The sequence below is a fragment of the Microtetraspora malaysiensis genome (assembly GCF_001528665.1).
Taxonomy (GTDB): domain Bacteria; phylum Actinomycetota; class Actinomycetes; order Streptosporangiales; family Streptosporangiaceae; genus Microtetraspora_A; species Microtetraspora_A malaysiensis.
Map to the genome: position 1 here is coordinate 169,028 of NZ_BBYJ01000012.1, position 57,671 is coordinate 226,698.

Annotated in this window: 47 protein-coding genes, 4 tRNA genes and 1 riboswitch; of the genes, 21 read left to right on the plus strand and 30 right to left on the minus strand. The window is 72.2% G+C overall.

The genetic code is table 11. The annotated features are described in order from the left end of the window. Window positions 1-43: 43 nt before the first annotated feature. A complete protein-coding gene (glgA, locus tag AWQ71_RS17115) occupies window positions 44-1,231 on the minus strand; it encodes a glycogen synthase (RefSeq protein WP_067134261.1) in 1,188 nt (395 codons plus the stop codon). 73 nt (window positions 1,232-1,304) lie between these two features. Between glgA and glgC the strand changes: the two genes are divergently transcribed. After that, window positions 1,305-2,594: a glucose-1-phosphate adenylyltransferase gene (glgC, locus tag AWQ71_RS17120; RefSeq protein ID WP_281196197.1), complete on the plus strand. Its 1,290-nt coding sequence runs from the start codon at window positions 1,305-1,307 to the stop codon at window positions 2,592-2,594. Here the strand turns inward: glgC and AWQ71_RS17125 are convergent. Then, complete coding sequence (locus AWQ71_RS17125) at window positions 2,581-3,171, minus strand: Rv1733c family protein (protein WP_067134264.1); 591 nt, start codon at window positions 3,169-3,171, stop codon at window positions 2,581-2,583. The genes glgC and AWQ71_RS17125 overlap by 14 nt on opposite strands. A 445-nt stretch (window positions 3,172-3,616) precedes the next feature. Here AWQ71_RS17125 and AWQ71_RS17130 point away from each other — a divergent pair, with 445 nt between their 5' ends. Further along, window positions 3,617-5,182 (plus strand): hypothetical protein, encoded by a 1,566-nt coding sequence (locus AWQ71_RS17130; protein WP_067134267.1) that lies wholly within the window; start codon window positions 3,617-3,619, stop codon window positions 5,180-5,182. 28 nt (window positions 5,183-5,210) lie between these two features. Here the strand turns inward: AWQ71_RS17130 and AWQ71_RS17135 are convergent, their stop codons facing one another. The 3 genes from AWQ71_RS17135 to AWQ71_RS17145 all read right to left on the minus strand — a co-directional run bounded on the left by AWQ71_RS17135 (window position 5,211) and on the right by AWQ71_RS17145 (window position 9,942). Next, entirely contained in the window at window positions 5,211-6,206 is a 996-nt protein-coding gene (locus tag AWQ71_RS17135) for a ribonucleotide-diphosphate reductase subunit beta (protein WP_067134430.1), read from the minus strand. A gap of 29 nt (window positions 6,207-6,235) precedes the next feature. Beyond that, window positions 6,236-8,506 carry a ribonucleoside-diphosphate reductase subunit alpha gene (locus AWQ71_RS17140; protein WP_067134270.1) on the minus strand — a complete coding sequence of 757 codons (2,271 nt, stop codon included), beginning with the start codon at window positions 8,504-8,506 and terminating at the stop codon, window positions 6,236-6,238. Window positions 8,507-8,674: 168 nt separating this feature from the next. Then, window positions 8,675-8,910: riboswitch (cobalamin riboswitch) on the minus strand. Between the two features lie 102 nt (window positions 8,911-9,012). After that, window positions 9,013-9,942 carry a Bug family tripartite tricarboxylate transporter substrate binding protein gene (locus tag AWQ71_RS17145; protein ID WP_067134273.1) on the minus strand — a complete coding sequence of 310 codons (930 nt, stop codon included), beginning with the start codon at window positions 9,940-9,942 and terminating at the stop codon, window positions 9,013-9,015. A gap of 389 nt (window positions 9,943-10,331) precedes the next feature. On the opposite strand from AWQ71_RS17145, the gene AWQ71_RS17150 reads away from it, so the two are divergent. The 3 genes from AWQ71_RS17150 to fmdA all read left to right on the plus strand — a co-directional run bounded on the left by AWQ71_RS17150 (window position 10,332) and on the right by fmdA (window position 12,736). After that, on the plus strand, window positions 10,332-10,649 hold the full coding sequence (locus AWQ71_RS17150) for an FmdB family zinc ribbon protein (RefSeq protein ID WP_067134276.1): 318 nt from the start codon (window positions 10,332-10,334) through the stop codon (window positions 10,647-10,649). A 134-nt stretch (window positions 10,650-10,783) separates the two neighbouring features. Next, window positions 10,784-11,392 carry an AmiS/UreI family transporter gene (locus AWQ71_RS17155; RefSeq protein ID WP_067134279.1) on the plus strand — a complete coding sequence of 203 codons (609 nt, stop codon included), beginning with the start codon at window positions 10,784-10,786 and terminating at the stop codon, window positions 11,390-11,392. Window positions 11,393-11,482: 90 nt separating this feature from the next. After that, a complete protein-coding gene (gene fmdA / locus AWQ71_RS17160) occupies window positions 11,483-12,736 on the plus strand; it encodes a formamidase (RefSeq protein WP_067134282.1) in 1,254 nt (417 codons plus the stop codon). Window positions 12,737-12,814: 78 nt separating this feature from the next. On the opposite strand, the gene glmS is transcribed toward fmdA, so the two are convergent. Then, complete coding sequence (gene glmS / locus AWQ71_RS17165) at window positions 12,815-14,632, minus strand: glutamine--fructose-6-phosphate transaminase (isomerizing) (RefSeq protein WP_067134286.1); 1,818 nt, start codon at window positions 14,630-14,632, stop codon at window positions 12,815-12,817. Between the two features lie 8 nt (window positions 14,633-14,640). After that, window positions 14,641-14,916, minus strand: coding sequence for a hypothetical protein (locus tag AWQ71_RS17170; RefSeq protein WP_157570398.1), 276 nt, complete (start codon window positions 14,914-14,916; stop codon window positions 14,641-14,643). Between the two features lie 239 nt (window positions 14,917-15,155). On the opposite strand from AWQ71_RS17170, the gene AWQ71_RS17175 reads away from it, so the two are divergent. From AWQ71_RS17175 to AWQ71_RS17190, 4 genes are all read left to right on the plus strand, one after another. Then, window positions 15,156-15,227, plus strand: a tRNA-Gly gene (locus AWQ71_RS17175). Between the two features lie 38 nt (window positions 15,228-15,265). Continuing rightward, window positions 15,266-15,336: transfer RNA gene (locus AWQ71_RS17180), tRNA-Cys, on the plus strand. A 77-nt stretch (window positions 15,337-15,413) separates the two neighbouring features. Beyond that, window positions 15,414-15,485, plus strand: a tRNA-Gly gene (locus tag AWQ71_RS17185). 14 nt (window positions 15,486-15,499) lie between these two features. After that, a tRNA-Val gene (locus AWQ71_RS17190) sits at window positions 15,500-15,574 on the plus strand. Between the two features lie 125 nt (window positions 15,575-15,699). On the opposite strand, the gene AWQ71_RS17195 is transcribed toward AWQ71_RS17190, so the two are convergent. Further along, complete coding sequence (locus AWQ71_RS17195; protein WP_067134290.1) at window positions 15,700-16,104, minus strand: VOC family protein; 405 nt, start codon at window positions 16,102-16,104, stop codon at window positions 15,700-15,702. Between the two features lie 51 nt (window positions 16,105-16,155). On the opposite strand from AWQ71_RS17195, the gene AWQ71_RS17200 reads away from it, so the two are divergent. Together AWQ71_RS17200 and AWQ71_RS17205 are read left to right on the plus strand one after the other, a co-directional pair. Then, the gene (locus AWQ71_RS17200; protein WP_218001820.1) at window positions 16,156-16,617 is read left to right on the plus strand and encodes a MarR family winged helix-turn-helix transcriptional regulator; all 462 of its coding nucleotides are present in this window, start codon (window positions 16,156-16,158) and stop codon (window positions 16,615-16,617) included. Window positions 16,618-16,659: 42 nt separating this feature from the next. Further along, entirely contained in the window at window positions 16,660-17,178 is a 519-nt protein-coding gene (locus AWQ71_RS17205) for a signal peptidase II (protein WP_067134434.1), read from the plus strand. A gap of 44 nt (window positions 17,179-17,222) precedes the next feature. On the opposite strand, the gene AWQ71_RS17210 is transcribed toward AWQ71_RS17205, so the two are convergent. Continuing rightward, the gene (locus tag AWQ71_RS17210) at window positions 17,223-18,416 is read right to left on the minus strand and encodes an MFS transporter (RefSeq protein WP_245658334.1); all 1,194 of its coding nucleotides are present in this window, start codon (window positions 18,414-18,416) and stop codon (window positions 17,223-17,225) included. A 164-nt stretch (window positions 18,417-18,580) separates the two neighbouring features. Between AWQ71_RS17210 and AWQ71_RS17215 the strand changes: the two genes are divergently transcribed. From AWQ71_RS17215 to AWQ71_RS17245, 7 genes are all read left to right on the plus strand, one after another. After that, window positions 18,581-19,420 carry a phosphotransferase gene (locus AWQ71_RS17215; RefSeq protein WP_245658335.1) on the plus strand — a complete coding sequence of 280 codons (840 nt, stop codon included), beginning with the start codon at window positions 18,581-18,583 and terminating at the stop codon, window positions 19,418-19,420. A 172-nt stretch (window positions 19,421-19,592) separates the two neighbouring features. Continuing rightward, window positions 19,593-20,159, plus strand: coding sequence for an RBBP9/YdeN family alpha/beta hydrolase (locus AWQ71_RS17220; protein ID WP_067134295.1), 567 nt, complete (start codon window positions 19,593-19,595; stop codon window positions 20,157-20,159). Window positions 20,160-20,251: 92 nt separating this feature from the next. Further along, complete coding sequence (locus tag AWQ71_RS17225) at window positions 20,252-20,764, plus strand: isochorismatase family protein (RefSeq protein WP_067134438.1); 513 nt, start codon at window positions 20,252-20,254, stop codon at window positions 20,762-20,764. A gap of 510 nt (window positions 20,765-21,274) precedes the next feature. After that, window positions 21,275-22,099: an SAM-dependent methyltransferase gene (locus tag AWQ71_RS17230; protein WP_245658336.1), complete on the plus strand. Its 825-nt coding sequence runs from the start codon at window positions 21,275-21,277 to the stop codon at window positions 22,097-22,099. A gap of 139 nt (window positions 22,100-22,238) precedes the next feature. Further along, the gene (locus AWQ71_RS17235) at window positions 22,239-25,175 is read left to right on the plus strand and encodes a helix-turn-helix transcriptional regulator (protein WP_067134298.1); all 2,937 of its coding nucleotides are present in this window, start codon (window positions 22,239-22,241) and stop codon (window positions 25,173-25,175) included. 145 nt (window positions 25,176-25,320) lie between these two features. Beyond that, a complete protein-coding gene (locus tag AWQ71_RS17240; RefSeq protein ID WP_067134301.1) occupies window positions 25,321-26,454 on the plus strand; it encodes an alpha/beta hydrolase in 1,134 nt (377 codons plus the stop codon). A gap of 1 nt (window position 26,455) precedes the next feature. Beyond that, window positions 26,456-28,828 carry an FAD-dependent oxidoreductase gene (locus AWQ71_RS17245; RefSeq protein WP_067134304.1) on the plus strand — a complete coding sequence of 791 codons (2,373 nt, stop codon included), beginning with the start codon at window positions 26,456-26,458 and terminating at the stop codon, window positions 28,826-28,828. Here AWQ71_RS17245 and ligD read toward each other — a convergent pair. The 9 genes from ligD to AWQ71_RS17290 all read right to left on the minus strand — a co-directional run bounded on the left by ligD (window position 28,804) and on the right by AWQ71_RS17290 (window position 38,999). Further along, a complete protein-coding gene (gene ligD / locus AWQ71_RS17250; RefSeq protein ID WP_067134307.1) occupies window positions 28,804-30,027 on the minus strand; it encodes a non-homologous end-joining DNA ligase in 1,224 nt (407 codons plus the stop codon). The two genes, AWQ71_RS17245 and ligD, sit on opposite strands and share 25 nt — an antisense overlap. Before the next feature lie 41 nt (window positions 30,028-30,068). Continuing rightward, on the minus strand, window positions 30,069-31,103 hold the full coding sequence (locus AWQ71_RS17255) for a hypothetical protein (protein ID WP_157570399.1): 1,035 nt from the start codon (window positions 31,101-31,103) through the stop codon (window positions 30,069-30,071). A gap of 222 nt (window positions 31,104-31,325) precedes the next feature. Further along, window positions 31,326-32,084 (minus strand): SDR family oxidoreductase, encoded by a 759-nt coding sequence (locus AWQ71_RS17260; RefSeq protein ID WP_067134313.1) that lies wholly within the window; start codon window positions 32,082-32,084, stop codon window positions 31,326-31,328. A gap of 33 nt (window positions 32,085-32,117) precedes the next feature. Then, a complete protein-coding gene (locus AWQ71_RS17265) occupies window positions 32,118-32,636 on the minus strand; it encodes a ribose-5-phosphate isomerase (RefSeq protein WP_067134315.1) in 519 nt (172 codons plus the stop codon). 49 nt (window positions 32,637-32,685) lie between these two features. After that, the gene (locus AWQ71_RS17270; protein WP_067134318.1) at window positions 32,686-34,410 is read right to left on the minus strand and encodes a dihydroxyacetone kinase family protein; all 1,725 of its coding nucleotides are present in this window, start codon (window positions 34,408-34,410) and stop codon (window positions 32,686-32,688) included. Window positions 34,411-34,468: 58 nt separating this feature from the next. Next, window positions 34,469-35,287, minus strand: a complete 819-nt coding sequence (locus tag AWQ71_RS17275; protein ID WP_067134321.1) for a DeoR/GlpR family DNA-binding transcription regulator — start codon at window positions 35,285-35,287, stop codon at window positions 34,469-34,471. A gap of 94 nt (window positions 35,288-35,381) precedes the next feature. Beyond that, window positions 35,382-36,413, minus strand: coding sequence for a substrate-binding domain-containing protein (locus AWQ71_RS17280; protein ID WP_067134324.1), 1,032 nt, complete (start codon window positions 36,411-36,413; stop codon window positions 35,382-35,384). Window positions 36,414-36,508: 95 nt separating this feature from the next. Further along, window positions 36,509-37,537: an ABC transporter permease gene (locus tag AWQ71_RS17285; RefSeq protein WP_067134327.1), complete on the minus strand. Its 1,029-nt coding sequence runs from the start codon at window positions 37,535-37,537 to the stop codon at window positions 36,509-36,511. 25 nt (window positions 37,538-37,562) lie between these two features. Then, window positions 37,563-38,999, minus strand: coding sequence for a sugar ABC transporter ATP-binding protein (locus tag AWQ71_RS17290; RefSeq protein ID WP_218001821.1), 1,437 nt, complete (start codon window positions 38,997-38,999; stop codon window positions 37,563-37,565). A gap of 327 nt (window positions 39,000-39,326) precedes the next feature. Here AWQ71_RS17290 and AWQ71_RS17295 point away from each other — a divergent pair, with 327 nt between their 5' ends. From AWQ71_RS17295 to tpiA, 3 genes are read left to right on the plus strand one after another with little or no spacing between them, the layout of a single operon-like run. Continuing rightward, a complete protein-coding gene (locus AWQ71_RS17295; RefSeq protein ID WP_218001822.1) occupies window positions 39,327-41,084 on the plus strand; it encodes a glycerol-3-phosphate dehydrogenase/oxidase in 1,758 nt (585 codons plus the stop codon). 3 nt (window positions 41,085-41,087) lie between these two features. After that, window positions 41,088-42,593: an FGGY-family carbohydrate kinase gene (locus AWQ71_RS17300; protein ID WP_084258973.1), complete on the plus strand. Its 1,506-nt coding sequence runs from the start codon at window positions 41,088-41,090 to the stop codon at window positions 42,591-42,593. Window positions 42,594-42,607: 14 nt separating this feature from the next. Next, the gene (tpiA, locus tag AWQ71_RS17305; protein ID WP_067134330.1) at window positions 42,608-44,359 is read left to right on the plus strand and encodes a triose-phosphate isomerase; all 1,752 of its coding nucleotides are present in this window, start codon (window positions 42,608-42,610) and stop codon (window positions 44,357-44,359) included. Here the strand turns inward: tpiA and AWQ71_RS17310 are convergent. The 12 genes from AWQ71_RS17310 to AWQ71_RS17365 all read right to left on the minus strand — a co-directional run bounded on the left by AWQ71_RS17310 (window position 44,325) and on the right by AWQ71_RS17365 (window position 57,602). Then, window positions 44,325-45,362, minus strand: coding sequence for a sugar phosphate isomerase/epimerase family protein (locus AWQ71_RS17310; protein ID WP_245658337.1), 1,038 nt, complete (start codon window positions 45,360-45,362; stop codon window positions 44,325-44,327). The genes tpiA and AWQ71_RS17310 overlap by 35 nt on opposite strands. A 34-nt stretch (window positions 45,363-45,396) precedes the next feature. After that, window positions 45,397-46,353, minus strand: coding sequence for an HpcH/HpaI aldolase/citrate lyase family protein (locus AWQ71_RS17315; RefSeq protein ID WP_067134333.1), 957 nt, complete (start codon window positions 46,351-46,353; stop codon window positions 45,397-45,399). 80 nt (window positions 46,354-46,433) lie between these two features. Next, window positions 46,434-47,609, minus strand: a complete 1,176-nt coding sequence (locus tag AWQ71_RS17320; RefSeq protein WP_067134336.1) for a CaiB/BaiF CoA transferase family protein — start codon at window positions 47,607-47,609, stop codon at window positions 46,434-46,436. A 98-nt stretch (window positions 47,610-47,707) separates the two neighbouring features. Beyond that, a complete protein-coding gene (gene rbsK / locus AWQ71_RS17325; protein ID WP_084258974.1) occupies window positions 47,708-48,592 on the minus strand; it encodes a ribokinase in 885 nt (294 codons plus the stop codon). 34 nt (window positions 48,593-48,626) lie between these two features. Then, complete coding sequence (locus AWQ71_RS17330; protein ID WP_067134339.1) at window positions 48,627-50,057, minus strand: ADP-ribosylglycohydrolase family protein; 1,431 nt, start codon at window positions 50,055-50,057, stop codon at window positions 48,627-48,629. Further along, on the minus strand, window positions 50,054-51,202 hold the full coding sequence (locus AWQ71_RS17335) for an ADP-ribosylglycohydrolase family protein (protein WP_067134340.1): 1,149 nt from the start codon (window positions 51,200-51,202) through the stop codon (window positions 50,054-50,056). The genes AWQ71_RS17330 and AWQ71_RS17335 overlap by 4 nt, the downstream gene beginning before the upstream one ends. A gap of 59 nt (window positions 51,203-51,261) precedes the next feature. Further along, window positions 51,262-52,311, minus strand: a complete 1,050-nt coding sequence (locus AWQ71_RS17340; protein ID WP_245658338.1) for an ADP-ribosylglycohydrolase family protein — start codon at window positions 52,309-52,311, stop codon at window positions 51,262-51,264. An 11-nt stretch (window positions 52,312-52,322) separates the two neighbouring features. After that, window positions 52,323-53,375, minus strand: a complete 1,053-nt coding sequence (locus tag AWQ71_RS17345) for an ADP-ribosylglycohydrolase family protein (protein WP_067134342.1) — start codon at window positions 53,373-53,375, stop codon at window positions 52,323-52,325. Beyond that, window positions 53,372-54,676, minus strand: a complete 1,305-nt coding sequence (locus AWQ71_RS17350; RefSeq protein WP_067134344.1) for an ABC transporter substrate-binding protein — start codon at window positions 54,674-54,676, stop codon at window positions 53,372-53,374. The genes AWQ71_RS17345 and AWQ71_RS17350 overlap by 4 nt, the downstream gene beginning before the upstream one ends. A 79-nt stretch (window positions 54,677-54,755) precedes the next feature. Continuing rightward, entirely contained in the window at window positions 54,756-55,574 is an 819-nt protein-coding gene (locus AWQ71_RS17355) for a carbohydrate ABC transporter permease (protein WP_157570400.1), read from the minus strand. A 16-nt stretch (window positions 55,575-55,590) separates the two neighbouring features. Further along, window positions 55,591-56,496: a carbohydrate ABC transporter permease gene (locus AWQ71_RS17360; RefSeq protein ID WP_067134349.1), complete on the minus strand. Its 906-nt coding sequence runs from the start codon at window positions 56,494-56,496 to the stop codon at window positions 55,591-55,593. Continuing rightward, window positions 56,493-57,602 (minus strand): LacI family DNA-binding transcriptional regulator, encoded by a 1,110-nt coding sequence (locus tag AWQ71_RS17365; protein ID WP_084258976.1) that lies wholly within the window; start codon window positions 57,600-57,602, stop codon window positions 56,493-56,495. The genes AWQ71_RS17360 and AWQ71_RS17365 overlap by 4 nt, the downstream gene beginning before the upstream one ends. Window positions 57,603-57,671: the final 69 nt, after the last annotated feature.

Consider the following 57,671-nt stretch of genomic DNA (forward strand, 5'->3'; position numbering starts at 1 on the left):
GGGTGGGCGGGCGCGGGCCGCCCGGAGATGACGCGCCGGCCGTTCACGTGCCGGCTCGCGCGAGCGTCGTGTAGAGGCGGTGGGTCCGCTCGGCGATGCTGCGCCAGGAGAAGTGCTCCACCGCCCTGCTCCGGCCCGCCGCGCCCATGGCGGCGGCGCGGTCCGGGTCGGCGAGCAGGAGGCCGACCCGCTCGGCGATCGCGGCCGCGAACGCGCCGGGGTCGTACGGCTCGCCGTCCGGGCCCTGTTCGACGGGGACGAGCAGCCCGGTGACGCCGTCGGCCACGACCTCGGGGATCCCGCCGGTCGCGGTGGCGACGACGGCCGTCTCGCAGGCCATCGCCTCAAGATTGACGATGCCCATGGGCTCGTAGACCGAGGGGCAGACGAAGACGGCGGCGCGCGTGAGGATCTGGATCACCTCGGGGCGCGGCAGCATCTCGGAGATCCAGACGACGCCCTTCCTGGTCCTGCCCAGCTCGGCGACCAGGGACGCGACCTCCTCGGCGATCTCGGCGGTGTCCGGCGCCCCGGCGCAGAGCACGATCTGCGCGCCCGGGTCGAACGACCGGGCCGCGCGCAGGAGGTGGACCAGCCCCTTCTGGCGGGTGATCCGCCCGACGAAGACGACGTACGGCCGGGCGGGGTCGATGCCGTGCCGGGCCAGCGCCTCGGTGTTCCGCGAGGGCGCGTACTCGGCGGTGTCGATGCCGTTGTGGATGACCCGCACCCGGTCGGGCGATATTTCGGGATACGCGGTGAGCACGTCGCGGCGCATGCCCTCGGACACCGCGATGACGGCGTCGGCCGAGGCCAGGGCGCTCCGCTCGGCCCAGGACGACAGCGCGTACCCGCCGCCGAGCTGCTCGGCCTTCCACGGCCGGAGCGGCTCCAGGCTGTGCGTGGTCACGACGTGCGGCATGCCATAGAGCGTCTTGGCGACCTGCCCGGCAAAGTTGGCGTACCAGGTGTGGCTGTGCACCACATCCGCACCCGCGCACCCGGCGGCCATCTCCAGATCGACGCCGAGAACCTGGAGCGCCGGGTTGGCGGTCTCCAGCCCGCCCGGCACCCGGTACGCCGCCACGCCCGCCTCGTCGCGGGGGGCGCCGAAGCACCGGACCCGGACGTCGGCGAGCCGGCGCAGCTCGCGCGCCAGGTATTCGACGTGGACTCCCGCGCCGCCGTACACCTCGGGCGGGTACTCGCGGCTGAGCAGATCGACACGCATGGCAGGAGCTTACGGTCGCGCCCGCCACATCAAGCCCTGACGTACGGCCGAGTGCATCGGATTCTGCGGTGGTTTGAAGTTTCTCGTCGGGAATCGCGGTGTTTTATACGAGCCTTGGCGGGTTAGGGTCCTGGCTATGAAGGTCCTCGCGATCGTGCTCGCCGGCGGTGAGGGCAAGCGGCTGATGCCGCTGACGGCGGACCGCGCCAAGCCCGCTGTGCCGTTCGGGGGGATATACCGGCTGATCGACTTCGTCCTGTCGAACCTCGCCAATGCCCATTACCTGCAGATCGTGGTGCTGACGCAGTACAAGAACCACAGCCTCGACCGGCACATCTCGCGCACCTGGCGGCTGTCGGCGATGCTCGGCAACTACGTCACGCCCGTGCCGGCCCAGCAGCGGCTCGGGCCCCGCTGGTTCGCCGGCTCGGCCGACGCGCTGTTCCAGAACCTCAACCTGATCTACGACGAACTGCCGGACCACTGCATCGTCTTCGGCGCGGACCACATCTACCGGATGGACCCCCGGCAGATGGTGGAGCAGCACATCGACTCGGGAGCGGACGTGACGGTCGCCGCGATCCGCCAGCCGCTGGCGCTCGCCGACCAGTTCGGCGTCATCGAGACCGACCCGACGCGGCGGCGCATGACGGCCTTCCGCGAGAAGCCGAAGGACGCCGTGGGCCTGCCCGACGCGCCGGACCAGATCTACGCGTCCATGGGCAACTACGTGTTCAAGACGCAGGCGCTCATCGAGGCGCTGCGCGAGGACGCGCTCGACCCCGCCGGCCACCACGACCTGGGCGGCGACATCATCCCGATGTTCGTGAAGTCGGGCCGCGCGGAGGTCTACGACTTCGCCGACAACGTCGTCCCCGGCTCGACCCAGCGGGACCGGGGCTACTGGCGGGACGTGGGGACGCTGGACGCCTACTACGAGGCGCACATGGATCTCATCTCGGCGCACCCGGTGTTCAACCTGTACAACAGCCGATGGCCCATCTACACCGGGCACGACCCGCTGCCGCCCGCGAAGTTCGTGCACAACCAGGGCGACCGGGTCGGCCACGCCCTCGACTCGCTGGTGTCCCCCGGCGTCATCGTGTCCGGCGGCACGGCGGTCCGCTCGATCCTCTCCCCCGGCGTCGTGCTCCACTCGCACTCGCTGGTCGAGGACTCGGTGCTGATGGGCTCGGTCAAGATCGGCCGGGGCGCCGTCGTGCGACGGGCGATCATCGACAAGAACGTGGTCGTCCCGGACGGCGCCCGGATCGGCTTCGACCTCGACTACGACCGGCAGCGGTTCGCGGTGACCCGCGGCGGGATCGTGGTCATCGGCAAGAACGAGATCATCGACCGTTGATCCGCCACATCGGCTCGACGACGCTCCACTGCGCCTCCCAGGCGCGGGTGGCCCGCCGCTGGTTCAGCGTACGGGTGGCCAGGACGAGCAGGGTCAGCAGGGCGGCGGCGCCGGTGGGCAGGCCGAGCCCCACCGTCATGGCGGCGACCACGGTGGTCTCCCGGTCCTGGGGCCGCCGGGTGGGCATGCCGCCGCCATCGGTCCAGATCTGCACGATCTCGCCGGCGCGCCTGCCCGGCGGCGCCTCGACGACCCCCGTGCGGTGGGCGCCGTCCGCGACGGTCCATTCCGCCCGGGCGCGGCCGACCGCGACCCCGGAGGGAGACAGCCCGCGCGCCGGGACGTCCTGAAGCAGCGTCGCCCAGGTCAGGTGGCGCGACTGCGCCTGGGCGGCCTCGGTGCGCAGTCCGTCGCCGTACGCCCGGACGCCGAAGAGGACCCCGAGCACGACGGCGACCACCACGCCCATGACGGCGATCAGCCTCACGATCGCCTCGATCCGGTCACACCGGCGGCGCAGCGGATTCCGATCGAACCCCAGCCATCGAGCGAGCCGGGCGAATGGATTCTGCGACATCTCACACCTCACAGGGTCATTACCGCTGCGAGTCCCGTTTATGCCTATTTAACAAAACTCGATGCGACACGTGCAGGTCCAATTTTCCCATGTTGACCTGCTGTAATCCCGATCTGCCCGTATAGGGGACGGTCGGACATCGCTTCTTGGCGCTATTACCGGGTTTCCGAGACGACCACCGAAGGTCCCCGAAGATAGCCGCCACCGTCGACCAGCTCGGCCCGAACCACCCACGGCGCACACGCGCAAGCAGTAACAGCCGCCACCGTCGACCAGCCCGCCCCGAACCACCACGGCGCAAGGCGTAACAGCCGCCCCGACGGCGGCCGTCACCGCCCTACGGGAGGCGGCGGCCCCGCCCGCGTAGGTCGGCGTCTGGGGTGACCGCGGCATATCGGCCAGATCTCCGGGACGATCCGGGCCATCTAGTTATACAGTCCGACGAGTGGGAAGATCACGGCCTTTCTGGCGGCTCAATCCGGCAGAGCGGAAGCTGTGGGACGCCTATCCCTCGGGAGCCTGGGTCGACCTGCGCGAGGGCGACCGCGACGACCCCTCCGCCGGGGCGAGCTGGGGGCGTGAGCGCGCGGTGCGCGCCCAGGTGATCGCCGCGCTGCTGCTGGGGGCGCGCGAGGGCCGTCCGGGCGAGGTGCCCGGGGTCCGGCTCGCCGGAGCGCGGATCGTCGGTGACCTCAACCTGTCCGACGCCGTCTTCACCTCCAAGCTGCACCTGCTGAACTGCTACCTCCCCGGCGCGGTCTCGCTCAACGACGCGCGCACCGGCGGCGTCCGCTTCCGCGGCTGCGACATCCGCAGGTTCAAGGCCGGCCGGGCGGTGATCGACGGGCTGTTCGACCTGGACGGCTCCACCGTGCACGCCGGGGTGCGCCTGGACAACACCCACGTCACCGGCCAGTTCCGGCTGTCCCGGGCCACGATCGGCACCCCCGAGGACGTCGCGCGCGGCTCGGAGAGCCACCTCGAGGACACGCGGCTCCCGTACAGCCGGGAGGAGGTGGCGGCGCGCGGGCGGACGCGCGGCGACACGGCGCTGTGGGCGGGCGGCCTGGTCGTGGACGGCGGCGCCTTCCTGCGCGACGTCCGCAGCACGGGGACGCTGCGCCTGATCGGCGCCCGCTTCAACAGCGGGATCTACCTTCAGCGCTCCGTCGTCACCTCGGCCGGGTCGTACGCGGTGCACGCCGACCACCTGCAGGCGACGACGGCGGAGTTCAGCGACGGTTTCACCGCCGAGGGCACGGTGCGGCTGCGCGGGGCGCGGATCTCCGGGGTGCTGTCCTTCCACCGCTCCGTGCTCAGGGCCCCGGAGCGGGCGCTGCACGTGAGCCACATGCAGGTGGACGAGCTGATCCTCACCCCGGCCTCGATCGAGGGGGAGGTCAACCTCGGCTACTCGCGCATCGGCGTGCTGCTCGACCGGCCCGACTCCTATCCGGGGGCGGTCAGCCTCAACGAGGCGACGTACGAGTCGCTGCGCGGGCCCGCGCAGCTGTCGGACCGGTTGGCCTGGCTGCGGCAGGACCCCGACGGGTACCGGCCGCAGCCGTACGAGCAGCTCGCCGCGTACTTCCGGCGGATCGGGCACGAGTCGGACGCGCGCCGGGTGCTCCTGGCCAAGCAGCGCGGCCGGCGGCGGACGCTCCGGTTCCCCGGCGTCCTGTGGGGCTGGCTGCTCGACGTCATGGTGGGGTACGGCTACCGCCCGTGGCTGGCCGGGGTGTGGGTGGGCCTGCTGCTGGCGCTGGGCACGGCGGTGTTCTCGGCCCACCACCCCTCGCAGATCGGCCTGGACGAGCGGCGCAGCTTCAACCCCCTGCTCTACACGCTCGACCTGCTGGTGCCCGTCAGCCTGTTCGACCAGCGCGGCGCGTGGGAGCCGGTCGGCTGGACGCAGTGGCTGGCCGGCGGGCTCATCGCGGCGGGCTGGGTCCTCGCCACGGCGCTGATCGCCGGGGCCACGCGCGTGCTGCGGCCGTCCGGGCCGTCGTGAGACGACCCGGACGGGTCGGCGGGACGGCTCAGAACGCCTCGTCCAGGCTGACGTCGCCCTCGACCGCCACCTGGTAGGCCGAGACCCTCCGCTCGAAGAAGTTGGCCAGCTCCTGGACGTCCTGGAGCTCCATGAAGGCGAACGGGTTGGCGGTGCCGTACCGGAGGGGCAGGCCGAGCCGGGCGAGCCGCCGGTCGGCGACGTACTCCAGGTACTGGCGCATGCTGTCGGCGCTCATGCCGCGCAGGCCGTCTCCGCACAGGTCGCGGGCGAAGGCCAGCTCGGCGGCGACCGCCTCCTCCATCATCCGGGTGACCTGGACGCCGAGCTCGTCGTCGAACAGGTCGGGCTCCTCGTCCCGGACCGTGTCCACGACGCTGAAGGCGAACTCCATGTGCATGGACTCGTCGCGGAACACCCAGTTCGTCCCGGAAGCCAGGCCGCCGAGCAGGCCACGGGAGCGCAGCCAGTAGACGTACGCGAAGGCGCCGTAGAAGAACAGGCCCTCGATGCAGGCGGCGAAGCAGATCAGGTTCAGCAGGAAGCGGCGCCGGTCGTCCCGGGTCTCCAGGCGGGCCAGGTCGTTGACGGAGTCGATCCACCGGAAGCAGAACTCGGCCTTGTCGCGGATCGACGGGATGTGCTCGACCGCGGCGAACGCCTTGGCCCGCTCGTCCGGGTCGGGCAGGTAGGTGTCGAGCAGCGTCAGGTAGAACTGCACGTGCACGGCTTCCTCGAACAGCTGCCTGCTGAGGTAGAGCCGCGCCTCCGGCGCGTTGATGTGCTGGTAGAGGTTGAGCACCAGGTTGTTGGCCACGATCGAGTCGCCGGTCGCGAAGAACGCGACGAGCCGGTTGATCAGGTGCCGCTCCTGCGCGTCGAGCCGGGCCAGGTCGGCCAGGTCCGAGTGGAGGTCCACCTCCTCGACCGTCCACGTGTTCCTGATCGCCGCGCGGTACCGCTCGTAGAAGTCGGGGTACCGCATCGGCCGGAGGGTCAGGTCCATCCCGGGGTCGAGCAACATCGTCGTCACGCTTTCTTCGGTGGGGGCGGTCACTGGCAGGCTTCGCAGATCTCGGGGTTCTCCAGCGAGCACGCCACCGCCGCCTCGGCCGGGACGGTCTCGGCGTTCGCGAGCACCGCGGCGGACGCGGCGGGCACGGCCGCGGGCACGGTGGTCTGGCTGATCCGGGTCGCCGGGCGGGAGCGCAGGTAGTAGGTGGTCTTCAGCCCGGACCGCCAGGCGTAGGCGTACATCGACGAGAGCTTGCCGATGGTGGGCGTCGCCATGAAGAGGTTGAGCGACTGCGCCTGGTCGATGTACGGCTGGCGGGCCGCGGCGAGGTCGATGAGCGCCTTCTGCGGCAGCTCCCAGGCTGTCCGGTAGAGGACGCGCAGCTCGTCGGGGATGCCGGGGACGGCCTGGATGGACCCGTCGGCCTGCTTGATGGCGTCGCGCATCTCCCGGGTCCACAGCCCGAGCGCCTGGAGGTCGGCCACGAGGTAGCGGTTGACCTGGAGGAACTCCCCCGACAGGGTCTCCCGCTTGAACACGTTGGACACCTGGGGCTCGATGCACTCGTAGCACCCGGCGATCGACGCGATCGTGGCCGTCGGAGCGATGGCGATCATCAGCGAGTTGCGCAGCCCGGTTTCGGCGATCTTCGCGCGCAGGGCGGCCCACTCGGCGCCGTTCTCCGCGCGGGCCGCAGGGCGGTCCGGATAGTGGTCCGGGTGCAGCACGCCCCGGGCGGCGCGGGTCTCGTCGTAGGAGGGGTGCCGCCCGCGCTCCACCGCGAGGTCGGCGGACGTCCCGTACGCGGCGAGCGCGATCTCCTCGGCGATCCGGGCGGAGAGGGCGAGCGCCTCCGGCGAGTCGAACGGCAGCCGCAGCGCGAAGAACACGTCCGCGAGGCCCATCACGCCGAGCCCGACCGGCCGCCACCTGCGGTTGGCCGCCTCGGCCTCCGGCGTCGGGTAGAAGCCCAGGTCGATGGTCAGGTCCAGGAACCGTACGGCGGTGCGGACCGTGGCGCGCAGCCGGGGCCAGTCCACCGCGCGGGCGCCCGCCGGTCCGGTGGTGAGGTGCGCGGCGAGGTTGACCGACCCGAGGTTGCACACGGCGGTCTCGGCGTCGTTGGTCACCTCCAGGATCTCCGTGCAGAGGTTGGACAGGTGGATGACGTTGTGCGGCAGCGCCGTCTGGTTGGAGGTCCGGTTGGCCGCGTCCTTGAAGGTCATCCAGCCGTTGCCGGTCTGGGCGAGGGTGCGCATCATGCGGCCGTACAGCGTGCGCGCCGGGATCTGCCGGACATACCGCCCCGCGCTCTCGGCGGCCCGGTAGGCGGCGTCGAACTCCTCGCCCCACAGGTCGGTCAGCTCGGGGACCTCCTTGGGATCGAACAGCGACCACACGCCGTCCGCCTCGACCCGGCGCATGAACTCGTCCGGCACCCAGTTGGCCAGGTTGAGGTTGTGGGTGCGGCGGGCGTCCTCGCCGGTGTTGTCCCGCAGCTCCAGGAACTCCTCGATGTCGGCGTGCCAGGTCTCCAGGTAGACGCAGGCCGCGCCCTTGCGCCGCCCTCCCTGGTTGACCGCGGCCACGGAGGCGTCGAGCGTGCGCAGCCACGGCACGATGCCGTTGGAGTGTCCGTTGGTGCCCCTGATCAGCGAGCCTCGGGCCCGGATCCGGGTCCACGCGACGCCGATGCCGCCGGCGTACTTGGACAGCCGGGCCACCTGGCCGTACCGCTCGTAGATGCTCTCCAGCTCGTCGCGGGGCGAGTCGAGCAGGAAGCACGACGAGAGCTGCGGGCGGCGGGCGCCCGAGTTGAACAGCGTGGGCGAGCTGGGCAGGTAGGCCAGCGTTGACATCAGCCGGTACAGCTCGGCCGCCTCGGCCACGCCGGACCGGTAGGCCAGGCCGCAGGCGACGCGCAGGAGGAAGTGCTGCGGGCGCTCCAGGACCCGCCGGGTGACCGGGTGCCGCAACAGGTAGCGGTCGTACACGGTGCGCAGGCCGAAGTACTCGAACCGCTCGTCCGCCGCGTGGTCCACGAGCGCGTCCAGTTCCCCGGCGTGCCGGGCGACGAACGCGGCCAGCTCGTCGTGGACCAGGCCCGCCTCGTGGGTCGCGGCCACGGAGCGGGAGAAGCCGGAGTCGCCGGTCACGCCCTGTCCGGCCGCCTCGTCGGCGATCAGCGCCGCCAGCAGGCGGGCCGCGGCCTTCGAGTTCTCCGGGTCGGTGACGACGCGCGCCGCGGCCTCCTCGATGGCCGCCCATCGGTCCTCGATCCCCGCATCCGCGATCGTGGCCAGTGTCACGTGATCTCCCCTCCCGAGTCGGAACCCCGTCAGGGGCCTCGGCGGGCGGGCGTACGCGTCGGAGCGGGCGGGCTCGCGCCAGGGTCGCGCCGGACATGATCAGATCTGGCGCGTCGCTCGTCGGCGGGCCCTCCCTCGAGGCCCGGCACAACACGCGCGGACGTCGGATCCGCGCGCACGTCGCCGGCAGGTCTTCGGACTCGCGGGCGTGGCGCGGCCGGGCCGATGGGTACGGCTCTCGCGCGCCGGTTCTACTGGCCGTCGCTTCCCGGGCCGGCGGGCGGCCCAGTGCTCGTGTGACGGCGGTCGTTCCCGCTCACCGCTGCGGGGCAGTCCCGGACTCGCACCGGGTTCCCTCTTGCCTCACCCCAGGCACGGGGTGAACCAGCGACGTGGAGGATCCTACATCTAGTGCCGGTTCTCGCAACCACCACAAGAAATTGTGTCGATACGGGGGGCCGGCCCCGGATGGCTCGCGTTCCGCCCGATCGCGCGGGCCGCGACGATCAGAGGAACCCGAGCTCCCGGAGGACCGTCTTGGCGCGGCGCTGCTCGGTGCCCAACCACTGGCGGAAGTCGTCGCCGTCGAGGTACATCGGCGTCCAGCCGTTCGCGCGGCAGGCCTCCTCCCAGCCGGGCTGGTCGGCGACGGCGCGGCACAGGTCGAGCAGCCGCTCCCGCTCCCGCCCGGGGAGGCGACCGGCCCCGAGGAGCCCGCTCCAGTTGGCGTAGTGCGTCCGCACACCGGACTCCTTCAGGGTCGGCGCGTCCACGCCGTCCAGGCGTTCCATCGACGAGACGACGAGCGGCCGCACCTGCCCGGACCTGATGGGGGCGGCCAGCTCCGTGCGGCCGCCGACCCCGGCGACGACGCTGCCCTCGGCCACCGCGGCGAGCATGTGGGAGAGGTCCGGGAACGCCGCGTAGTTGAGCCTGCGGGCGTCGACGCCCAGCCCCTGGGCGGTCAGCCCGTAGAGCACGTGGTCGAGGCCGCCGGTGTCCCGGCCGGCCAGCCGCAGCCGCCCGGGGTCGCGGATCAGGGCCGCGGCCAGGTCGTCGAAGGTGCGGAAGCGGGAGTGCGGCGCGGTGACCAGCACCATCCACTCCCCGGCGAACCTGGCCAGCGGCGACGTCCGCTCGACCAGGGTGCCGGTCCCGTTCACCGCGGCGAAGTCGACGAGGGCGGAGCCGACGACCATGAGCTCGCCCGAGGCGGGCCTGGTCACGTATCCGGCCAGCGCCCGCGCCCCGGTCTCGCCGCTGCGGGTGCGGATCTCGATCGACCCGGCGAGCCGCTGCCGCTCGATGAGGCCCTTCAGCTCCCGGGCGAACGGTCCCCCCTGTGTCGCGACCTGGGCGGGGACGAACAACGAGATGGGGCCGCCGGTCCACGGCCGGCGGCTTCCGCAACCGGCGACCAGAGGGAGCAGACCCATCCCCAGAGCAAGAAACGCGCGGCGCCTCACGTCGGTACCCCTCCCCCGAGAGTCCCTGGCACGGCCAGCGTACGACCTGTCACGATTAGTAATGAAATGTCGGAATCCCCGGGAGGATCGACGCGGGAGGGCGGGGGCGGCCGGGGCCCGGAGAATCGCAACCAGGAAATTGGAAAAACCCGCACAGGAAACCCCGAGACACCGCAACACGCGACATTCTCCGAGCAATCAAAACTTCCGCGTAGTTCAACGATTATTGACCAAACCATCGGCGACCAGGCACCACTCTAGACGATCACGATATTTATCGTGACACATAACTTTTTATCTAGACTGTCGGGGTATGTATGGCCACACTGGGGGCCGTTCGTCCGGTTTAGAGGGTGCGCATGGCGATTTATGAATATCTCTGCCCGGAGTGCGGGCCGTTCGACGTGTCCCTGCCGATGGGGACCGCGCCGCAGGCCCGGAACTGCGCCACCTGCGGAGGAAAGGCCCGCCGCCGCTACTCGGGACCGAACCTGAGCCGGGTGCATCCGGCGCTGGCCGCCGGACTGGCCGTGGAGGAGCGCAGCAGGGAGGCGCCCGAGGTCGTCCGCCGACCGGACGCGAGGTCCGGCGGCGCGCGCGAGGGCGCTCCCCGCGCGGCCTCCAAGCGGCCGGCCCGGCCGCCGCACCCGGGGTTGTCCCGGCTGCCCCGGCCCTGACCGGCCGCGATCCCGTGCGGTTCCCCGGACGGCACGGCCGGCCCCGGGACCCGATCCCGCCCCGAGCGAGCCGAACGGAGGCGGCGCCCGCCGCGCCCTCGCCGTTCCTCACCGGCGCCAGGAGGTGCGTCCCGATGGGAGATGTCGGACTTCTCTACGTCGGCGCGGTGCTTTTCATGAACGGCCTGATGCTGCTGGGCCTGGCCGAGGCCCGGGCGGCCGCGATTTTCAACCTCTTCGTCGGAGGGCTCCAGGTGGTCACGCCCACCTACCTGATCATCGCCGCGGGCGGAGGGACGAAGGAGATTCTGTCCGCATCGGGACTGTACCTTTTCGCGTTTACCTATCTTTATGTGGGAATCGGGCTTCTCGGGGGATTCGACACCACCGGCGTCGGGTACTTCTCGCTTTTCGTGGCCATCATGGCGCTGGGCTATTCGTACGCGAACTTCCGGATCCTGGGCGACCCGCCGTTCGGCGTGATCTGGCTCTACTGGTCGTTCCTGTGGTTCCTCTTCTTCCTGCTGCTCGGCCTGAAACGCGACCACCTCACCAGGTATGTGGGCGGGGTGACGGCGATCGAGGGCTGGGTCACCGGCGCGGTCCCCGCCTATCTCACGCTCACCGGCTTCTGGAAGAGCTGGAACCAGGGCCTCGTCGCGATCGTCCTCGCCGTGTTCGGCGTGGTCGTGTTCGCCGCGTTGTGGCCGCTCACCCGGCGGCGCGCCGCACCGGCCCGGTGACGCGTGCCGCGCCGGCCTCCCCGGAGGCCGGCGCACACCCATCCGCGTGACCGGGACCGTCCCGGCGCGATCCACAGAAAGGACCCGGCAATGCCGAAAGTCGTGTTCAGCATCGACCAGTCGAAGCCCATGAGCGAGCAGGACGTGCCGGGGCACAACCGCTGGCACCCGGACGTCCCCCCGGTCGCCACGGTGCGCCCCGGGGACGAGTTCCGCGTCGAGTGCCGGGACTGGACCGACTGCCAGGTGGGCAACAACGACTCGGCCAACGACGTACGCGACATCGACCTGACCAAGGTCCACATGCTGAGCGGGCCCTTCGCGGTCGAGGGAGCCGAGCCCGGCGACCTCCTGATCGTCGACATCATGGACCTCGGCCCGATCCACTACCCGGAGCGGCTCGGCGCCGTCCCCGGCCAGGGCTGGGGATACACCGGCGTCTTCGCCCGGGCGAACGGCGGCGGCTTCCTGACCGACTACTTCCCCGACGCGTACAAGGCGATCTGGGACTTCCACGGCATCCACGCGACGTCCCGCCACATCCCCGGCGTACGGCACACCGGGATCACCCACCCCGGACTGTTCGCCACGGCGCCCTCCGCCGAGCTGCTCACGCGATGGAACCGCAGGGAGCAGGCGCTCATCGACACGGACCCCCGGCGGGTGCCGCCGCTGGCCAACCCCCCGGACCCGAGCAACGCCGTCACCGGCACCGCGACCGGCGAGGTCGCCGCGCGGATCGCCCGCGAGGGGGCCCGGACGGTCCCGCCGCGCGAACACGGGGGCAACCAGGACATCAAGAACCTCACCCGGGGATCGCGGATCTTCTTCCCCGTCTTCGTCAAGGGGGCCAACCTCTCCGTCGGCGACCTGCACTTCAGCCAGGGGGACGGCGAGATCACCTTCTGCGGCGCGATCGAGATGGGCGGCTTCATCGACCTCCACGTCGACCTGATCAAGGGCGGTATGGCCAAGTACGGGGTCACCACCAACCCGATCTTCATGCCCGGCAACGTCGAGCCGCGGTACTGCGAGTTCCTGACGTTCGTCGGCATCTCGGTGGACCACGACACCGACACGAACCACTACCTCGACGCGACGGTCGCCTACCGCAGGGCGTGCCTGAACGCGGTCGAGTACCTGAAGACATGGGGATACACCGGCGAGCAGGCGTACCTGCTGCTCGGGTCGGCCCCGATCGAGGGGCGGATCAGCGGGATCGTGGACATCCCCAACGCGTGCTGCACGCTCTACCTGCCGACCGAGATCTTCGACTTCGACCTGCGGCCGACCGCCGAGGGCCCGGTGAAGAAGGACCGCGGGCAGTGCGCCGTGACCTCCTGACCCCGCCCGGCCGCACCGTACGGCTCCCGCCCCGGGATCGGGGCGGGAGCCGTGTTCACGCGGGCGGCGCGGGGACGCCTACTCGACGGTGACGCTCTTGGCCAGGTTGCGCGGCCGGTCCACGTCGCGGCCGAGCGCCACGGCGGCGTGGTAGGCGAAGAGCTGGAGCGGGATCGTCAGCAGGATGGGGTCCAGCTCCGTCTCGTTCTTGGGCACCACGACGCAGTCGTCGGCCGCGTCCGCCGCCCGGTGGCCGATCATCAGGATGCGCCCGCTGCGCGCCCGGATCTCGCCCAGGGTGGTCAGGTTCTTGTCCAGCAGCTCGTCGTCGGGGACGATCGCCACGGTCGGCATGTCCGGGTTGATCAGCGCGAGCGGCCCGTGCTTCAGCTCGCTCGCCGGGTACGCCTCGGCGTGGACGTAGGAGATCTCCTTGAGCTTCTGCGCGCCCTCGCGGGCCACCGGGTATCCCCGGACCCGGCCGACGAACATCATGCTCGGCGACTGGGCGTACTTCTCGGCGAGGGTCTTGATCTGCTCGTCCAGCTTGAGGATCTGCTCGATCTGCTCGGGCAGGCGGCGCAGCCCCTCGCAGATCCGCCGGCCGTCCGCCGGGGACAGGTCGCGCACCCGCGCCAGGTGCAGCGCGAGCAGCGCGAACGACACCGCGGTCGAGGTGAACGCCTTCGTCGAGGCCACCGACACCTCGGGGCCCGCGTGCAGGTAGAGGCCGCCGTCGCACTCGCGGGCGATCGCGCTGCCGACCGTGTTGACGATGCCCAGCACCCGGCCGCCCTTGCGCTTGAGCTCCTGGACGGCGGCGAGCGTGTCGTACGTCTCCCCGGACTGGCTGATCGCGACGTAGAGCGTGTCCGGCTCGACAACCGGGTTCCGGTACCGGAACTCCGAGGCGGGCTCGGCGTCGGCGGGGATGCGGGCGAGCTCCTCGATCAGCTGCGCGCCGATCTGCCCCGAGTAGTACGCCGACCCGCAACCGATGATCTTCACCCGCCGGAACGACCGGGTCTCCCTGGCGTCCATGTTGAGCCCGCCCAGGTGGGCGATGTGGAAGCGGTCGTCGATCCGGCCGCGCAGCGTGCGGGCGACCGTGTCGGGCTGCTCGGAGATCTCCTTCAGGAGGTAGTGCTCGTAGCCGCCGTTGTCGTAGTGGCCGGTGTCCCAGTCGACGGTGAAGGGCTCCTTGGCGGTCTCCCTGGCGTCGCTGGTGAAGGTGTGGAAGCCGTCGGCCCGCAGCACGGCCAGCTCGCCGTCCTCCAGGTGGACGACCTGCCGGGTGTAGCGCACCAGCGCGGCGACGTCGGAGGCGGCGAACATCTCCTTCTCACCGATGCCGAGGACGATGGGGCTGCCGTTGCGGGCCACCACGATCTCGCCGGGCCGCTGCGCGTCGATCACGGCGATGCCGTACGTGCCGACGATGCTCTTCAGCGCGCGGCGGACGGCGTCGTCGAGGGAATCGGTCTCTTTGACGGCCCGCGCGATGAGGTGGCACAGGACCTCGGTGTCGGTCTCGCTCTCGAAGGTGGCGCCCTCGGCCTCGAGCCGCTGGCGGAGCGCGTCCGCGTTCTCGATGATGCCGTTGTGCACGACCGCGACGCGCTGCTCGGGGTCGAGGTGCGGGTGTGCGTTCACGTCGCTCGGCACGCCGTGCGTGGCCCACCGCGTGTGCCCGATGCCGCACGCGCCCTTGAACCGGGCCGGCACGGCCTCCGCCAGGTCGGACACTCGGCCCTTGACCTTGCGCATCTTCAACGACTTGCCGTTGACCACGGCGAGGCCCGCGGAGTCGTACCCGCGGTACTCCAGCCGCTGGAGACCTTCGAGCAGGATGGGGGCCGCGTCCTTCGGCCCTACATAAGCGACGATTCCGCACATATCCGCTCCTATCCGTAGACGATCCGGCGGAGCTGACGTAGAGACAGCTCCGGTGCCGCGACGCGCCTTCCCGAAAGCTCGGCCGAGATCCTCGGGAAGATCTTGTCGTTGGAGAACCCCTTCGACTGGAGCTCACCGTGGCGGCGTCGCACGTACTCGTCCACGGGCTCGCCGAAGTAGGTGAGCACGTCGGCCACGACTCGCGCCGCCTCCCCGGGACCGAGCGCCGTCGTCCGGGTCAGGTGAGCGATGAGGTCCTCATGGGGATGCCGCTGCGTCGACACAGAGCAGGACCTTACGGATGGGAGATGGACAACTCCAAGTTTCATGCCCGAAATCGGGCAGAAATCAGTATCTCAGAGCGCTCCGCGATCGCCATGGCCGGGTTCTCGCTCGGCTCTCCCTTTCTTCCCCGACACGCGGAGCCGTACCCGAACGGGCCCGGCCGTCCGCCGACCTTGCACGGGCAGTGGCCGGAAGGCGATAGAGTCTTCCGCGTGGCCGGGACTTCTCCCGGAAACACGCGGAAGTGGCTCAGTGGTAGAGCATCACCTTGCCAAGGTGAGGGTCGCGGGTTCGAATCCCGTCTTCCGCTCGGTTTATCGGCGGCACCTCGGTGCGGCCTGTGATCCTGGTGGAGTGGCCGAGAGGCGAGGCAGCGGCCTGCAAAGCCGCGTACACGGGTTCAAATCCCGTCTCCACCTCTAGCGGACGGCACGGGCACTCCGTCTGATCCGCTAAAGTAAAGAAGGCGTCGGCGAGGGAAACCTCAACCGATAGCGCGGAAGTGGCTCAGTGGTAGAGCATCACCTTGCCAAGGTGAGGGTCGCGGGTTCGAATCCCGTCTTCCGCTCGCAGTTCCTGCACGGACGATTAGCTCAGCGGGAGAGCGCTTCCCTGACACGGAAGAGGTCACTGGTTCAATCCCAGTATCGTCCACCATCGTCGAAGACCCCGTGCCGCTCAGCGGCACGGGGTCTTCGCGTTTCTCCCCCACTTCCGTCGTCCCGAACGGATGCGTCCCGGGCCGGAGCGCCAGACGGACGCCGAGGGCGGGGTGAGGCGGGTCAGTAGGACTGGAGCTCGACGAGGTTGCCGTCGGGGTCGCGCAGATGAGCGGTGCGGCAGCCGGGACCCCATTCGGGCCGGAAGGTCGGGGGCACGATCACGGTGCCGCCGTGCCGGACGGCGACCAGCGCCGCCATCTCGATGTCCTCGACGGTGAGGACCAGCGCCACCATGTCGGGACCCGCGGCGTCGACGGGAAGGCGCGGCGCGCCGGTCACGGCGTCCATGAGCGAGCGCTCGAACAACGACAGCAGGCCCTGGTCTCCGAGGTCCCAGTGGGCGTAGGGCCCGTCTGTCGTCCCCTTGGTCAGGTGCGCGCCGAGAACGCCGGTGAGCAGGCCGTCGTAGAAGCGGAGGCATTCGGCGAAACGGGTGACCAGCAGGCGGGGATAGAGAGCGTCCACGAGAATTCCTTGGTAAGAACCAATAATTTACAGTGCCCTATAGTTAGCCTTGTGAGCGACGTTCCGCAACTCCCCCCGTCCTTGCTGGACATCACCGTCTTCCTGCTGTCGAAGGTCGGCGTCGCGGGCCGCCGCCGCATGGGCGACGGGCTCAAGGCGTACGGCATCGGGCTGTGGGACCTGGCGGTGCTCGCCGCGCTGCGCGATTTCGGGCCCGCCTCGCAGGGCGATCTCGGGGTCCGGCTGGGGATCGACCCGAGCGACCTGGTGGCGGTGATGGACACGCTGGCTCCGCGCGGCCTGGTCGAGCGCACCCGCGACCCCAGGGACCGGCGGCGCTATTCGGTCACCATCACTTCTGCGGGTGTCGCCCTACTCGACGAGGCGCTGGTCGCGGCGGCCGGGGTGCGCGACGACGTGCTGGCGGCGCTGGACGAGCGGGAGCGGGCACTGCTGCACGACCTGCTCCGCAAGGCGTTCGCCGGCATCGAGCCACGCGCCCGCGCGACCTGACCAGGGCTATGATGCGCGAGATCGTTAATGGGAGGTGACCTGATGGCCGGACGCTCGCAGGCGAAGGGACAGCCGCGCCTGTACGTGTGGATGATCGTGCTGGCCGCCGTGGTTCTTGTCGCGGACCAGCTCTCGAAGATCTGGGCGGTTTCCGCCCTCTCCGGAGGAGAACGCGTCACGGTGCTCCCGCGACTGCTTGAGTTCCGCCTGCTGTACAACCCCGGCGCGGCGTTTTCCTTCGCGACGGAGGCGACGCCGGTGTTCGCCGTGGCCGCGGCCGTCGCGGTGGCCGGCATCCTGTACGCGGGGCGACGGCTGCGCTCGGCCGCCTGGACCTACGCGCTGGGCGGGATGCTGGGCGGTGCGACGTCCCATCTGCTCGATCGCCTCGCGCGCTCTCCCGGGTTCGGCCGAGGCCATGTCGTCGATTTCATCGACTATGGCGGCCTCTTCGTCGGCAATGTCGCCGACATCGCGCTCACAGTGAGCTGTGCTCTGCTCGCACTGCTCACTCTGCGTGGAATCCCCCTCGGGGCCGAACCCGTCAACCAGCGTCTCTGAGAGTTCCTAACAAAATTGTCTTGAGCACAACCTGTGGAAGTGGATCAGATCGAACGATCGTCCGCGCCCAGCGTGATCGCCGCGGCAATGGTGATGGCGGCTGAGGTGATCGCCGCTGTCGCAGGCCAGCCGAACCGCTCGACGGCCGTAGCGCCGAATGCCGTCCCGAGGCTTCCGCCGACAAAGTAGACGAGCATGTAGGCGCTGTTGAACCGCGCGGGTGCTGCGGGGTCGATCGCGAGGATGATGCTTTGATTCGCGACTTGTGCAGCGAACAGTCCTGCGTCGAATAGCGCCAGACAGGCAAAGGCCGCGGCAGCACTCGGGAGGGCGAACCCGACGATCGCCGCCGCGGCTCCGGCGATCACCAGACCTACGAGGATCACGCGGCGCGCGCCCACGCGATCGGTATACATGCCCGAAACCCGGGTGGCGAGAATGCCGAGGAGTCCAGCAAGCGCGTACATACCGATACGCTCTGCCGAGTACGAGTAAGGGGGCTCCGAGAGCGCTACCGCCAGCCCAGCCCACAGCGCACAGAACGCGAAGAACCACAGGGCGCCACGGGTAGCGGCCACCCGCAACGCCGTGTACCGGACGAACAGACCCGGAATCGACCTCAGCGTGGCGAGATAACCACGCTCGGCTCCTCCCCGGGTGCCCGGGACCAGCAGCAGCAAGCCCACCGCGACGGCCGCACAGGCCGCGGCGAACACCATGAGCATGCCACGCCAGCCGATCACCTCGGCAAGCCAGCCGCCGACGATCCGGCCGACGAGGATCCCCGCCGATATTCCGGCCGTCACGATCCCCAGCGTCGCCGCTCGCCGATGCGGGGACGCGAGCCGGCCGACCACCGAGCTGAGGCCCGCGCCAACTGCCGAGCAGGCCCCGATCACGCCGATCGCCGCCCCCAACGCCCATACGTTGCCGACGACAGCACTCAAGAGCAGGGCAGCCGCCAGGCCGCCGACCTGCGCCGACAGCACCCGCCCCGGAGGAAATCGGTCGACCAGAGGGACAAGCAGACCGAGTCCAACCATGTACCCCATCGGCCCGCACGCAAGCGCTACCCCGACCGCAGTGAGCGAGGCGTCCAACGAGTTCGCCACATCGGCGATCGCCGGCTGCAACGGGTAGATCGTCGCTGTCCCGAGCGCAGCCGCAAGCGACATGAACCAGACGACAGGATCGGGCAATTGGCGGTGCTGATCGACACCGGCGAAATCAGTTTTCACGCGCCAACCGTAGGAAGCATCGGTGCAACGATGCTGGCAGGAAACAGACGTTAATGTCGGCAAGGACCGTCCGCGCGCGGCCCTTCGCCGATCAAGGCCGCCCCGCCTTTGGGACGATACGAACAACGACTCTGTCTCTCTTCCGGCGAGGGAAAATGGACTCCTTGGCGTACGTCGAATCACCCGAGCCCCATCCCGAGATCCCGCTCGCCGGCGGGGACGTCACCGAAGGGGTCGTGCGCGTCGGCGACACGGTGCGCCGTCAGATCGGCCCCAATGCCCCGCTCGTCCACGCGTTGCTGCGCCACCTGGAGGAGGTCGGGTTCGCGGGCGCGCCGCGGCTCCTCGGCATCGACGCGGCCGGGCGTGAGGTGCTGACCTTCGTTCCCGGCGAGGTCGCCGGACGGCCGAGGCCGGCGTGGATCGCCGATGAGGAACGACTGGCCTCCGTGGGACGTCTCGTCCGCGACTACGACGACGCCGTCGCGGGTTTCGTCATGCCGGAAGGGGTTCGGCCCGGCTACGGGTTCTCGGAGCAGCCCGGCATGCCGCCCGCGCCGCCCTACCCGGCCGAGGTGGTGGGGCACATGGACTACACGCCGGACAACATCGTTTTCCGGGACGGCAGGGCGGCCGCGCTGATCGATTTCGACGTCGCCAAGCCGGTGGCCAGGGTCGATGAGGTGTACAACGCGATGCTGTACTGGGCGCCGCTGTGCGACCCGGCCGACGCCGACCCGCTGCTGCGGGAGGTGGACATGCCGCGTCGCTGCCGGATCCTCGCCGACGCCTACGGGATGTCGGACGCCGATCGCTCCCGCCTCATCGAGGTGGCCGTGATCCGGACGCGGCGGTCGTGGTTCTCGATGAAGCAGGCCGCCGAGGAGCAGGGCGGCGGCTGGGCGAGAATGTGGGACGCGGGCATCGGTGACCAGATCGAACGGCGTGCGGCATGGCTGGAACGCAATGCCGCGGCCATCGACGCGGCGCTGAACGCGCCCTAACCCGGACAGGTTCTCGGCCGGTCAGCGGCCGGTGGCGGCCACCAGGCGGCTTTGCCGTCGTCGGGGCGCAGGCTGTGGTGGCGGATGGCGGATGGCGAGCATCTCGGCGACCAGGACGAGGCCGGCGCCGACTTGACTCTCACATTGATGTGAACCTATACCGTCCTGCGACATGACGACTGAAGCAACCCGGAAGAAGGCCTGGATCTTCCACGGCTACGCCGCGTCCCCCGAAGATCACTGGTTCCCCTGGCTGGCGAAAGAACTTGACGCTGCGGGCATCCCCACCACGATCCCCGCACTTCCGGCCGCAGAAGACCCGGACCCCGTCCGGTGGGTTGACGCCGTACGAGCGACCGTGGGGCAGCCCGACGAGGATTCGATCATCGTCGCGCACAGTTTGGGCTGCCTGACCGTGCTGCGGCATTTGAGCACGCTTTCGGGTCCCTGGCGGCTCGGTGCCCTCGTGCTGGTCTCGGGATTCGTCGACCGCTTGCCCGCACTCCCGAGCCTGGACTCCTATATCGAGAGCGGCTGCGACGTACAGGGGCTCGGGGACCACGTCGGTCGACTGACGCTCATCCGGTCAGACGAAGACCCGTTTGTTCCGACCGGCCACACCGACCGCCTCGCGCGTCTGCTCGGCACCTCCGCGCGGGTCGTTCCGGGAGCCGGCCATTTCCTCGCTTCCGAGGGCATCACTTCGCTGCGCGAGGTCCTCGACGCCGTCACGCCGTAATCGGTGGTCGAGAAGTGCGGCCCGCCCGGCAATCGCCGGGCGGGCTCCGCTTCCCTGCCGGTAGCCCGATTCGGCTCGCTACGATGCCGATCATGGACAAACTGAATCCCCGCCGCACCGCATTGCTCCTTATCGACCTGATGACGCGCATCGTCGAGCAGCCCACGGCACCACATTCCGGACCCGCCGTGGTCACCCGCTCCCTTGCTCTCGCCGACGCGATGCGAAAGGCGGGCGGTCTCGTCGTCTCCGTGCGGGTCGAGCGGCCAGGCGTCGCGGAGCAGCCACCGGGCAGCGAGCTGGTGGAAGGGGTGTCCGGCGACCTGGAGATCGTGAAGCGCACCTGGGGCGCGTTCCACAACACCGGGCTGGAGGAGGCGTTGCGTGAGCGCGCCGTCGACACCCTGATCATCACCGGGATCGCCACGAACTTCGGCGTCGAACAGACCGCCCGTTTCGCCGACGAGTTCGGCTTCACGGTGATCGTCCCCGAGGACGCGGTCACCGCACTCGACGCGCACGCCCACGAGTTCGCCTTCGACTACGTCTTCCCGCGTATCGCCACCGTCCGCACGACCGCCGAGGTCGTGGCAGCGCTGGACTGAGACAAGGACGAACCCGAGGTTGATTTCAACGGGCACCCGCCGGGCACGTGCGCCCTGGCGGGGGCCGAGTTTGGGCTTCCGGCCGCCGGCGTGGCAGCGGACAGCGCGCGTGGCGGGGCGGGGCGGGGCGGAGTGATATTTGTCCGGAAATTTCGGGTCGTCCGATATGTCGAATCCGGGAAGCATTCCGGGCATCCGGGTAATTCAAATTTCCTCTGAATCAGGGCACCCAGAATCGCGAGGTCACCCTCTCATCGGACGGCGGGGGTGACGGCGTCCCCGCTCGGCGATACGGCCGGGCCGAGCGGATCACCGGGGTGACCTGCGGAGAGCTCCGCCGGCGGGAGCTCTCCGGGGCCGGAGGCGAAGGGGAAACGCCGAGTTTCCATCACGAAGCGCACCATACATATGGCGGCATTCATAGGGGAGATCTCATCTGGCACGCGGACTGACCGGACGTTACGATCACCCGTGAAAATCCTCCGGACCGGCGAACGAAAAGGTGGTCACGTGACCGAACGGAACGCCTCCCTGCCGGAATTCACCGCGAAGACCGCCAATCTCGCTCGTATGTACGACTATTTCCTCGGCGGAAAGGACAACTTCGCGGTGGACCGCGAGGCGGCCGAGGCGATCATGGAGCTCATCCCCGAGGCGCCGGCGCTCGCGCGGGCCAACCGCGCCTTCCTGCGCCGGGCCGTCGGCTTCCTGACGGCCGAGGGGATCGACCAGTTCATCGATCTCGGTAGCGGCCTGCCCACCGGCGGCAACGTCCACGAGGTGGCCGGGGAGACCAGGCCGGCCGCCCGGGTCGCCTACGTCGACAACGATCCCGTGGTCGCCGCGCACGCGCGCGCCCTGCTGGAGGGCCGGGGCTCCACCGTGTTCGTCCACGCCGACCTGCGGCAGCCGGAGACGATCCTCTCCTCCCCCGAGCTGACCCGGGTGATCGACCTGGACCGGCCGGTCGCGGTGCTGCTGGTGTCGATCCTGCACTTCCTCCAGAACGCGGACGACCCGTTCGGCGTGGTCCGCGCGCTCCGCGAGCGGGTGGTGCCGGGCAGCTACCTGGTCCTCACCCACGGCAGCGGCGGGCGGGAACCCGATGCGGAGGAGAGCGTGCGCGAGATCTACCGGGGGTCGTCGGTGGCCGGAGCCGTCGACCGCAGCCCGGCCGAGATCATGGCGTTCTTCGACGACTTCGAACTGGTGGAGCCGGGGCTGGTCGAGTGCTCCCGCTGGAGGCCCGAGCCGCGGGATCGGGCGGACGGCCCCGGGCTGCCCGGCTACCTGCTCGCCGGGATGGGCCGCAAACCGGGGGTCATGGCCGGCTGATCCGGCGACCGGAATGGAATTTTGTGCGTTTCCGGGAAATATGTACCGCTCCCGGCACGCAAGATCTGTAAAGTGCCTACCAAACTGATGTCCGCGTGAAACGGGTCGTGACGCGGAACGCGTCGCTGCTGAGGTGGGCATGGAGGGTCGTACGGCGGGGCGGGCCGTACCGGGCGCACCGGCGCCCCTGGTCGGGCGGCGGGACGCGCTCGCCGCGATGCGCGACGCCCTCGGCGCGAGCGAACGGCACGGCTTCCGCTTCCTTGCCCTGGCGGGCGACCCCGGCGCGGGCAAGACCCGCCTGCTCGGCGAACTCGCGGCGATGGCCGCGGGCCTCGGTCGCGTCACCATGTGGGGCAGGGCCGCCGAGTTCGAGCAGATGATGCCGTTCAGCCCGCTGGTCGACGCGCTCGACGACCATCTGGAGACCCGGCGCCAGGAGGTCGCGGACGCGCTCGGGCCGGCGACGGCCCGGCTGCTGTCGAGCGTGTTCCCGGCGCTCACCCCCCGCCACCCGGCGGACCCGGTGACCGACCACGTCGCGGACCACGAAGGCGACCTCGTCCTCGGAGATCACGGCGGGCCGTCCCCCGAGCGCGGCCTCGCCCGCTACCGGCGCTACCGGGCGATGCGGCGCCTGCTGGACACGCTGTCCGGGCCGGGTGGGCTCGTCCTGATCCTCGACGACGTCCACTGGGCGGACGAGAGTTCGCTGGAGTTCCTCGACCACCTCACCCGGCACCCGCCCGACGCGCCGGTGCTGCTCGCGGTCGCCTTCCGCCCCGCCCAGGCCCCGCCCCGGCTGGCCGCGCTGCCGCTCGCCGCGGCGGCGAGGGCGCACGAGGTCGCCGTCGGCCCGCTCACCCCTGAGGAGGCCGAGGAGTTCCTCGGCTCCCGCGTCGCCAAGGGGCGCCGCCGGGCGCTGTACGAGGCGAGCGGCGGCAACCCCTTCTATCTGGAGGCGCTGGCCCGGATGGAGGAGGACGGCCTGAGCGCGCCGGGCGGGCTGCCGCCCACGGTGCTCGCCGCGCTCCAGGTCGAGTTGGCCGAGCTGTCGCCCGGCGCCCTGCTGGTGGCGCAGGGCGCGGCCGTGGCGGCCGACGAGTTCGACCCCGCCATCGCCGCCATCGCGGCCGAGGTCCTGACGGCGGCCGCGCTCGATGCCCTGGACGAGCTGGCGCGGCGCGACATCGTGCGTGCGTACGGGGGGCGGTTCCGCTTCCGGCATCCTCTCGTCCGGCGTGCCGTCTACGAGTCGGCGGCGGCCGGGTGGCGGGTGGCCGCGCACACGCGGATCGCCGCCCGGCTCGCCGCGCTCGGCGCGCCCGCCGTCGCCCAGGCCGGCCATCTCGAACGCTCCGGCTCCTTCGGGGACCCGCGCGCCGTCCAGGTGCTGGTGGACGCGGCCCGCACGGTCGCCGCGCACGCGCCCGCCACCTCCGCGCACTGGCTGCAGGCCGCGGTACGGCTGATGCCCGACGACCCGGACGGCCGCGGCTCGCGGATGGAGATGCTGCTGGAGCTCAGCCGGGCCCAGGGCGTCAGCGGGAGGCTGGCGGAGGGCCGGGACACCGCGCGCGAGCTGCTGCGGACGCTGCCGCTGGACGACTACACGCGGCGGGGCAGGGCGGCGCGGCTGTGCGCGCTGATGGAGCGCCAGCTCGACCGGCCGCACGAGGCCCGCGCGCTCCTGCTGGACGAGCTGGGCCGGATGCCGCACCCGCGGGCCGCCGCCGCCGTGCCGCTGCGGATGCGGCTGGTGGCCGAGAGCCTCATGCGGGTCGACTTCGACGCGGCCCAGGCCGTGCTGGACCTGATGCCGGACGCCGCGGAGGGCTGGGAGCCGGGTCTCGCCGTCGCGGTGGCGGCGCTGCGGCCCATGCCCGCGTACGCGGCGGGGCGGACGGCCGACGCGGTGCGGTACGCCGATGCGGCGGGCCGGCTGATGGCGGCGGCGCCGGACGACCACCTGGCCGAGTGGCTGGACGCCGTCTCGTGGCTGTGCTGGGCCGAGATGAACATGGGCCGGCACGACGAGGCGCTACGAGACTTCGACCGGGCGGCGGCGGTGGCGGCGGCGACCGGGCAGAGCTACATCCTGACGAACCTGCTGGCCGGGAAGGCGCGGACCCTGATCATGACGGGGCGGCTGGCCGAGGCGCTGGCGGCGGCGGAGGAGTCGGAGGAGGAGGCCCGGCTGCTCGACTCCGGGCAGCAGCTCGTCTTCGCGTTGACGCAGCGCTGCCTGGCCGCGTCGTGGAGCGGCGACGACGAGGCGGCGATCCTGGCCGGCGAGGAGGCGGTACGGCGCGGCGTGGGCGGCGGCGAGGTCTGGGGCGCGATGGCCCGGCACGCGCGCGGCCAGGCCCTGATCAACTCGGGCCGTCTGGAGGAGGGCGCGCGGGCCGTGCTGGAGGCGTGCGACGGGTTCTCCGCGCCTCGCCTGGACCGGGGCACGCTGATGATGAGCTGCGAGACGCTGGCCCAGGCCGCCGCCGACCTCGGCCGCCCCGAGCGCGCGGCCGCCTGGGCCGAGCGCGCCGCGGCGATGGACGATCCCGGCCTGCCCGCCTTCGCGGGGCTCGTCCTCCTCGCCCGCGCGCACGCGCTGCGGTCGCGCAAGCCCGCCCGCGCCGCCGAGACGGCCGGAGAGGCGGCCGCCCTGCTGGCCGGGGCGGGACGGCGGCTGGACGTGGGGCGGGCGCGGCTCGCGGCCGGGCTGGCGCATCTGAACGCCGGGGAGCGGGGCCGGGCGCGGGCGGAGCTGAAGGACGCGGCGGCCGACTTCGACGCGTGCGGCGCGCGCACGCTCAAGGCGCGGACCGACCGCGAGCTGCGCCGCCTGGGCGTGCGGACGGCGTCCGCTCCCGTGGGGAGGTCGGACACGCCGTTCGGGTTGTCCCCGAGGGAGCTGGAGGTGGCCCTGCTGGTCGCCGAGGGGCTCACCAACCAGCAGGTGGCGCAGCGGCTGTTCCTCAGCGTGCGGACCGTCGAGACGCACCTTTCCCGGATCTTCGCCAAGCTCGACGTCTCGTCCCGGGTGGGCGTGGCTACCGCTCTCAGCCGCGCGACCTGAACGTCTGCCGGCCGATACAGAGCCCGATACGGAGCCCGATACGGAGATCGATACGGGAGATACGGACGCGACAAGTACGGGTTTTCCACGATGTGGCGCTACGGGTGGGCTTGGGAGCATAAACGCCGTCAAGGAGGGGAACAAGATGGACCGCACCATTCCGCGATTCACGCTGGACGGGGTGTCCGGCGCGCAGGTGTCGGTTCACCCGTTCACTACCGAGGACGATCTCGGGCTCACGCTGACCCGGTTCCTCGACCCGTCGCCGGGTTCCTCCGAGGGTGACGTCGTGCTGCTGGTCCACGGGCTCACGTCGTCCTCCGACATGTTCATCATGCCGGAGCACCGGAACCTGGTCCGGTTCTTGCACGGCAACGGGTTCGGGGACGTCTGGGCGCTCGACTTCCGTATGAGCAACCGGTTTCCGTACAACGTCGAGACGCGCGGGCACACGCTGGACGACATCGCGCACTTCGACCACCCGGCCGCGCTACGTGAGCTCCGCCGCTACGTTGGGGCGCGGCGGATCCACGTGATCGCGCACTGCCTGGGGTCGGTGTCGTTCCACATGAGCCTTTTCGGGGGCGCGCTTGACACCGATGGCACAGGAGGTGTGGCCAGCCTGGTGGCGAACAGCGTGGGGCCGATCCTCCGGGTCCACCCGTGGGCGCGGCTCAAGCTCCGGTTCGGCCCGCCCATCCTGGAGCACGTCATCGGCCTGACCTGCCTGGATCCGCGGTTCGCGGACGCGCCGCGGCTGTCGCGGCGCCGCCTCCTGGCCGGGGCCGTGTCGCTGGCGCATCCGGAGTGCCGGGAGCCGGCGTGCCATATGCAGAGCTTCATGTGGGGCAGCGGCCGGCCCGCGATGTACCGGCACGGCAACCTGCGGCCGGAGACGCACGTCCACGAGCGGCTGGCCGACCTGAACAGCGCCGCCGGGCTGTACTACTACCGGCACGTGTCCGCGATAGTGGCGGCGGGCCGCGCCGTGCGGCTCGACCCGTCCGACCCCCGCCACGCCGGGCTGCCCGGGGACTACCTCGCGCACCACCTGGCGAACCCGGGCCGGGCGGCCACGCCGGTCCTCTACGTGACGGGCGACCACAACGACGTGTTCACCGACTCCAACATCGCCGCCCACCGCGTCCTGGAGCGGGCGCTGCCCGGACGGCACGAGCTGGAGATCATCCCCGGTTACGGGCACATCGACACCATGATCGGGAAGAACGCGCACATCGACGTGTTCCCCAAGATCATCGACTTTCTGAAGCGGCACTGACGTGACATCCGGCACGGCGCATGGCGCCGAGCATGTGGACGCCGTCGTCGTCGGCTCCGGGTTCGGCGGGGCGGTGGCGGCCTACCGGCTCGCCGAGGCCGGACTGTCGGTGGTCGTGCTCGAACGCGGGCGCGCGTACGCGCCGGGGTCGTTCCCGCGCAGCCCGGCCCAGATGGGCCGCGCGTTCTGGGACCCCGCCGAGAACCTGTACGGCATGTTCGACGTGTGGAGCTTCCGCGACTGCGACTCGCTGGTGGCGAGCGGCCTCGGCGGCGGCTCGCTGATCTACGCCAACGTGCTGCTGCGCAAGGACGAGGACACCTTCGTCCACGAGGAGCCGCTGCCGGGCGGCGGGTACGAGTGCTGGCCGGTGACCCGGGCCGACCTCGACCCGCACTACGACGCGGTGGAGCGGATGATCGGCGTCACGCCGTACCCGTTCGACCGGCCGGCGTATTCGAGCACGCTGAAGACGGGCGCGATGCGGGACGCGGCGGCCGAGCTGGGCCTCGACTGGCGGCTGCCACCGCTGGCGATCAGCTTCGCCCCCTCCCCCGGCGCCGAGCCGGGCCTCGGCCTGCCCGTCGTCGACCCCGAGTACGGCAGCATGCACGGCGTGCTGCGCCGCACCTGCCGGCTGTGCGGCGAGTGCGACATCGGCTGCAACGACGGGGCCAAGAACAGCCTCGACCACACCTACCTCGCCGCCGCCCGGCATCACGGCGCCGACCTGCGCACGCTGCACGAGGTCAAGGGGTTCCGGCCGCGGCTCGACTGCGGGCACGGCCACGGGTACGCCGTGGACTACGTGCGGCACGACCCCGCCGGCCCGGAGCACAGGACGCGCGGCACGATCACGTGCGACCGTCTCGTACTGGCCGCCGGCACGCTCGGCACGTCGTACCTGCTGCTGAAGAACCGGGCGAACTTCCCGGGGCTCAGCGGGACGCTCGGCACCCGGTTCTCCGGCAACGGCGACATCCTGTCCTTCCTGTTGCGGGCGCGGGACCGCAGCCGCACGCTGCCGGTCAGCGCCAGCCACGGCCCGGTCATCACCAGCGCCGTCCGGCTGCCGGACGGCGAGGGCGGCCGGGGCGCCTACATCGAGGAGGGCGGCTACCCGGGGTTCGTCGACTGGCTGGTCGAGGGCGCCGACGTGCGCGGAGAGCTCGGCCGGGTCGCCCGGTTCGCCCTGGACCGGCTGCGGGCGCTGGCCGGGCACGACACGAACATGTCGGCCGAGATCGCCGCGCTGCTCGGGCCGGGCGACCTGTCCGGCAGCTCGCTTCCGCTGCTCGGCATGGGCCGGGACATCCCCGACGGCCTGCTCCGCCTCCGGAACGACCGGCTCGACGTCGTGTGGACGGCCGAGACGAGCGCGGAGTACGTCGAGCGGGTGCGGGCGACGATGCGGCGGATCGGCCACGTGCTCGGGGCGGAGTACGCCGACAGCCCGGCCTGGCACCGGGACCGGACCATCACGGTCCACCCGCTCGGCGGGGCGCCGATGGGCCGCCACCCGGGCGAGGGGGTGTGCGACGCGTACGGGGAGGTGTTCGGCTTCCCCGGCCTGTACGTCGCGGACGGCGCGGCGATGCCGGGCCCGGTGGGGGCGAATCCGTCGCTGACCATCGCGGCCCTGGCGGACCGCATGTGTACGCGCCTGCTGGAGGCCGGGCCACCGGTCCTCCCGGCGGGTGTGGTGGGGGGAGACGCGGCGTGCGACCGCACGGAGGGCCCGGCCGTTCTGGGTGGCCCGGGTGCTTCCGGCGGTCGCACGTCGCTGTCGTTCGTGGAGGAGATGCGCGGGTTCCTCGCGCCGGGGCTGACCGACCCGCGGAAGCTGGACGGCATGCCGGAGGGGGGCCGGTTCGCCTTCCGGTTGACGATCACGGCCGACGACGCGGGCCGCTTCCTTGCCGAGGCGGAGCATCCCGCGCGGGCCGAGGGCTGGATCGACGCCGCCATGTGCGGGGGGCGGCGTCCGATCGAGCGGGGCTGGTTCAACCTCTTCGCTCCGGGCGACCGCGCGGACGCCAGGGAGATGCGCTACCGGTTGCAGTTCACCGACGACGCGGGCCGCCCCCGCACACTGGTGGGCTGGAAGGACGTGCGGCCGGGGCCGCCGACCCGGGTGTGGCCGGACACCACGACGCTGCTCGTCCGGCTTCTCGACGGCCGGGTGGCCGAGGACGCGGACGACACCGCGCCGGTGCTCGCGGCGGGCACGCTGCACGTGCTGCCGTCCGACCTGGCCCGGATGCTGACGACGTTCCGTACAACGGGGCCGGACGGCGCGGCGACGCTGGCGCGGTTCGGCCGGTTCTTCCTCGGGGAGTTGTGGGAGGTCTACCGGCCGCGCCACGGGTCGTAGTCGACCTCGAGCGGCTCCTGGGGCGGGCGCTCCGCCTCGGGGACGTGCTGGAGGTTGACCCGGATCCGGGTCCAGGTCGAGCTGCGGCCGCGCATGGAGTCGACCAGCACGTCGGCCGGGCGCAGCAGCCGGGCGACGTCCGGGTGGCGTGCCTTCCACCGCTCGAACCCGGCTTTGGCCTCGTCCTCGGTCTCGGCCCGGGCGATCTCGATCAGCGGCTTGACGGATTGGCGCCGGCCTTCACTTTCCCCGGCCGCCCCCGCTTTCCCGGATTTATCGGCTTTTGCGGCTTTCGGAGCTTTCGGGCGGGGGCCCTGCTTTTCGGCGAGGTCGAGCAGCGCGTCCAGCCTGCCGGCGGTCCCGTCCATCGGCGCCCACGGGTCGCCGTTCCCGGCCAGCCGCTCCGGCACGGTGGCGATCGTGAACGCGTCCGGGCGGCACCGCTCTACCTCGTCCCAGGCGAGCGGCGTGGAGACGCGGCCGGTCGGCCGCACCGAGTACGCCGAGGCGACGGTCCGGTCCTTGGCGTTCTGGTTGTAGTCCACGAAGACGCCCTCGCGCTCCTCCTTCCACCAGTGGCTGGTGGCGATCTCGGGGGCGCGCCGCTCGACCTCGCGGGCGACCGCCTCGGCGGCCCGGCGCACCTCGTGGAACGTCCACCGGGCCTCGATCCGCGCGTAGATGTGGAAGCCGCGCGATCCGGACGTCTTGGGCCAAGCGGTCAGGCCGTGGTCCTCCAGCACGTCCCGGGCGTGCAGGGCGACCCGGACGATCTGCTCCCACTCGACGCCGGGCACGGGGTCGAGGTCGATCCGCAGCTCGTCGGGGTGCTCCAGGTCCCCGGCGCGTACGGGATGGGGGTTGAGGTCGACGCAGCCGAGGTTCACCGTCCACAGCAGGTGCGCGAGGTCGCGGACGACGACCTCGTCCGCGGTGCGCCCGGAGGCGTAGCCGAACTGCGCCACCTCGACCCACCCGGGCCGCTTCGCCGGGGCGCGCTTCTGGAAGAACGGCGCCTCCGCGACGCCGTTCACGTAGCGCTTGAGGATGACCGGGCGGTCCGCGACGCCGCGCAGGGCGCCCTCGGCCACCGCCTGGTAGTAGGCGATCAGGTCGCCCTTGGTGTGTCCGGTACGCGGGAAGACCACGCGGTCCGGATTGGTGATCTCCACTTCCCTGCCGTCGAGTTCGAGCACCATGCCGTCACGATACGCGGGGGCCCCGACACTTCCGGGACCTGTCAGAGGGGGACGCCGAGGATGACCCGGCCGCCGGGCTTCTCGGCGATCGTCCAGACCGTGCTCTTCCCCCGCCACACGGTGAGATCCTCGGGGCCCTTGGGGTACATCCGCTCGCGCACCGCCTCCCCCGGAGCGGTGGTGAGCAGCCGGTCGTTCGCGCCCGCGAGGCCGGACTGGCTGAAGTACCAGCGCCCCTTGTAGGAGGCCGCGCCCTGGATCTTCGACCCCGGCCCGGTGTACGCGTCCACGGGCACGGCCGTCCCCGTCTCGTCGGCGGCAAGGGAGCCGTCGGCGTCGAGCGCCCAGCGGACGACCCGCCCCGTGCCCGAGGTCAGGTACTCGCCCGACACGAGCAGGACGGGGTCGGCGCCGCGGTCGAGGGACGCGAACGAGAACCGCGCGCCCAGCGCCCGGTCGCAGGACCACACGTCCGACTGGGGCAGCGTGTACGGGTAGTCGAACGGCCCGCCCACGCACAGGTTGCGCAGGTCGAACACCCGCAGCCCTCCGGTGGTGTCCGGCACATAGAGCAGGTTCTTGTACCAGACGAGCCCGCCCGCGTGGACGTTGATCGGGACGGGCTCGCCGGCGGCGTCCGGCTCCACCAGCAGCACGTGGGCGTACCGCAGGGTGGCGACGTTGAGGAAGCTGACCCGGATGCCCCGCTGCGGCTCCGCCGAGGGGGCGGGCTTCCAGTACCAGCTGATCGCGAAGGCCGCCGGACTGGCCAGCCCGGCGTCGGAGCCGCAGGACAGGCCCTGCGGATACCACTTCACGGTGACGTCGTCCTTGGTGTCGAGGCGGAACCAGTCGGTCGCCGCCACGCCCTTGAGCGCGGTGGCCGGCTGCTTGTGCGTCGCCACCCGGGTGGCCTTCTCCAGGACCCGTCCCACCGTGGTGCGGGTGCGCGAGGCGAGGAAGGCCGCGAGAGCCGCCTCCCGCGCCGCCGCGCCCTCAGCGCCCTCAGCGTCCCGCCGCAGCGCGTACGGCAGGGCCGCCGACGCGGGCAGCCGCGTCATCCGAGCCAGAGCCACCGATCCCCTCCTCGTCCGTGCGGTGGCTCAACCCTGCCGCGTCAAAGCGGGGAAATGCCGGGTTCCGGGGAAGCGGTCACCGATTCGTGATCGTCCGGACGGGGGTCCCGCTTCGGGGGGTCACCGTGTCTCGGGGAGGCGCGGCGGCTTCAGCGTAAGCGGGGATCGCTCCGAGGTATGCCCATCGGTGCCGGTCCCGGCCGATGGACCCGGCGGCTCCCGTCAGCGGATCGTGTAGCCGCCGTCCACCAGGATGTCGGCACCGTTGATCATGTCGGACGCGTCGGAGGCGAGGAACACGGCGGTGGCCGCGATCTCCTCCGGGTAGGCGAAGCGACCGGTGGGGATCAGCGCCTTGAGCGCGTCGCCCTTCTCCCCCGCCCACGCCTTGCGGCCGAGGTCGGTGAGCACGACGGTCGGCGAGATGGTGTTGACCGTCACGCCGCGCCCGGCCCACTCCGAGGCGAGGACCTTGGACAGCCCCACGACGCCGAACTTCGAGGCGCAATATGCCGCGTGGGCGTCGAGCGCGACGGTGGCGGCCTGCGAGGCGAGGTTGATGATCTTTCCGCGGCCCCGCTCCAGCATGTGCCGGCCCACCGCCTGGGACACCAGGAACGTCCCCTTGAGGTTGACGTTCATCGTCGTGTCCCACATGGACTCGGTCAGCTCCTCGGCGGGGGCGAGGATGGCCACGCCGGCACTGTTGACCAGCACGTCCACCCGGCCGTGGCGGTCGATCACGGTGCGGACCGCGCTCTCGACAGTGGCGGCGTCGGACACGTCGCAGGCCGTCGCCGAGCTGTCGGGGCCGAGGGCGGCCGCCTTGGCCTCGGCCGCGTCCGCGTCGCGGTCCAGCACCGCGACGTGCGCGCCCTTGGCGGCGAATGCGTCGGCGATGGCCGAGCCGATCCCGGACGCTCCGCCGGTGACCAGGGCCACCTTGCCGTCCAGGCCGAAGGAAAGGTCGAGCGTGCTCATGCGTTCTCCTTGATCGTCGGGTCCGGCCGGGGACTACCCGGCCTGGGAGTCGGAGCAGGAGACCGCAAGCGCCTCGTCCCCGGCGGCGGCCCCGCCCGTCTCGTACGAGCTGAGCGCCTCGACCTTGGAAGCCGAAGGCGACCTGTCGTCGAACCGGTAGCCCAGCCACTCCCTGGCCAGCCGCCGGGCGAGCTCCAGGCCGATGACTCGCTGCCCGAAGCACAGGACCTGCGCGTTGTTACTGAGGATCGCGCGCTCGACGGAGAAGCCGTCGTGCGCGGTGACGGCCCGGATGCCGGGCACCTTGTTGGCGCTGATCGCCACACCGAGCCCGGTGCCGCAGATCAGCAGGGCGCGGTCCGCCTCGCCCGCGGCGACGAGCCGCGCCGCCGCGACCGCCACGTGCGGGTATGCCGTGTGCTGCCCGGCGCCGACCCCGACGTCGATGACCTCGCCGACGCGGTCGTCCGCGAGCAGGTCGGCCTTGAGGACCTCCTTGTAGTCGAGTCCGGCATCGTCACTGCCCACGACGATGCGCAATTTGTTGGTCATTCCCCCACCTCTTCGTACATTTCACACTTCTTCGCGCTTGGAGTAGAGATCACTCAGCGGCGAGCTCGCGGGCCACGACGTCGAGGCACATCGCCATCGACAGGGCCCCGGCGTCAGGCGTCCCGACACTCTTCTCGGCGAGCGGCCGCGCCCGGCCGACCCTGGGCCGCAGCGCCGCCGTCGCCTCGGCCGCGCGCCCGGCGGCTTGGGCGGCCTCGGCCCAGGCGTCCGCCAGCGGACGGTGGGCCGCGACGCCCGCGTCGAGCGCGTCGGCGAAGGGCGCGAGCGCGTCGAGCATCGTCTTGTCGCCGACCTCGACCTTGCCAAGGCGGCGCAGTTCGGCGACCCCGGCCCGGACCGCCGCCGCCACGCGGGCGGCCGGGACTTCGTCGCCCTGGTCGCCCAGCTCGTCACCGACGGCGCGCAGGATCGCGCCCCACAGGACGCCGGACGTGCCCCCGGCCTTCGCGGCCCAGGCGTCGCCCGCGGCGGCCAGGACCGACCCGGCTCCCGCGCCCCGGCCCGCGGCCGTGGTCGCGCCCTTCAGCGCGGCGCTCACGCCGTTGACCATCCCCCGGCCGTGGTCGCCGTCGCCGGCGACCGCGTCGATCCGGCCCAGCTCAGCCTCGGCCTCGCGCAACCGCTCGCTCATCGCGCCGAGCGCGCGGACCGCCGTCACCGCGCAGGCGCGCGACGCGGCCGACCCGGCCCGCTCGACCTCCTGCCCCGCGTCGGACGCCTGCTCGGCGCGGCGACGGACACCGGCCGGCGCGGCGGCCACCGCGCCCTTCCGGTACGCGGGCGTGTCGGCCGAAGCCCGCCACAGCCGTTCGAGCTCGTCGTCGAGCGGGACGACGGTGAGCGAGCAGCCGGCCATGTCGAGGCTGGTCACCAGCTCGCCGACCTCGGGCTCGACCACGGTGAACCCGCGCTCGGCCAGCAGCTCCGCCACCGAACGCCAGACGATGAACAGCTCCTCGTGCTTGGTGGTGCCGAGGCCGTTCAGGATCACGCCGAGGCGCCGCTCACCGTCGGCCGGGACCTCGGCGAGCACGCCGTCCACCAGCCGCCGGGCGAGGTCGCGCGCGCTCGGCAGTTCCTCCTCCGAGATGCCTGGTTCGCCGTGGATGCCCAGGCCGACGCCCATCCGCCCGGCGGGGACCGAGAACAGCGGCGCCGGGTCACCCGGCAGGGTGCAGCCGCCGAAGGCGACGCCGAGCGTGCGGGTGCGGTCGTTGGCGTGCCGCGCGACCCGCTCCACCTCGTCGAGGGAGTAGCCCTCCTCGGCGGCGGCGCCCGCGACCTTGAAGACGACGAAGTCCCCCGCGATGCCGCGCCGCTTCCCGGCCTCGTCGGCGGGCGCGCTGGCGATGTCGTCGGTGACGAACAGCACCCGCGCGTCCACCCCCTCGGCCGCCAGCCGGTCGCGGGCGAGGGTGAAGTTCATGACGTCGCCGGCGTAGTTGCCGGTGATGAACAGGAGCCCGGCGTCGGAGGCGGCCGCCCGGCCGACCGAGACCGCGTCCTGGGTGGAGGGCGAGGTGAAGACGTGCCCCACCACCGCGCCGTCGGCGAAGCCGGCGCCCACCACCCCGCAGAACGCGGGGTAGTGCCCGGAGCCGCCGCCGACGACCACCGCGACCTTGCCCGCCGGCGTCTCCGCGGCCCGCACCACGCCTCCGGGGACCCGCGTCACGTAACGCGAGTGGGCGTCGGCGAAGCCCGCGAGCATCTCGTCGGCGAACGCGCGGGGGTCGTTGTACAGGCGCGTCATCACATCCTCCAGTCGGTAGGCCGGCCGCTGGGGCCGGCGGGTCGGCGGTCGGCGCCTTCTATGGAACGGGCGGCGCGACGACCACGTTGATCCCCTTGCCGCGGAGCCGCTCCACCTCGGCGGCCGGGGTCTGCTCGTCCACGATGACGACGTCGAAGCTGGTCAGCGGCATGAGCGCGTGCAGGGCTCGCCGCGAGAACTTCGTGTGGTCGGCCAGCAGGATCTTGCGCTCGGCGCACTCCAGGAGCGCCTGCTTCACCGTGACGATCTCCTCCATCTGGTGGTAGCAGACGTCTCCGACGATCGCGGCGGTGGACATGACGCACACGTCGGCGCGCAGCTCCCTGGCGGACGCCACGGTGACGCGGCCGAGGAACGCGTCGGCCCACTCGTAGTACTGGCCGCCCAGCGCCAGCAGCGTGATGCCGGGCTGCCGGGTCATCATCTTGATCAGGTGCAACGACGGTGTGATCACCGTCAGGGGAGCACGCTCGACGAGCCGCTCGGCGAGCGGCACGATCGTGGTCGAGTCGTCGAGCACGACCGCCTCACCGGGTTCGATCATCTCGAGTGCGGCGGCCGACAGGGCGCGCTTGCTGTCGCGGTTGCGCGACCCCCGGTACGCCGTACTCGCCTCGACCAGGCTGGTCGCGACCGCGGTGGCCTGGCCGCGCGTCTTGCGCAGCAGCCCTTTGCTCTCCAGCTCGCTCAGGTCGCGATGGATGGTCATGACGCTGACGCCGAGCTGCTCGCTGAGCTCCTCGATGCGGACGGAGCCGTGCTGCATCACGTACTCCGCGATCCGGTCCCACCTCGCCTGCTGCCGGCTGGGCCGTCCGTGCCCCGTGCCGTCCAGGGACTCCGTGCTGTTCCCCACTGAACCGAACCTCGCATCCGCTCCATGGACGGGACCGTGCCGGTCCCGTCCGTACGACGTGCGCGGGGCGGCCGTGACCGCCCCGCTCACTCGGTCATTCCTCGTTCGCGATGTTGCCGCTTTGCAGGTTCTTGTCAACAAGATCCGGAAGCTTGGCGAGGAAGGCGTCCTTGCCCGTGACCACGTGGTCGAGGAGCTTGTCGACGTTCTCCGGCGTGATGGCCGGCATCACGTACGTGTTGGTCTTCTGGAAGCTCTCCTTCTTGACCACACGGAGGGCCACCGCGAGACCGGCGCCCATCTCGACCCGGCCGTGCTGGAGGGAGGAGCCGATCAGCTCGCCGCTCTTGACGGCCTGCAGGCCGTCCTGGATGCCGTCGATGCCGACGACGGGCAGGGACTTGCCGGCCTCCTTGAGCGCGCGCAGGGCGCCCAGCGCCATGTCGTCGTTCTCGGCCACGATCCCGTTGAGCTGGTCGCCGAAGCTGGACAGCCAGTTCTTGGTCTTGTTGACCGCCTCGTCGCGGTTCCAGTTGGCGGTGTCCTTGGCGAGCACCTTGATGTCGGGGTACTTCTCCAGGGTCTGCATGATGCCCTTGGTCCGGTCGAGCTCCGGCGAGGAGGCGAGCGGGCCCTGCAGGATGACGATGTTGCCCTTGCCGCCGAGCTTGTCGGCCATCTGCTGCATCTCCTGCGCGCCCGCCGCGACGTCGTCGGGGAGCACGGTGGCGGCCAGCGAGCCGGTGTCCTTCAGCGACGTGTTGACCGCGATGACGGGGATGTTCTTCGCCGTGGCCTGGGCGATCTGCGGGCTGAGGGAGTCGGCCTGCACCGGGGCGATCACGATCGCGTCCACGCCGGCGTTGATGAGCTGCTCCATCTGGCTGGCCTGGGTGTTGACATCGCCTCCGGCGTTCAGCCAGGTGAGGTTCACGTCGCGGGCCTTGGCGTAGGCCTCCATGCCTTCCTTGCCCTGGGTGATGAAGGAGGTCATGTCGTAGACGGTGACGCCGATCCTGACCTTGCCGCTCCCACCTCCGGAGCCGGAGTCGCCGGCACCGCAGCCGGCGGCACCGAGGGCCAGCACCGCGGTGATCACCGCGGCAGCCCGGATCTTCTTGAACATGCGCGTACTTCCCTTGCTGAGGAGTGCGGGCGGCGGGCCGCCCGAAGAGGGGTTGGGTGATGACCTGTCGCCGGGTTCCACGGCGTGGTCCGGGGTCAGCGCGATCGGCGCCGGACGACCCAGACGTCGAGGGCGACGGCGGCGATGATGAGCACGCCCTTGATCACCTTCTGCCAGTAGGACGGGACGATGAGCAGGTCCAGGCCGTTGTTCAGGGTCTGGATCAGGAACAGGCCGAGGATGGTGCCCCAGACGGTGCCGCGGCCGCCCATGAGGCTGGCCCCGCCGATGACGACGGCGGCGATGGCGTCGAGCTCGTAGCCCGCGCCGAGGCTGGGGAACGCGGAGATGACGCGGGACGAGAGGATCACTCCCGAGAGCCCGGCGAGCCCGCCGCTGATCACATAGACGCTGAACAGCGTCCGGTTCACGTTGAGGCCGGCGATCCGGGACGCGAGCGGGTTGCCGCCCACCGCGTAGACGCGCAGGCCGTAAGTCGTGCGCGACATCAGCACGATCATGATCGCGAACCCAAGGATCATGATGATGACCGGCAGGTCGATGCCGAAGACCTTGGTGTTGGCGATCGCCGAGTAACCCGGCGGCAGGCCGTTGATGGGGGCGCCGTTGCCGAGCACGTACGCGAGCCCCGAGGCGACCGTCATCATGCCCAGGGTGGCCACGAACGGCGGCACCCCGAGCCGGGAGACGGCGAAGCCGCTGACCGCGCCGACGGCCACACCGACCAGGACGGCGGCCAGGACGGCCAGCCACATCCGCTCGGGGTGGTCCTTCACGACCAGGGCCGCCGTCATGGCGCTGGCGGCGATGACGCTGCCCACGCTCAGGTCGATGCCGCCGGTCAGGATCACCAGCGTCTGGCCCAGGGCGATGAGCGCGAACGGCGCGGCGGCGATCGCGATGGTCTGGAGGTTGCCCACCGTGCCGAAGCGGTCGCTCATGTACAGGAAGTAGAGGATCACCAGGACCATGACGAGGACCATGGGATTGCGGATCGCCCACTCCCGTACGGCCTCGCCGGCGCGGCCGAGGGCGGGACCGCGCCGTTCCGGCGGCTGTGCGGGCGAATTCTGCCCAGTAGTGCTGGGCGCGGCTACGTTCACGGTGGGTTCCTTGGATCAGTGGTTCTTAAGCGACGTTGAGGCCCGCGGCATGCCGGAAGATCCGCTCCTGCACGTCCGGCGCGTCCATGGCGCGGCGGTCCAGCTCGGCGACGACCCCGCCGCCGCGCATGACCAGGAGCCGGTGGGACAGCCCGATGACCTCGCCCATGTCGGATGACGCCATCAGCACGGCGAGGCCGGATTCGGCGAGCCGGGTGATCGCACGGTAGATCTCGCTCCGCGCGCCGATGTCGACGCCGCGGGTGGGCTCGTCCAGCAGGAGGACCTTGACGTCGCCGGAGAGCCAGCGGCCGAGGACCACCTTCTGCTGGTTGCCGCCCGAGAGGGTCTGCACCTCCTGGGAGAGCCCCCGGCTGCGCAGACCCAGTGTCCGTCCCCACTCGCCGACGGCCCCGGCCCGTGCCTTGGGACGGAGCCATCCGGCGACGGAGAACGCCTTCAGGTGGGGCAGCGAGCCGTTGTCGAGCACGTCCATGGACAGGACCAGCCCCGCGCCCTTGCGGTCCTCGGGCACGAGCGCCACGCCGGCGGCGATCGCGTCCGTCACCCGGTTGGGCCGCAGCCGCCGACCGGCGACCTCGATCTCACCGCCGGTGCGGCCGCGTACGCCGAAGAGGGTCTCCAGCAGTTCGGTGCGGCCGGCGCCGATCAGGCCGGCGAGTCCGACGATCTCCCCCGCGCGCACCTCCAGGTCCACCGGCGGCGCTCCCTCGCGCCGGACGCCGGCCACGCGGAGGGCGACCTCCGCCCGGGGCTCCGGCCGGGCGGGGAAGAGCTCCGACAGCTCCCTGCCGATCATGTGCTGGACGATGTCGTGTTCCGAGAGCGCCGACAGCGGCTCGTCGGCGACGAGCTTGCCGTCGCGCAGGACCACGACCCGGTCGGCGACCGCCTGGATCTCCGCCATCTTGTGCGTGGTGTAGACGATGGCCACGCCGCGCCCGCGGAGCTGGTCGATCAGTGTGAAGAGCCGATCGACCTCGCGGTCGGAGATCGCGGAGGTGGGCTCGTCGAGGAGCACGACGCGCGCGCCCCACGACGTGTTCTTGACGATCTCGACGAGCTGGGTCATGCCGACCGACAGCCGGCGCATCGGGGTGCGCGGGTCGAGGTCGATGCCGAAGACGGTGAGCATCTCGTGGGCGGCCTTGATCATGCCGCGCCGGTCGAGCAGGCCGGTCCTGGTCCGCTTCTCCCTGCCCACGAAGAGGTTCTCGTAGATGGACAGGTCGGGGATCGGCGCGAGTTCCTGCGGGACGATGCCGATGCCGGCGCCGCGTGCGGCGTGAACGTCGCCCGAGGCGAGCGGCTCGCCGCCGGAGAGGACCTCGCCCGAGTCCGGGCGGAGCTGACCAGAAATGATCTTGAGTAGCGTGGACTTGCCCGCGCCGTTCTCACCGGCCAGCACGGTGACCGTGCCGGGCTCCAGCCGCAGGCTCACGCCGCGCAGGATGGGGAGACCTCCGAAGCTTTTCGTGAGATCCCGGCACTCAAGCGAACCGTTCACGCTGACTCCGATGTGGCGAGGTTGACGTAGATCTAACAGCGTCGCTGCTTGATGGGACACGTTAGATGGTTAATTTCACCGGAACAAGACATTGACAGGTATATTTTTCACATCTGATACTGCCGTATGTCACACGAAAGATGTGATGTAGCGTCCTGGAGAGGCGTTCAGTCCGCGCCCCGCCCCGCCGGACGTACGACCGCAGCCCCGCTCCCGGGGGCCCCGGCCATGTCGAATCGACCGACCAAGGTGACACGAGCTATGAACCAGCCGGACCCGACCATGTCCGCAGCGCCCTCGTCCGCGTACCCGTCCGCGCCGGACGGGCTGACCCGGGACACCGCCGGCGCGCCGGAGGCGCTGCTGCGGCGGCGCGCCGAGGCGCTCGGCCGGCTCGCCCGCGGCGTCGACCTCGTCGTCGTCGGCGCGGGCGTCAACGGCGCCGGCATCGCCTGGGACGCGGCGGCGCGCGGGCTGCGGGTGGCCCTGCTGGACAAGGGGGATGTCGGCTCCGGCACATCGTCCTGGTCGAGCCGCATGGTGCACGGCGGGCTCAAGTACCTGGAGCAGAAGGACGTCCGGCTGGTCCGCGAGTCCCTGCGCGAGCGCGAGTGGCTGCTGCAGGCCGCCCCGCACCTGGTCAAGCCGCTGCGGTTCGTCCTCCCGTTCTACCGGGGCAACTCGCACGGCAAGGCTATCCTGCGGCTCGGCATGGTCGCCTACGACGTGCTCAGCTTCGACAAGACGGTGGACCACCACCGGGTCTACTCCAAGGACCAGCTGCTGCGGCTGTGCCCCGGCCTCAGCCCGGACGGCCTGCAGGGCGGCGCCGCCTACTACGACGCGCAGGTCGAGTTCGCCGAGCGGATGGTCCTGGAGACCACCCTCGCCGCGACCGCCGAAGGCGCCACCGTGCTGACCTACGCCCAGGTAGACGAGATCCTCCTCTCCGGCGACCGGGTGCGCGGGGTCGGCTTCACCGACCGGCTCACCGGCGAGCGCCGCGAGATCGCCGCCCCCGTCGTCGTGAACGCCTCCGGCCCCTGGGTGGACGAGACGCTGGCCGCCGCGCTCGGCGAGCGCGCGGGCGTGCGCCGCATGGGCGGCACCAAGGGCAGCCACTACGTCGTTGACCCGTTCCCCGGCGCGCCCGACCAGGCGTTCTACTATGAGGCGCACCGCGACGGCCGGCCGCTGATGGTCATCCCGTGGCTCGGCCGCTATCTCATCGGCAGCACCGACCTGCGCTTCGACGGCGACCTCGACACCGTACGCAGCGACGAGGAGGAGCTCGCTTACATCCTGGAGGAGACCAACCGGATCATCCCCTCCGCCCGGCTCACTCCGGCGGACGTCCGCTACAGCTACTGCGGTGTACGGCCCCTGCCGTACGACGCGGACAAGCCGGAGGGCGACATCTCCCGGCGGCACCTGCTCGTGGACCACGCCCCCGACGTGATCGGCCTGATCTCGGTGATCGGCGGCAAGCTCACCACGTTCCGCGGGCTCGCCGAGGAGGCCGTGGACGAGATCATGGCCCGGCGCGGCCCCCGCCTGCCGCGCCTGTCGCGCCGCTGGACGCGGCGGCGCAGCTCCACCGCCCGGATGCGGCTGCCCGGGGCCCGCGCCCTCGACCTTGACGCGTTCGCGCGCGAGTTCACCGCGTCGTCCGGCCTGCCCGCCGCGAGTGCCGAGCGCCTGGTCCGCGTGTACGGCACCCGTGCGGCCGACGTCGCCGCGCTCGCCGCCGCCGACCCGCGCCTGGCCGAGGTCGTGGACGAGGCGACCGGCACCATCGCGGCGCAGGTCGTCTTCGCCGTGCGCGAGGAGTTCGCCACCACGATCGCCGACGTCGTCGCCCGCCGTACCATGATCGGCCTCGAACCCGACCTGGGCGTCCCGGCGCTGGAGCGGATCGGCGCCGTGCTGGCCGAGCACTGCGGCTGGGACGTGGAGCGGGTCGAGCGTGACGTCGCCGGATACCGCGCCTACATCCGCCGCCTCAGCGAGATCGGCTGACGCGTGTCCGCCCACCGCCCGGGTTCCCCGCTCCTGCTGGGAGTCGACGCCGGCACCACCGTCCTGAAGGCCGTCGTGTTCGACCGGTCCGGCGCCGAGGTCGCGCGCGCCTCGGCCCGGCTGCGCGCCGAGACTCCCGCCCCGCGCCATGTCGAGCGGGACCTCGCCGCCCTGCGCTCCGCGTTCGACGCCGTGCTCGGCGAGATCGCCGCGCTGGTCCCGCCCGAGGAGGTCGTCGCCGTCGGGCTGACCGGGCACGGCGACGGCCTCTACCTCGTCGACGCGGACGGCGTCCCGACCCGGCCCGGCGTGCTGTCGCTGGACAGCAGGGCCCAGCCGCTGCTGGACCGCTGGGAGCGGGACGGCACCGCCGAGCGCGCCTTCGCCGCCAGCGGGCAGCGTCCGTGGGCGCCCAGTCCGGCCACCGTGCTGGCCTGGCTCGCCGAGCACGAGCCCGACGTCGTCGCGCGCACCGCCGCCGTCATCGGCTGCAAGGACCTGCTGAAGGCGTGGCTCACCGGCGAGGTGAGCACCGATCCCACCGAGGCCAGCCAGTCGTTCACCGACCCGTACACCCAGACCTGGTCCGACGCCGTCGTGGACGCGTACGGCCTGGGCCGGTGGCGGCACCTGCTGCCGCCGATCGTGAACAGCCACGAGGTGGCCGGCGCGGTGACCGCGGACGCCGCCCGCCGCACCGGCCTGCGGGCGGGGACGCCCGTGGTGTCGGGTCTGCACGACGTGGACGCGTGCGCGCTGGCCACCGGGGTCCACCGGCCGGGCACGCTCTCGGTGGTCGCCGGCTCCTACAGCATCAACCAGGTGGTCAGCGACGCGCCCGCGCCCAGCCGGTCGTGGTACAACCGCAGCTTCGTCGAGCCGGGCCACTGGCTGAACATGGCGCTCTCCCCCGCCTCGGCGACGAACCTCGAATGGTTCGTGCAGTCGCTGTGCGGGGCCGAGCTGCGCGAGGCCGGGCAGGCGGACGAGGTCTTCACCCGGCTGTCGCACGAGGTGGACGCCGTCCTGGACGGCCCGTCCGAGGTCACCTACCTGCCCTTCCTGTACGGCTCGCCCGAGGGGGCGGCGGCCAGCGCCGGATTCGTGGGCCTGCGCGGCTGGCACACCCGCGGCCACCTGGTGCGCGCGCTGTACGAGGGCGTGGTCCACAACCACCGCTGGCACGCCGACGCGCTGTGCTCGCACTTCACGGTGGACGCGGCCCGGATCAGCGGCGGGGCGACCCGCAGCGCGACCTGGCTGCAGATGTTCGCCGACGGGCTCGGGCTGCCGGTGACCACGACGTCGGCCCGGGAGGTCGGCGCGCTGGGCGCGGCCATGGTCGCGGGCGTCGGAGCCGGCATGTACGCCGACCTGCCCGAGGCGGTCGCGGCCACCGTGCGAGAACTGGAGACCTACGTGCCCGAAGAGGCGGGCCGGCGGCGGATGACCGACGCTTACGAGCGGTTCCGGCTGATCGTGGACGGCGCGAAGACAACGTGGGGATGAGGAAGAGAACAGGTATGTCCGGCAGAGAGTTCTGGATCGGCACGAGCTGGAAGATGACCAAGTCCGTGGCGGAGGCCGAGCGGTTCGCCGCCGCCCTCGCCGCGGGGTGGCCGGGCCACCATGGGCCGCTTCGGCTCTTCGTGATCCCGCCGTACACGCACCTGAACCGGGTCGCCGGGGCGCTGCGCGGCTCGCCGGTCCTCGTCGGCGCGCAGGACACCTCGCCCTGGCCCGACGGCGCGCACACCGGCGACGTGAGCGCCGCGATGATCGCCGAGACGGGCGCCGCGCTGGTCGAGATCGGCCACGCCGAGCGCCGCCGCGACCACCACGAGACCGACGACCTGGTCGCGGCCAAGGTGGGCGCGGCCCTGGAGCACGGCATGCGGGTCATGCTGTGCGTGGGCGAGACCCAGGCGATCCGTGACGAGGGCCGGGCGCTTGAACACGTGACCGGGCAGGTCCGGTCCGCCTTCGCCCGGGTCCGCCCGGAGGACCGCGACCGGGTCCTGGTGGCGTACGAGCCGGTCTGGGCGATCGGCGAGGGCTCACGGGCGGCGACGCTGCCCGAGGTCGAGCCGGTCCACGCGGCGGTGCGCGCGGTGCTGAAGGATCTCGGCCAGGCCGACCCGGTCGTCCTCTACGGCGGCAGCGTCAACTCCGGCAACGTGGACGAGCTGGCCCGCAGCGCTGAGGTGGACGGCCTCTTCGTCGGCCGGGCGGCCTGGGACCCGGACGGGTTCCTCGGCCTGTGCGCGACGGCCGTCCGCGCGCTCGCCGCCCGCCCCGAGCGCCGCTGGAGCGAGGACCCGCCGTACGGCACGCCGTCGGTCGGCCCGCGCCGCGCCCCCGCCGCGCCGCGCGTCCCCGGGCTGCCGGACGCCGGGCGGCGCCGCCTCGCCGTGCAGCGGGTTCTCGACCCGTCCGGCCGGATGCTGTCGCTCGCCGTCGACCACGGCCCCGACGCCTGGCCGGTCGCGCCGGTCCCGGACGCGGCGGGCCTGGCCCGCCCCAAGGCGGACATCGTCGCCGCGCTGCGCGACCTCCCCTCGTCCGTGCTCGTCGACGTCGAGCACGGCGCGCCCGCCTGCCTGTCCCGCGACGTCGTCACGCCGTCCGGCCTGATCGTCGGGCTGGAGCGACAGACCGCGCCCACCGCGCCCGTGCCCGCGGAGCGCCTGATCGCGAACGGAAGGGATGCCGCGACCGTGGCGGCGGCCGGCGCGGACGCGATCAAGCTCATGTGGGTGGAGGACCTGGACGACGCCGGGTCGGCCGGCCGGTTCGCGCTGCTCGAACGAGTGATCGCGGACTTCCACGCGGTGGGCCTCGCCGTCATGGCCGAGGTCCTGGTGGCGCCGCGCGACCGGGAGGAGCCGGCCGAATCGCTGCGCCGTCGTCAGCTCGACGTCGTGGCGGAGGTGGCGCGCCGCACGCCGGACTTCCTCAAGCTCGCCTTCCCCGCCGGGGTGGACGCCGTCGCGGGACACGCCGTCGCACGCGCCGCCTGCGACGACCTGAACGCGGCGGCCGGGACACTCCCGTGGACGATCCTGTCCGGCGGGCAGGACTTCGGGGCCGTCGTCCGCCAGGTGGCCGTCGCGTGCGCCTCCGGCGCGAGCGGCTTCGTCGTCGGCCGGTCGCTGTGGGCAGACCTGCTCGACACCGGCTCCGCCCTGATCCCCGGCGCGGCGGACGTCCTGTCCGCCCGCTGGCACGAACTCGCCTCCGTCACCCGCGCCCTCGCGGCGCCGGTGCAGCGGTAGGCGCGCGGCCGCCGACCAGTCCCGCCCGGTTCAACCGCTCCCGGTTGGCCATCTGGTCGGCGGCCGCGATCTTCGGATCCCGGCCGGTGGCCGGGACGTCCTGCTCGACGACCACCCATCCCTCGTAGCCGGCCCGCTCCAGGGCGCGTGCCACGGCCTCGATGTCGAGGTCGCCCGCGCCGAGCGGCGGGAAGGCGCCCCGGCGGACGGCCTCCGCCAGGTCGCCGCCCGCGGCGCGTACGCGGGCGAGCGTGTCGCGGGAGGCGTCCTTGACGTGGACCTGCCGGATCCGGCCGGCCCAGCGTCCGATCGCGGCCACCGGGTCGCCGCCCGCGAGCCACAGGTGCCCGGTGTCGAGGCAGAGGGACACGTCGGTCAGGTCGAGCAGCCGCTCGACCTCCTCCTCGGTCTCCACGTCGGTGCCGAGGTGGGGGTGGAAGACGGGTTCGAGGCCCCGGTCGCGGCACCGCGCGGCGGCCTCGCGCACCCGTGCGGCGAACCCCGGCCACTCCTCCGGGGTGAGCTGAAGCTCCCGATCGACCGGTGCGCCGGGCCGGGCGAACCGCGCCGGGTTCGGCGGGCAGGCGAGCGTCGGCCGGGGCGCGAACCTGGGGTCGTCCACCGGGACCCCGGCGAACACGTCCAGGGCGGCCTCCAGCGCGGCCAGGTCCTCGGCGAACCCGCGGGCGTCGCCGTACCGGAGGTCCACCCAGCCGCCGGCCAGGCCGAGGCCGTACCGGGCGAGCCGATCGGCCAGCTCGGCCCCGGTGCCGAGATAGCCGATGGGGCCGGAGTCCGTCCCGTCGTATCCGGCGGCCCGCATGATCGCCAGCATCTCGTCGGGGGCGATCGGCGCGCCCTCCGTCGTGTACACGCCGAAGCTGACCGGCGCGCTCGCGATCCTGACCCGGGCCGGACGGCCCCGGCCGCCGGGTTCGCCGGCGCTCCCCCCGGTACGCGCCTCAGGAGTCCGGCTTACGGCGGCAGAGTCGGCGGGGTTCACGGCGGGGTCCTCTCACGCGGGGTCTCCCGTGCCCCTACCCTCCGGCGTGTCTCGGCACGCGGTGGCGGCCGAGACGGTCTCGCGGTCCGGCACCGGGCACCTCGCCGGGTGGCTCGGCGGGCGGGCCCGCCACCGGATCCCCCGGGGAGAGCTCCAGGACGCGGCGGGCCTGCCGCACCACGGCCTCGTCCACGAAGCGGCCGTCCGGCAGGGCGACCGCACCCTGCCCGGCCGCCGCGAGCACCTCGCGGGCCGCGGCGATCTCGGCCTCGGTGGGCCGGTACGCGTCCACGATGACCGGCAGCTGGGCGGGGTGGATCGCCGTCCGGCCGCGGAACCCGGCCGCGCGCCCCTCCAGGCAGGACGCGGCCAGCCCGGCGAGGTCCCGGACGTCCGGGTACACCGACTGGGTGGGCGCGGGCAGCCCGGCCGCGCGGGCGGCGACCACGATCCGGGAGCGCGCCCAGGCCAGCCCGCCGTCACCGCTCACGCCGAGATCGGCGCGCAGGTCGGCCTCGCCCAGCCCGACGCTCGCCACCGCGTCGGAGGCGGTGGCGATCTCGAAGGCGCGTTCCAGCCCCAGGGCGGACTCGATGAGCGGGTGCAGGGACACGCCGGGCAGCGCCGCCGCGATCTCCTGCACCTCCGCCGCCGACTCCACCTTCGGCAGCCGGACGCCGCACGTCCCCGTGACGAGGGCGGCCAGCGCGTGCAGGTCCGCCCGCCCGTACGGCGTGCGCACGTCGTTCACCCGGATCTGGACCCGGGGCTGCGGCGTGGCGAGCAGGGCGACGGTCTCGGCCCTGGCCCGGCCTTTGTTCTCGGCCGCGACCGCGTCCTCCAGGTCGACGATGACGACGTCGGCGTCCGTGGCGAGCGCCTTGGCGACCCGGTCCGGCCGGTCGGCGGGGACGTACAACAAGGTGAGCGGCTGGAACCGCGGCGCGGCACCGGGTCCGGGCGGCATGGTCGGGGGCGTGGTCGGGGGCATGGGGTCACTCCTCACGGCTTCTTCTGCCGCCTGATGATCCCCTTGACACGCCGAGTCAACCCCGGCGGGGCTGTGATCCGTCACACGACCCCCTTCTCACGCAGCTCGGCGATCCGGGCGGGCGGCAGGCCGAGCGCGCCCAGCACCTCGTCGGTGTCCGCGCCGTGCGGGCGGCCGGTCCAGCGGATCGCCCCCGGCGTCTCCGACAGCCGGAACATGACGTTCTGCATCCGCAGCGGCCCCAGCTCGGGATCCTCGACGGTGGTGATCGCGTCGAGCGCGGCGATCTGCGGGTCGGCCATGACGTCCTGTACGTCGTAGACGGGGGCGACGGCGGCCTGCGCCTCCTCGAAGGCCGCGAGCACCTCGTCGCGGGTGTGCCGGGCCACCCAGGCCGCCACCGCCCCGTCCAGCTCGTCGGCGTGCCGCACCCGGCCGGCGCCGGTCGTGAACCACGGCTCGTCGATGAACTCGGGACGGCCGACCAGCCGCATCACGCGCTCGGCGATGTTCTGGGCGGAGGTGGAGACGGCCACCCACGAGCCGTCCGCGCACCGGTACGTGTTGCGCGGCGCGTTGTTGACCGACCGGTTGCCGGTGCGCGGGGGCACGACGCCGAGCCGGTCGTAGACGGTGGGCTGCGCGCCGAGGACGCTCAGGATCGGCTCGATGATCGACATGTCCACCACCTGGCCGCGGCCCGATTTGAGCGCGGTCATGATCGAGAACGCGGTGGCGAGCGCGCAGATGCCGTCCGCCAGGCCGAAGGGCGGCAGCGTCGGCGGGCCGTCCGGCTCCCCCGTCATCGCGGCGAAGCCGCTCATCGCCTCGGCCAGCGTGCCGAACCCCGGCCTCCTGGCGTACGGGCCGAACTGCCCGAAGCCGGTCACCCGGGCGAGCACCAGCCCGGGGTTGGCCGCGCTCAGCCGGTCGTAGCCGAGGTTCCACCGTTCAAGCGTGCCCGGCCGGAAGTTCTCGATCACCACGTCCGCGTCCCGCGCCAGCTCGGCCAGCAGGTCCTGGCCGTCGGGGGTGGACAGGTCGAGGGTGATCACGCGCTTGTTCCGGCCGAGCATCTTCCACCACAGCCCCTCCGGCCCGTGGCCGCGTGAGGGGTCCGGCTTCGCCGGATGCTCGACCTTGATCACGTCCGCGCCGTAGTCGCCGAGCAGCATCGCGGCCATCGGCCCGGCGAACAGCGTCGCCAGGTCGAGTACGCGTACGCCCGACAGAGGCGGCGTGGCGGGGGCGGTCATTCGTTCCTCCAGTGGGTTTCGCGCACCGGGGCCGCCCCCGGCGATCGCGTCGGGGGCCGCGCGGACGGGAGGGAACCCGCGTCCGCGCGGCCCCTCGGTCACGTGAGCGCCGCGTCGATCTCGGCGCGGCTGGGCATGGACGTGCTCGCGCCCTCCCGCTGGACGGACAGCGCCGCCGCCGTGGAGGCGAAGCGCAGCGCGTCCGCCGGGGAGCGGCCCTCGGACCTCGCGGTGGCGAGCGCGCCGACGAACGTGTCGCCGGCCGCCGTAGTGTCCACCGCCTCGACCGGCACGGCCGGCACCAGCAGCCGGTCCCCGGCGCGCGAGCCGTACAGCGCGCCCCGGGAGCCGAGGGTGATCACGGCCTCGGGGACGCGGTCGAGCAGGGCCTTGAGCGCGTCGTCGGGGTCGGCGGCGCCGGTGATGGCGGCGGCCTCGTGCTCGTTGGGCACGATCAGGTCCACGGCGCCGAGCAGCTCGTCGGGCAGCTCCACGACGGGGGCGGGGGTGAGGATCACGGGGACGCCGGCCGTACGGGCGGCGCGGGCGGCCTCGACGACCCCCTCCAGCGGCAGTTCGAGCTGCAGCAGCAGGGCGCGCGAGCGGGCGATCATCTCGATGTCCTCGGCAGAGCAGCCGGTGACGGAGCCGTTGGCGCCGGGCACGACGATGATCGAGTTGCCGCCGCTGTCCTCCACGACGATGTGCGCGATCCCGGACGGTCCGGGCACGACCCGCAGCCTGCTGGTGTCGATGCCCGCCTCGAACAGCGCCCCGCGCAGCTCCGGGCCGAAGGCGTCGTCGCCGACGGCGCCGACGAACGCCACCTGGGAACCCGCCCGCGCGGCGGCGACCGCCTGGTTGGCGCCCTTGCCGCCGGGGATCGTACGGAACGCACGCCCCGCCACGGTCTCGCCCAGCTTGGGAGCGGACGGTACGTAGGCCACCAGGTCCATATTGGCGCTGCCGAACACCGAGATCACGATGTTTCCTCCAGGATCGTCACCTTTATCCCGCTTACCCTGCCATCAACCCGGTCCGCCGGGCGAGCTCCCCCAGGGCGATGCCGTCGAATCCGGTGACGCTGCTGGTCAGGCGGTCTTTCATGGACCACTGCCCGGGCACGCCGCCGTTCAGGCCGCCGACGATCGAGCCGACGGTCGCGCCCGCCGAGTCGGTGTCCCAGCCGGCCGCGACCGCGCCCGCGATCGAGGCGGTGAAGTCCCCCTTCCCGTGGACCAGCGCCGCCGCGATCAGTGCGGCGTTGTTGATCGTGTGGACCCAGTGCAGGCGGCCGTGCCGGGCGTGCAGGTGGTCCACGACCCGCTCGAAGTCCGGCTCCGCGCCCGCCACGTCCACGGCGTCCCGTACGGCGGCGGCCAGCCGGGATCCGGCGGGGATCACCGACAGGCCCGCCTCGACCACCTCAGTCACCGAGGAGGCGTCCAGGGACCGCGCGCACATGGCGGCGGTGAACATCGCGCCGTACAGGCCGTTCGCCGTGTGGCTCAGCCGGGCGTCGCGCCAGGCGAACTCGGCCGCCGTCGCCGGGTCTCCCGGGTTGGCCCAGCCGTACACGTCGGCCCGGATGAGGGCCCCGATCCACTCCCGGAACGGGTTGCGGTAGGTGGCGGTCGCCGGCCCCGGCTCCACGTCCCGCGCGCCTAACGGCTCGGGCTCGATGCCCATCAGCAGGTTGCGGTACGCCACCCGCTCGGCGGTGAACACCCGGCCGCCGGGCAGCTCGTCCAGCCACATCTGCGCGACGTCCGCCGTCGTGAAGCCCCTGCCGTACCGCTCCAGCAGGGCGAGCGCGAGCAGCGCGAAGTTGAGGTCGTCGTCCTCGGGGATCCCGTCGATGTTCTCCGCGAGACTGTTGACCGCGCTGCGCCGGTTCCACGGCCACCTGAGCCCGACCTCCGGCGGCAGGCCCACGGCCGTGAACCAGCCGCGGATCGGCCAGTTGCCGGTCGACTCGGCGATCTCCCTGATGCCCTCGCGGGGGATCTTCTCCACCGGCTTGCCGAGGACGCACCCGGCGGCCCGTCCCTGCCAGGCGCCGAGCACCCGGGCCGGGTCGGCGGCCCTCCGCCCGGGTCCCTGCCCGCTGCGTTCCTGCCCATCGGGTCCCTGCCCGCCCGTCATGTTCCCGCGCGCCGCCGGCCAGTCCGGGCAGGCGGCGACGATCTCGTCCCAGCCGGACGGCTCGGGCAACGGCGAGGGGATCGCCGCCAGCTCGTCGAGCAGGTCCTCCGCCAGGCGGCGCAGCCGTACGGGCGGAGCCTGCGGCGAGGCGCCCGCCCGGGGCGGCGCGTCGTGCCCTCCGGCCGCGCGCCAGCGGGCCGCGATCTCCCGCACCCCCGGCAGGTCTTCCCTGCCGTCCTCGGCGGCCTGGCGCAGCTCGTGGCCCACCAGGTCCTCCGGCTGGACCCAGGTGAGCCGCATCATGATCCGTCCCCGGCCAGCAGCTCGGCGAACGCGGCGTCGGCCGCCCGGCGGCGTTCGGCGTCGGCCGCGCGCACCCGGCGCGCCACCGACGCGAGGGCGAAGCCGGGCGTGACGAGGTCGGTCCTGCTCGCCGCCGACACCTCCTCGATCCACGCGGCCGGCACGGCCGACCGCCCGCCCAGCGCCCCGGCGATCGCGCCGCCCATGGAGGCGATCGAGTCGGCGTCCCGGCCGTAGTTCACCCCGCCCAGCACGGTCTCGCGATAGTCCCCCTTGGCGATCAGCAGAAAGGCCAGGGCGAGCGGCAGTTCCTCGATGCTGTGCACCCGGCTCGGACGACGCGCGCCCAGCCCCTGGTCGCGGTAGGTGTCGGCCACCGTGTCGTACGGCCGCATGGCGGCGCGCAGCGTCTCGAACGATCCCTCCCAATGGCCGAGGTCGCGCGCCGCCGAACACACCGCGTCGATGGCCGCGCGCGTGCCGTCGCGGGAGAGCCGCAGGCAGCTCGCGACGACGGAGTCGGGTGTGGCCCCCGGGCGCATCGCCTCGGCGACCGCGGCGGCGAGCACACCGGCCGCCTCCCGGCCGTAGCTGGACTGGTGCGCGCCCGCGAGGTCGATCGCCTCGGCGTACGCGCCGTCGGGGTCGCCCGCGTTGACGACGCCCACCGGCGCCATGTACATGGCCGCGCCGCAGTTCACGATGTTGCCGACGCCCGCCTCACGCGGGTCCACGTGGCCGTAGTGCAGCCGCAGGGCGAGCCACTTCTCGGCCAGGAACACCCGCTGCAGCGGCAGCGCCTCGGTCTCCAGCTCGGGGATCCAGCGCTTCTCGCCCATCATCTCGGGCACGAGGTACTCGGCGGCGGCGTAGGCGTCCAGGTGGCCGCCCACCCGCTCGTACACGCGGATCAGCGCGTGGGTCATCAGTGTGTCGTCGGTCACATGGCCGTCGCCCTTGTGGTACGGCGCGATCGGCCGCGCGTTGCGCCAGTCCGCGTAGTACGGCGGGACCACGCCCTCGACGAGGCCTCCGTAACGCACCTGGATCTGCTCCGGCGTCCAGCCCTCGGTCGCGCCCCCGAGCGCGTCGCCGACCGCCGCCCCGGCCACGCAGCCGACAGCTCTGTCCTCAAGCGGCGTCATGCCGTCCCCCTCTGTGTCTAACCGTTCCGTGTTGAACCGCTTTGCAGCGAACTGCTCTGTCATGTGGCGCCCTGTGCCTGGCTCCCCTGCGGGCCGCCGGACGCCAGGGTCCGGGCGACGTCGAGCAGGTCCGTTCCGGCCAGTTCCGGCAGGCAGCACCCGGCCAGCGTGCGCGCGGTCTCCCGCCACGCCCGCGGCAGCGCCTCGTATCCGGCGTACGCACCGGCGAGCGCGCCGGTGAGCGCGGGCGCCGAGTCCGCGACCGACGCCAGGCAGGCCGCCGCCGACACGGCCGCGCCGAACGCCGGCCCGGCCGCGTCGGCGAGCGCCAGCGCGATCGGGACGGTCTCGGCGGCGGTGACACCGTAGCTGTAGACGTGGTCGAGCAGCGCCGCGTCGAGCGCGGGCACGGCGGAGAACGGGTCGCCGTGCTCCCGCGCCACCGCCACCGCCGCACGGGCGGCGTGCCCGATCGCCGTGTCCTCCGGGAGCGCGGCGACGGCGGCGTCCACCGCCTCCCGCATCGGCGCGCCCCTCACCAGCGCGCCGACCGCCGTCGCGACCGCCACCGCCCCGAGCACGCCGTCACCTGAGTTGGTGACCTCGGCGTCGGCGACCGGGTCCATTCCGGCGGCACCGAACGCCACCGCCCGGACCGCCGCCGCGTCGTCGAAGAAGTGCGGGTTGTCGTGGCCGCTCGCGGGCGGCCCGAGGCCGGCGGCGAGGTTGTCGAGCGCGGACCAGACGGAGATCCGGGCGCGCAGGTCGTCGCGCTGGGCCAGCCGTCCGAACGCCTCGGCACGATCCTCGTGGATCGTCGCCGCCGTCCAGGCGAGCCACTCGGCGTCGTCGGACGGTCCGAGCGCCAGCGGCTCGACCGGCTGGTTCAGCGCGAACGGCACCGGCAGCGTGGTCACCTGGCGCTCTTCGGCGAACGCGTCCAGCTCGCGGTACAGCCGCCTGCTCCACGGCGCCAGCCGCAGCGACCGGTGGCGCGCCGCGGGCCAGCCCGCGGCGTCGCCGATGGCGAGGCCGGCGAAGGCGCCGAGAATCCGGTCCTCCTCCGGCGGCAGCGTGCCGCCGCCCCCCGATGACATGCTCTTCTTCATCCCTTCCAGGGTCATCCGACGCCGGACGGGCCCGCGGGCCCGTCGGTTCGGCCGTCAGCCGGGCCGCCCTGCGGGCGACCCGTCAGAGCGTCGGCGGCGTCCAGGACATGCCGGCCCGCGACAACGGGCAGGCAGCGGCCGGCGACCGGCCCGACCCGGCGTGCCCAACGCTCGGGCACGCCCGCCTCGCCGGCGCCCGCGCCCGCCAGCGCGCCCGCGATCGCGGCCGTCGTGTCGGCGTCCCGGCCCAGGTTGGCCGCGGTGACCACGGCCGCCTCGACCTCTCCGCCGCCCCTGACATAGGCGGAGAAGGCGAGCGCGACCGCCTCCGGGGCCAGGTCGGTCCACGGATAGTGCTTCACCACGACCGAGTCGTGCAGGACGCGGGCGAACTCCTCGCGGGAGATCCTCTCCCTTGTGTCACGGGCGATCGCGAGGGCCTTCCTGGCGGCACGGGCCGTCCAGGAGTCCTCGGGGACCGCCCGGAGCCCCGCCTCGACCACCTCGTCCGGCGCGGCGCCGGTCATCGCGACCGCCACCGCCGCCGCGACCGCCCGGCCGCCGAGGACGCCCTCACCGCTGTGGCTGACCCGCCCGTCGATCTCGGCCAGCCGCGCCGCCTCATCGGGGTCGCCCGCCGCGAAGATCCCGTACGGCGCGGCGCGCATGGCCAGGCCGTCGGACCAGCCGTGCGGGTGCCACCGCCCGCTCAGCGGCGGACCGAGCCCGCGGCGGAGCGCCTGCACGGTGCCGAGCTCGGAGAACCCGGCGCCGCGCATGGGCCCATCGAGCCGTGCCACGATCTCGGCGCGCCACGCCTCGGCGACGTCCCGCGACGTGAGCGCGTGGCCGTGGCGGAGGAGGAGGGACGCGGCGAACAGGCTGTACTCGGTGTCGTCCGTGCCGCCGCCCTCGACCTCCGAAAGCACGCCCCAGCGCGCGGCGATGGCCTCGGGCGTCATGTTCTCCGCGGGCGCGCCGAGGGCGTCGCCGGCCGCGAGACCGAGCAGACACCCCCGGGCGCGGTCGCGCGGCGATCCGGCGGGCGCGAGAGGAACCGTCACCGTCCGTACCGCTCCAGGACCTTGTCGCCCTCTTCGACGAGGCGCTTCGCCACCTCGTCGAGGCTGATCTTGTCCGCGAAGTACTCCTGGAGCGCCGGCGTGGCCACCTTGCTCTTCCACTCGTCGTAGCCGTCCACCTTGAGGTACGGCGCGACCACGAGGTTCTTGGCCGAGGCGGTGGCGACGTCCCAGAAGTTCTCCTTCTGGGTCATGGCGGGGTCGGCCGCCGCCGAGGTGCTCGTCGGGAGCAGCCAGTCGCCCTTGGCGAGCTTGGCCTGGTTGGGGCCGTTCAGGAAGAACGAGATGAACTTCACGGCCTCCTGCGCGTGCTTGCTGTCGGCCGCCACGGACAGGGTCTGGGACGTGGCGCCCTGCTCGGCGGTGACACCCTTCAGCGGCGGCAGGGTGACCCACTCGAACCCGTCGGGCGCCTGCTCGGCGACCTGCTGGCGCAGGTAGACGCCCGCCGGCACGATCGCGTACTTGCCGCCGAAGAAACCGGGCAGCGGGTCGGCGGTGCCCATGCCGAGCGCCGACGGGTCGGCCGACTTGTCCTTGTAGAGCTGGTCGTGGATGCGGCTCAGCACCTCGCGCTCCTCGGCGCCGACCTTGACCCGGGTCTTGCCGCCCTCAGTCGTGAAGAAGGTGCCGCCGAAGTTGAGCCCGAGGGTGAGCACCTTGTTGACCGGCGACTTCATCGGCCAGGCCACGCCGTACGCGCCGCTCTTGGTCATCTTCTTGGTCGCCTCGGCGAACTCGTCCCAGGTCCACGGCTCGTCGGGGGTCGGCATCCGGGCGCCGGACGCGTCGAGGAGCTTCTTGTTGGCGTAGAGGACCTGCGACTCCTGCAGGAACGGCACGCCGTACACGCCCTGGCCGCCCTTGCCGTCACCGAAGGTGACGGTGTCCCAGGCGGCCTGGGGGATGTCGCTCTTCAGCTCGGACGGCAGCGAGCTCGACAGGTCGAGCAGGAAGCCGCGCGCCGCGAACCCGGACAGGGCGGGCGAGTCGTCGTGGATCACGTCCGGCGCGTCGCCCGCCTCGAACGAGGTGACGAGCTGGTCGTTGACGTTGTCCCAGCTTCCCTGGACGTACTCGACCTGGATCTTGGGGTTGGCCTTGTTCCACTCGTCGACGAGCTGCTTGTTGGCGGTGATCGACTCCTTCTGCCAGGCCAGGCTCAGGAACCGCAGCTTCACCGGCTCGCCGGAAGCGGCGCCGTCGCCGTCGCCTCCCCCGCTCGAACATCCGGCGGCCAGAACGACGGCCGCCACCGCGAGCGCGGCACTCCAACGCCTCATGTGACTCTCCTATCGGGGAACTGGGGGGAACTCAGGGGATATCTGGTGAAATTCGAGGAACTTGAGAAACTCGGGGATCTCATCCCTTGACCGCGCCCGCCATCAGGCCGGACCTGAGCCGCCGCTGGATGATCGCGAAGAACGCCAGGCTCGGGATCGTCGCCAGCAGCGAGGCCGCCGCGAGCGGGCCCAGCCGTACGACGCCCTCCGGGCCGGTGAACTTGACCAGCGTCAGCGGCAGCGTGGCCACCTCGGGGTCCTTGAGGACCACGAGCGCGAACAGGAACTCGTTCCAGGACGAGATGAACGCGAACAGCAGGGTCGCCACGACGCCGGGGACGAGCAGCGGCGCGACGACGCTGGCGAGCGCCCGCAGCCGCCCCGCCCCGTCCACGGACGCGGCCTCCTCCAGTTCACGGGGAATGGCGCGCACGTAGCCCTGGAGCATCCAGAGGGCGAACGGCAGCGTGAAGGTGACGTGCACGAGGGCGAGCCCGGGCAGCGTGTTCACCAGCTCCAGCCGGCGCAGCACCATGAACAGCGGGATGATGATCAGGATGACCGGGAAGACCTGGCTGACCAGCACCCACCCGATCGCGACCTTGTTCAGGGTGCTCCGGAACCGCGCCAGCGCGTACGCCGCCGGAAGCGCCACCAGCACGGTGATCACGGCGCTCGCGAGCGCGACGACCATGCTGCGCGCGGCGCTTCCCACGATGTCCTGCTCGCCGAAGGCGTCGGCGAAGTTGGCCAGCGTCGGATTGCGCGGGATCCACGTCGGGTCCAGGCTCGCCATCTCCTGCGGCGTCTTCAGCGCGGTGGACAGCAGCCACGCGAGCGGGAACGCCAGGAAGACGAGGTAGCCCAGCAGGGCGAGGTACTTCAGGGCGGTGCGCACCGTCGAGCCTCCCATCTCAGTCGGCCTCCCTCATCTGGCGCCACAGGTACAGGCCGAGCACGGCCAGGACGACGATCGTGATCGCGACGCCGAGGGTCGCCGCGTACCCGAAGAAGCCGTAACGGAACGCCTCCTCGTAGGCGAACAGCATCGGCAGCCGCGTCCGCCCGCCCGGCCCGCCCTGGGTCAGCACGTAGACGAGGCTGAACTGGTTGATGTTCCAGACGAAGTCGAGCGAGGTGATCGCGACGATCACGGGCCGGAGCTGCGGCAGGGTGATGTTCCAGAAGCGCCGCCACACGCCCGCGCCGTCCACTCCGGCGGCCTCGTACAGCTCCTTGGGGACGTTCTGCAGCCCGGCGAGCAGGACGACGGTCGTCTGCGGCATCCCCATCCAGACGCCGACGAGGATCACGGCGGGAAGCGCCACGGAGAAGTCGTTGAGCCAGTCCACGTCGGTGCCGAGGACGGCGTTGAGGATGCCCGCGTCCGGGTGGTAGACGAGCCGCCACATCAGGCCGATGACCACGGGCGGCATCGCCCACGGCACCAGCGCGAGCACCCGGGCGAACCCGCGCAGCCGCAGATCCTGGTTCAGCAGCAGGGCGAGCCCGAGCGAGGCGAGGAACTGCAGCACGGTCACCGAGACCGCCCACACCATGCCGATGCGGAACGACTCCCAGAAGTCGCCGTCCGCGAGCAGGTCGCCGAAGTTCGCCAGGCCGACGAACGACGTCTCGGTGTTCCGCCCCGAGCGGGCGTCGGTGAACGCGAGCAGGATGCCGTAGAGGAGCGGGCCGACGCTGAGCACGAGCACGGGCACGAGGGCCGGGAGCAGCAGCAGGAAGGTCTCCCTGCCCCCCGACCGGCTCCGCGCGGGGCGCCGCCGGGTTCCGGCGGGCCGGGCTGCTGTGAGCGTCATCGGATCCCCTCCTCACCGGCGGTACGCCCGGCCTCCCGCGCGCCCTCCCCGCCGTCTCCGGCCTCTCCGGCCGCTCCGTTCTCTCCGTACTCCTCGGCCGCCCGCGCGCCGACCGTCGAGGCGCGTACGGCGAGGCGCGGCTCGACGGTGACGACCCGCGGCTCCCGCTCGCCGTTCTCCAGGCGGTCGAGCAGCAGTTCGGCGGCGGCGCGGCCGCGGCGGGCCGAGCCGAGCGACACGCTGGTCAGCGACGGCCAGGCGACCGCGGCGAGGTCGGTGTCGTCCATGCCGACGACGGCGACGTCCTCGGGGACGCGCCGCCCGGCGCGGCGCAGGACGTCGAGCGCGCCGAGCGCGATCAGGTCGTTGGCGCACATCAGCGCGTCCACGTCGCCCGCGCGGTCCAGGAGCGCCCGTACGGCCCGCGCGCCCTCCGCCCGATAGAAGTCACCGACCTCGACGAGATCCTCGTCGTACGGCAGATCGAGGGCGTCGAGCGCCTCACGGTAGGCGGCGGCCCGCGCGGCGCCGGGGACGGTGTCGGCCGGGCCGTTGACGAACGCGATCCGGCGGCGGCCGAGGCCGTACAGGTGGTCGAGGGCGAGCCGGACGCCGGTGCGCGAGTCGGTCCGCACGTTGTCGACGCCGGCGCCCTCGGGCACCGAGCCGATGACGACGACGGGGGCGCGGGCGGCGGCCAGTGCGCTCAGGTGCCCCTCGGTGACCCGCAGCGGGATCATGATCAGGCCGTCGACGTACCGCTCGCCGAGCCCGCGCAGCACGTCCAGCTCGTCGGCCACGTCGGCGTCGGTCGAGTGCAGCAGGAGACGGTAGCCCGCGGCGCGGAGCACCGGCTGGATCTCCCGCACCATCGCGAGATAGACCGGGTTGCCGATGTCGGCCATCGCGAACGCGACCTGGTTCGTGCGCCGGCTCTTGAGTGACCGGGCCACGGAGTTGGGGACGTAGCCGAGTTCCTCGGCGGCGCGCAACACGCGGCGGACCGTCTCCTCGCGGGTCGGTAACCCGTTGAGGACCCGGGAGACCGAGGCGATGGACACCCCGGCATGCCGAGCGATCGTGTTGATCGTGGGGCCTTCGGCCACATGTCACCTCGTCAGCGGCTGTGTAAACGTTTACGGCAGCTGCGTTGCTGTAAACGTTTACGGATGGGA

Coding starts and splice junctions, on each gene's coding strand:
- glgA (WP_067134261.1), bottom strand. CDS start 1,231: ATGCGTGTCGATCTGCTCAGCCGCGAGTACCCGCCCGAGGTGTACGGC.
- AWQ71_RS17125 (WP_067134264.1), bottom strand. CDS start 3,171: ATGTCGCAGAATCCATTCGCCCGGCTCGCTCGATGGCTGGGGTTCGAT.
- AWQ71_RS17135 (WP_067134430.1), bottom strand. CDS start 6,206: ATGTTGCTCGACCCCGGGATGGACCTGACCCTCCGGCCGATGCGGTAC.
- AWQ71_RS17145 (WP_067134273.1), bottom strand. CDS start 9,942: ATGGGTCTGCTCCCTCTGGTCGCCGGTTGCGGAAGCCGCCGGCCGTGG.
- AWQ71_RS17150 (WP_067134276.1), top strand. CDS start 10,332: ATGGCGATTTATGAATATCTCTGCCCGGAGTGCGGGCCGTTCGACGTG.
- AWQ71_RS17155 (WP_067134279.1), top strand. CDS start 10,784: ATGGGAGATGTCGGACTTCTCTACGTCGGCGCGGTGCTTTTCATGAAC.
- fmdA (WP_067134282.1), top strand. CDS start 11,483: ATGCCGAAAGTCGTGTTCAGCATCGACCAGTCGAAGCCCATGAGCGAG.
- glmS (WP_067134286.1), bottom strand. CDS start 14,632: ATGTGCGGAATCGTCGCTTATGTAGGGCCGAAGGACGCGGCCCCCATC.
- AWQ71_RS17205 (WP_067134434.1), top strand. CDS start 16,660: ATGGCCGGACGCTCGCAGGCGAAGGGACAGCCGCGCCTGTACGTGTGG.
- AWQ71_RS17220 (WP_067134295.1), top strand. CDS start 19,593: ATGACGACTGAAGCAACCCGGAAGAAGGCCTGGATCTTCCACGGCTAC.
- AWQ71_RS17225 (WP_067134438.1), top strand. CDS start 20,252: ATGGACAAACTGAATCCCCGCCGCACCGCATTGCTCCTTATCGACCTG.
- AWQ71_RS17235 (WP_067134298.1), top strand. CDS start 22,239: ATGGAGGGTCGTACGGCGGGGCGGGCCGTACCGGGCGCACCGGCGCCC.
- AWQ71_RS17240 (WP_067134301.1), top strand. CDS start 25,321: ATGGACCGCACCATTCCGCGATTCACGCTGGACGGGGTGTCCGGCGCG.
- ligD (WP_067134307.1), bottom strand. CDS start 30,027: ATGGTGCTCGAACTCGACGGCAGGGAAGTGGAGATCACCAATCCGGAC.
- AWQ71_RS17260 (WP_067134313.1), bottom strand. CDS start 32,084: ATGAGCACGCTCGACCTTTCCTTCGGCCTGGACGGCAAGGTGGCCCTG.
- AWQ71_RS17265 (WP_067134315.1), bottom strand. CDS start 32,636: ATGACCAACAAATTGCGCATCGTCGTGGGCAGTGACGATGCCGGACTC.
- AWQ71_RS17270 (WP_067134318.1), bottom strand. CDS start 34,410: ATGACGCGCCTGTACAACGACCCCCGCGCGTTCGCCGACGAGATGCTC.
- AWQ71_RS17280 (WP_067134324.1), bottom strand. CDS start 36,413: ATGTTCAAGAAGATCCGGGCTGCCGCGGTGATCACCGCGGTGCTGGCC.
- AWQ71_RS17295 (WP_218001822.1), top strand. CDS start 39,327: ATGAACCAGCCGGACCCGACCATGTCCGCAGCGCCCTCGTCCGCGTAC.
- tpiA (WP_067134330.1), top strand. CDS start 42,608: ATGTCCGGCAGAGAGTTCTGGATCGGCACGAGCTGGAAGATGACCAAG.
- AWQ71_RS17315 (WP_067134333.1), bottom strand. CDS start 46,353: ATGCCCCCGACCACGCCCCCGACCATGCCGCCCGGACCCGGTGCCGCG.
- AWQ71_RS17320 (WP_067134336.1), bottom strand. CDS start 47,609: ATGACCGCCCCCGCCACGCCGCCTCTGTCGGGCGTACGCGTACTCGAC.
- AWQ71_RS17330 (WP_067134339.1), bottom strand. CDS start 50,057: ATGATGCGGCTCACCTGGGTCCAGCCGGAGGACCTGGTGGGCCACGAG.
- AWQ71_RS17335 (WP_067134340.1), bottom strand. CDS start 51,202: ATGACGCCGCTTGAGGACAGAGCTGTCGGCTGCGTGGCCGGGGCGGCG.
- AWQ71_RS17340 (WP_245658338.1), bottom strand. CDS start 52,311: ATGAAGAAGAGCATGTCATCGGGGGGCGGCGGCACGCTGCCGCCGGAG.
- AWQ71_RS17350 (WP_067134344.1), bottom strand. CDS start 54,676: ATGAGGCGTTGGAGTGCCGCGCTCGCGGTGGCGGCCGTCGTTCTGGCC.
- AWQ71_RS17360 (WP_067134349.1), bottom strand. CDS start 56,496: ATGACGCTCACAGCAGCCCGGCCCGCCGGAACCCGGCGGCGCCCCGCG.